The sequence below is a fragment of the Streptomyces sp. NPDC001851 genome (genome assembly GCF_040297165.1).
GTDB lineage: Bacteria > Actinomycetota > Actinomycetes > Streptomycetales > Streptomycetaceae > Streptomyces.
The window spans coordinates 1-57671 of sequence record NZ_JBEOYR010000023.1; the positions used below are offsets into that span (position 1 = coordinate 1).

The window sequence follows — 57671 nt, forward strand, 5'->3', positions numbered from 1 at the left end:
TATCCTTCTGAAACTGGCAGGAAGGTCCGTGAGGCTAGTTGGCATCACTGCAGGTCAACATCGTGCGTTAGTGCCAACTAAGAATCCTGGTCACACCTGCTGCGACCACCGTCATTAGGTGTCACAAACCGGGGATGGTGGCAAGGTTCGCCCCTGCTCACCGCTGCGGCGCGGTGTCACGTGCCAGGTCGAATCTCACGTCCACGACCCCTTCAACGGCTCTGACCAGGCGTGCGGCGGTGGGAACGAGGGCCGTGTCACGGATCCGGCCGGTGAGCGTCACCACGCCGTCCTCCACTTCCACCCGCACAGCCGATGAGGGCGGTGGAAAGAGGTGGGAGGCGATCTCACGCCGGACCTCCTCGGCGATCTCCTCGTCCCCGCGCAGGAAGATCTTCAGCAGGTCGGCACGGCTGACGATGCCCGCCAGCAGGCCCGCGCCGTCCACGACCGGCAGCCTCTTGACTTCCTGGCGCGCCATGACGCGCGCGGCTTCGGCGAGGGTGGCGTTCGCCCGGACCGTCACGGCCGGGGAACTCATGAGCTCTTCCGCGGTGAGGGCGCTCGCCTTGGCCACGTCGATGGTCCGGCGGAGGGACAGATAGCCCGCATCGGGGTCGTCCCGGAGTTCCTCCTCGGGCAGCAGGTCGGCCTCGGACACGACGCCGACCACCCGGCCCTCGCCTTCTATGACGGGCAGGGCGCTGATCTGCCAGTCCTGCATCAGCTGCACGATCTCCTTGAAGGGGGTCCGCCGGCCGACGGCGGCAACCGTTTGGGTCATGACGTCGCTGACGGTGGGCCGGGTGCCGTACATGGTGACTCCAGGGCCTCGCTGGGATGCCGGGTCCTTCCAGCGTGTTCCGCGCGGGCCGTGGCGTGCCAGGGGCCGTCCGGCCCCTACGGCCTCGGACTCGGAGAGGGTCGGTCGGACCCCGACCGAGCCGTATGGCCCCTGCTGACGGAAGCGCCGGGCAGCCACCCTGATGCCAGGAACCTCGCACCAGGAGGTGGAGACCATGCCCCGTACGGTCACCGTAGGCCTCGACGACTCGGCCGAGAGCCGTGCCGCAGCCGAGTGGGCGGCGCGCGAAGCGCTGCTGCGCGGTCTGTCCCTGAAGATCGTGCACGTGCTGGAGCCGACGCCCTGGTACGTGGCCCGTACCCCACTGCTGGACCTGGGCGGCTACCGGCAGTGGGCCGAGCAGCTGGCGCGCGAGTCCGCGGACGGTATCCGGCTTCGCCACCCGGGCATCGAGGTGACCACCGATCAGCTCACGGGGACCGTGGCAGACGTTCTGTGCGAGGCAGCGGGCTTCGCCGAGCTGCTGGTGCTGGGCTCGCGGGGCCTCGGCGGGCTCGGCGGCTTCATGGTCGGTTCTGTGAGCCTGGGCGTGGTGGCCCGCGCCGAGCGCCCTGTGGTGCTGGTGCGGGCCGGTGAGCAGGCCGCCGACGAGCACCGGATGGACCCGGCGGGGGTGCCCTCCGCCGCGGCCCCCTTCCGTCCCGTCGTCCTCGGCATCGACGTCGGTGAGCCGGACGACACGCTGCTGGAGTTCGCGTTCGACGCGGCCGCGCGCCGCAATGCCGCCCTGCGGGCCGTTCACGCCTGGCCGGAGCCGCCGACCTCCTTCCACGGCTTCGCCGCCGACCTCGAATCCCATGATTCCCTCGAACGAGGGCAGGCCTCGCTCCTCGGCAAGGTGCTGCGTCCCTGGCGGGAGAAGTTCCCGGACGTCGAGGTGGTCGAGGCGAGCCGGTGCGGCAGCGCCGCGCAGGTCCTCGTCAACGAGTCCCGTGACGCCTCTCTCGTGGTCGTCGGGCGTCGGATCCGAAGCGGCTCGTTCGGAGCCCACATCGGTCACGTGACCCACGCGGCGCTCCACCACATCGCCGTGCCCGTCGCGGTCGTCGCGCACACCTGAGCAGTTACCTCGGAGGAGAGACCCTCATGAAGGCATCAGCAGCCACACGGGCCTTCGGTGAGCTCGTGGACCTCCCGATCGTCGTCGGCGTCGACGGCTCCGAGCCGAGCCTGCGAGCGGTGGAATGGGCCGCCGACGAGGCAGCATTGCGCGGGGTCTCGCTCCGGCTGGTGTACGCCTCGCTCTGGGAACGTTACGAGGGCACGTCCCTTGCCGAGGATCTCGGCAAGCCGTCGGAGGAGGTGATGGCCGAGGACATCGTCGAGACCGCCGAGCGGCGTGCCCGTCACCGGCGGCCAGGCGTGAAGGCCACCACCGACCTGCTGCCTGAGGAAGCCGAGTACGGCCTGATCCGGGAGAGCCGCAGTGCTCTCGCCATGGTCCTCGGCTGCCGTGGCCGCAGCGGGGTGACCGAGGCACTGCTCGGTTCGGTGAGCCTCACGGTGGCCGGGCACGCGCACTGTCCTGTGATCGTGCTGCGCGGAAGCCACGACAACACGGTCCGCTCGGAGGCGCGCGGTCGCATCGTCCTGGGTGTGGCGGGGAAGCCGGCCGACTCGGCCGCCCTGCGGTTCGCGGTCGAGGAGGCCCAGCTGCGCGGCGTCACGCTGGAGGCCGTACGGGCCTGGCGCCGGCCCCTGCACGAACCCCGGGCACACCCGTTGATCACCGGAGAGCCGGCCCACTACGAGGAAGCGCTGGCCGCGGAACTGGTCGAGGGGGCGCTGGCGGCCGTCCCGGCCGACCTGCGGGTGCGGCGCCGCACGATCGAGGGCTTCGCCCGGGACGCCCTGCTGGCCGCCTCCCGTGACGCCGACCTGCTTGTCGTCGGCGCCCGACGCCGCCACGGCCACTTCGGACTCCAACTCGGCCGCGTCTCCCACGGGGTGCTCCACCACGCGGCCTGCCCGGTGGCCGTCGTACCGGAAAGCGGCTGAGACACGGCGTTGGAGCCTCCGTCGTTCCCACTGGCCGAGCCCCTTGCTCGAGGGCCTCGGCCAGTCATGCACGCTGGGCGCAGTCGGCCAGGTCGGAGCACAGGTGAGTCGGCGATCGTCAGGATGCCGACGAGGCGTGCCCCGTCGAGCACCACCGCGCGGCGTACCGGGCTCGTCTCCAGGCGCGGCAACAGGTCGAGCACCGACTCGTCGGGTGAGAGGGTGACGATGTCGTCGCGAAGGCGCCTGACGTCGTGGGCCGCCGTGGCGGCACGGACCTGCTGCGGCGTCGCCTCAACGCGCCGCACGGGCAGGGAGTCGGCGACGGTCACCGCCCCGGGACCCTGACCGGTTCCGGGGCCGTGACTCGGCTGACCGGGACACTGCCCAGCAGCCCCCGCGTCTCGGTGCGGCGGGCCTGCGGTCATCGCGGCAAGAACGCTCCAGTGCAGGTCGAAAGCAGCTTTGCCCGCTCGGCGAACGTGCGGGGCGCAGCCCTCAGCCGGTTCCTCAGGATCCGCTCAACCCGTCCTCGGACCCCACTGCGGTCCCAAGAGGTCCCACTCCTGGTCCCAGTCGGCCAGGCGGCGCCGGTCGAGCCATGCCCGTGTGGCAGCGCCCGCTCCGAAGACCGGGGCTGCGACGGCGAGAGCAGCTGCGGCACCGAAGAGACCCGCTTCGACGTGCCCTTCAGCTCGGCCCGTCGGCTTCGAGAGCACGAGGCGGCCCTGGTCGTCCTGCCAGAGGGTCACCCGGGTTCCGGCCCTCAGACCTTCGTCCACCAGTGTGTGCCCCGTACGGGGGGTACCGTCGGGGGCCATCCAGCGCACCGATCCCTGGACGCGGCTGTCCGTCGACCACTCTGTCGTGACGCCGTGCGGCGCACTCGCGAGGAGCACCGCTCGAACGGCGTGCCGGTGGGCGCGCCGTTCCGCGTACTGATCTTCGGCCGCGCCGGCCGTCACCAGTGCCGCGAGGGCACCGCCGACGAGAACGAGGGTCCAGACGATCAGGACGATCCACGCCTCGACGACGTCCTCGTGCCGCCGCAGTGGATTGCGCCGCCACCGCCACAGCCGCTTCGTGGTGCCCATGGCAGAACACCTCCTCGTCCGGGTGACTACCACGACGGTGGCCCCGGCCGGCCCGCGCCCACAGGGGCCGACGGACCTCTTCGACGGCCCGTACGGGCCAAGGTGCCCTGGCAGCCCTGATGGTGGGGGGCACGGCTCCCCACGGAACCCCTTGTGGCCGGGCCCTGCCGGCCGTGCACCAGGGCCGGATGGCCCAAGCGTGGCTCCCGCGCACCTGCGCAGCCTAGGGGTGCGGGGCGTTTCCCGGCACCGTGCCGGAGCCCGGTCCGTGCCCCTGGTCGTACGCGCCGGACCGCTGGTCCCGCAGCAGACCGAAACTGGGTGAGCAGTGCGATGAAGGGCTTCGTGTTCCACGGTCCCGGGCAGGCCTGCTGGCAGGACGTCTCGGACCCCGGCATCAAGGAACCCACCGACGCGATCGTCAAGGTCGACGCGGTGACGATCTGCGGGACCGACCTGCACATCCTCAAGGGCGACGTGCCCGAGGTGCGGCCCGGGACGGTACTCGGCCACGAGGCCGTCGGCGAGATCGTCGAGGTGGGCGGCGACGTGCGCACCGTACGTCCCGGGGACCGGGTGCTGGTCTCGTGCATCACCTCCTGCGGGCGGTGCCGGTTCTGCCGGGAGAGCGCCTACGGCCAGTGCCGCGGCGGCGGAGGCTGGATCCTCGGCCATCTCGTCGACGGCACCCAGGCCGAGTACGTCCGCGTGCCCTACGCCGACCTCTCCGTCCACTCTCTCCCCGCTACCGTACGCAGCGAGGACGCCGTCCTGTTCGCGGACATCTTCCCGACCTCCTACGAGGTCGGCGTCCTCAACGGACACGTACGTCCGGGCGACACCGTCGTCATCGTCGGCGCCGGTCCCATCGGCCTCGCGGCCATCGCCACGGCCCGGATGTTCTCCCCTGAACGGATCATCGCCGTCGACCTGGCCCCGGCCAGGCTGGAGGCCGCGCACCGGCTCGGCGCCGACGCGATCGCGGACGTCCGCGAGGCCCCCGGTCAGCTGGTCGCCGACCTGACGGACGGGCTCGGCGCGGACGTGGCGATCGAGGCGGTCGGCGTGCCGGAGAGCTTCGAACTGTGCACCCGCATGGTCCGGCCCGGAGGCCGCGTCGCCAACGTCGGCGTGCATGGCAAGCCGGCCACGCTGCACCTGGAAGACCTGTGGATCAAGAACGTGACCATCACGACCGGTCTGGTGGACACCTACTCCACACCGACGCTGCTGCGGATGGCCGCCGCCGGCCGGCTGCCCACCGGGCAATTGGTCACGCACACCTTCCCGCTGGACGGTATGGAGGACGCCTACGAGGTCTTCTCCAAGGCGGGCGAGACCGGTGCGCTGAAGGTGGTGCTCGGCGGGGAGCGTCACGCGGAAGTGGCCGTTCCCGCGGCCTGAACGAGAAGGAGCGTGACGGTCATGACCGAACAGACGAGCAAGCGTACGGTGGCGGAGGCGCCGCTGGGTGACCTGGGCCGTCGCCTGGCGGCACACCGAGCCCGACTCGGCCTGACGCGAGGGCAGGTGGCCGCCCGAGCCGGTATGGCCGCCGGCTACCTGGGGTACCTGGAGGAACAACCCGGCGCCGCACCACGCCCTGCCGTGCTGCACCGGCTGGCCCAGGTGCTGGAAACCACGGTCACCGAACTGACCGGGGGCGCCGCCGACATGCCGCCCGGGCCCGGCCGGGCCGCGCGTGAACCCCATTTCACCGAGTTGACCGCCTCTGAGTGCCGGACACTGCTGGGGTCGCACGGAGTGGGGCGGCTGGCGGTCACCACCAGTACCGGGCCGGAGATCGTGCCGGTCAACTACAGCGTCGTGGACGAGGTGATCGTCTTCCGGACCGCCCCCGGCACCACACCGGCGCTGGCGGACGGCCACCCGGTGGCCTTCGAGGTCGACCGGATCGACGACGCGTTCAGCCGGGGATGGAGCGTCCTGGTGCGGGGTGTCGCCCGGGCGGTGACGGATCCCGAGCAGCGACGCCGGTACGCCGAGAAGACATACAGCGGACCATGGGCGGGCGGTGACCGTGACCTGTGGCTGCGGATCGAACCCGGCATGGTCACGGGACGCCGGATCACCGTGTGAACCGCAGTCATGCGCCGAAGGTGCGGTCGGTACGAGAACCTCGTTCCTCGTACCGACCGCGCCGTGCACCTGAGGACGCGTCGTACGTCAGTCGGCGGTCCTCTCCGTGTCGGCCACCTCCGTGAACAGGACACCGGTGACCAGCTCGGGCTGGATGCGCACCGCCTGCTCCCCGCCCCCCATCAGCACCCACGGCTCCAACAGCGCACGGACGCGCGCCAGTTCCAGCGGATCGCTCACGACGTGGGCGTACCCGGTGACGACGACACTCCATCCGAGGTGGGTGTCCGGATCGATGGCACCGGACTCGTAGGCGACGACGACGCCCGTGCCGTCGGACCGCTGGGCGTGCGAGACCAGAGCGGTGCCCTCGTGCGTGAGGATGACGATGTCCCCATCGTCCACGACGTGGTTCACCGGGCGGACGGCGGGCAGGGCCTGCCGGGTGAAAGCGATCCTTCCCAGTGACACGCTGCCCAACAACCGCAGCGCCTCGGCGCGGTCGAGATCGATGCGCCGGTGTGCCCGTACCTCACTGCCGGCCATGACGTGTCTTCCTTCCGCTGCCGGTCGGCCCCGTACCGAGGGAGCGACCGCGTGCTCTCGTCATCTGCCGTCCCCCGTATCCACGCCCGCCGGCGCCGCCCGGCCGGCCTCAAGGCGTGCCACCGGAACCCGGTACGGCGAGCAGGAGACGTAGTCCAGGCCGAGGTGTGCGGAAACGTCCGGGCAAAGGTCTTCCGGCTCCTCACCCGTGGCCAGGAAGGTGCGACACGCCTCGGTGGTGACGATGAAGCCCGGCGGCACCGGCAGGCCCAGCCGGGTCATCTCGGCCAGGTTCGCACCCTTCCCGCCGAGCAGGCCGGCGAGGTCGCGGCCGCCGTCCTGGAAGCCGTACACATAGCGGGCCATGACGCCACTCCTCGGCTGTGCGGACTCCGTACCCCCAGCCTGGGCCGGAGCCGTGGGCCGGGACAGGTGCACCCGGCCCCAAGGGGGTGGGCTGACCGGCCCTTCGTGGATTTCCGGGCACGGACCTGCCGCCGAAAGGCACCGTCACCGAGGCGGCCAGGCTGCCTTGCACCAAGACCGGCGGATCTCTCCGGAACCCCCGCGCTTCCACGGGCCGGACCCGCTGTCGCCGTCCCCATCGGCACCGCGGGAGGCGGTGCGCGGTGCGCGGTGCTGGTGGCCCGCGAAGCCGGCCGGCCGGTGTTCACGGAACACGAAGCGGGCATGCTGGGCGGATTCGCCGCCCAGGCCGCCATCGCCATGGAACTGACGGAGCGCCGCAAGGACGCCGAGCAGATCGCGGCGTTCCAGGATCGCGACCGCATCGCCCGGGACCTGCACGACCTGGCCATGCAGTGGCTCTTCGCCACCGGCATGACCCTGCAGAGCGCCGGCCGCTTCATCGAACACCCGGAGGCCGCCGAACGCGTACTGAGGGCCGTGGACGACCTGGACGAGACGAGCCGCATCATCCGCTCCGCCATCTTCGGGCTGCGAACGCGTGCGGGCTCAGCCGACGCCGGTCTGCGCACCCGGGTGGTGCGGCTGGCCGGAGAGGAGGCACGGGTGCTCGGGTTCGCGCCCAGCGTACGCATGGAGGGCCTACTCGGCACGGACGGCCGCGCGAGATCGCCGACCAGGTCATGGCCGTCCTCTCCGAGGCCCTCACCAACGTCGCCCGGCACGCCCACGCCGACCGTGCCCAGGTCGTCCTGACCACCGACAGCCGCGACGTCTCCCTGACGGTCTCGGACAACTCTGTGGGCATCCCGCCCCGCAGCCGGCGCAGCGGCCCGCGCAACATGGCGGAGCGGGCGGAACAGCTGGCCGGGCAGTTCGAGGTGTCCAGCCCGGCGGGGGCGGCGCCCTCCTGCGCCGGCGAGTGCCGATCACTCGTTCACAGGTGGCGTAACGACGGTCGGGGGCCCCGGACGGGCCGTTCGGCCCCTGTCCGAAGAGCGCTCGCCGGCGCAGTCTGAAGGTGTCCTGCTGCGGCACCCGGCCTCCTGGAGGACGCCATGATCGGCAGTCCCCGTGTCGTGAACGACGTGATGACCCGCAAGGTGGTCGCCCTGCGCACGGGGGCCGCTTTCAAGGACATCGTGCGGACCATGCAGGAGTGGGGGGTCAGTGCCCTTCCTGTGCTGGACGACGGCGGACGTGTCGTCGGCGTCGTCTCCGAGGCCGACCTGCTGCTCAAGGAGGAGTACGCCGAGGACGCCGTGGGTGACTTCGGTCCGGGTCCGGACCCCGCCGACGAGGTCAAGGCCGATGCGGTGACCGCCGGCGAGCTGATGACCGCCCCTGCTGTCACCGTGACGCCGGAAGCCCCTCTCGCCCATGCCGCGCGCCTCATGGCCCACGCGAGGGTGAAGCGCCTGCCGGTCGTCCGCCACGACGGCACCCTGCAGGGCATCGTCAGCCGGTCCGACCTCTTGAAGATCTTCCTTCGGGACGACACGGACGTCGCCGAACAGGTACGGCGCGAGGTCGTCACATGGCTCTTCGGCACGCATGCCGACACCGTCCGGATCCGCGTGCGGGACGGTGTCGTCACTCTCACCGGGCGGGTGCACGAGACGGCCCTGGTCCCGATCGCCGCCCGCCTTGCGCGGGCCGTGCCGGGCGTGGTGGACGTGCACTGCGCCCTCACCGGCCCACCACGCCACCCCGATCCAGACCCGGACCTGCCGGACCCGCGGCCGACGACTCCTGTCTGACGGCTGGACCGGGGTCGTCGGCTTCACCCGGCGTGGGAGTCCGCGGCAGTAAGCCGGCAGTCCACGCCCACGACCCCTTCCACACCCCGGGCCAGCCGCGCGGCCAGTTCGATTCCTGAGGCATCTCCGACGCGTCCCGTGAGGGTCACGACGCCGTCGCTGACGATGACGTGCACGGGCTCGACCGGGGCCGGGAAGAGAACGTCGACGACGTCGCGTCGGATCTCGTCCGCCAGGTCGTTGTCGGGACGCAGGAACACCTTCAGCAGATCACCGCGACTGACCACCCCTTCGAGGACGCCCTCGGAATTCACCACGGGCAGACGCTTCACCTGCCGCAACGCCATGATGCGTGCCGCCTCGGCGAGCGTGGCGTCTCCATGGACGGTGACCGCCGGGGCGCTCATCAACTCCTCCGCGGACACCGCCCCGGCCTTGGCCAGGTCGGACAACCGGCGCAGCTGGGTGAACCGGTCCGGGTCGCTGTCCCGGAACTCCTCCTTCGGCAGCAGATCGGCCTCGGAAACCACCCCGATCACCCGCCCGTCGCCCTCCAGCACGGGCAGGGCACCGACCTTCCACTCCGCCATCCGTTCGACGATGTCCTTGAACAGGGCCTTGCGGCCCACCGCGACGACGGCTCGGGTCATCACGTCGCTCACCTGGTGGGGGCTGCTGCCCATCCTGTTCTCCCCAGGCCGTTCGGCCCGACGGAACGGGCGCCCGGTCACCACTGACCACCGCTGCCGTAAGGGGCGTACAGGTCGAGCAGCCGGACCCGGGTGGCGTGCAGCCGTTGGGCGACCACACGTCCCAGCCACACCGCCACGGCCCGTCCGAACGCGGGATCCGCGGCGCACATCGCGCGCACCGCCTCGGCGTCGAACTCCCAGGCCCGCACCGGTGTGGTCGTCTCGGCGCCCAGGTGCCAGAGGTAGGGCGGGAAGTGCCAGGACCAGCCGACGAGTTCGCCGTGCCCGAGCGACTCGACGACAGCCGAGCGGCGGCCGGGCACATGCAGATCGAGAGCGACGGTTCCGGTGCGGACGATCCAGAAGCGGTCGGCGTGCCGGCCCTCCTCGAACAGGCGGGTCCCGGCCTCGAAGGAGACCTCGCGGGCGAGCCGCATCAGCCGTTCGTGGTGCACGGGCTCCAGCCCCGTGCTCCTGGTGGTTGCGGAGGTCATCGCACCGGCTCCCTTCACGAGCTGTCGATCCCAGCGTGCGCGCGCCCGTAAGCCGCCACCAGGGGTCGCCCGGCCCCCCGTTCTGAGCCTTTCGGCTCATGTCGCGAGGAATGGCTGTCCGCGGGGCCGACCGGCCCCATGGCCCGATGAGACGAAACGCCCGTCCACCTCGGTGGCCGTCCTCCTGTACCACGGTCGCGGCCCCGTCAGCGAAGCCGGCGCAGGTACGGGTCGTGCGGCCGGCGCGGGACCGGTCGTACGCGGGCGTCGAGGACGGCGGCACCGCGTCGGCCGGCCAGGGGTGAGGTCGGCCTCCGCCAGTTGGGGGAGGTCCGTGGCCATCCAGAGAGGCGGTGCAGGAGCGCGATGCCGACGCCACCGGACTGCACGGCGACCCCGGCGCTTCCCGCCCCGGGGTGCCGGGCCGCGAAGGTGGCGTCCAGGTGGACGTCTTCCTCGGTGTTCGCCAGACCCAGACAGTTGGGGCCGACGAGCCGCATGCCGTGGCGTCGGCAGATGTCCATCAGCGCGCTGCTCTGCTCTGTGTCCAGCCCCGCGGACACCACGAGCACGGCGCGTACGCCCGCCTTTCCGCACTCTTCGGCCACCGCGGGGACGGACACGGCAGGTACGGCGATCACCGCCAGGTCCGGCACCTGCGGAAGGTCGGCGACGGATCGCCGGGCAGCACCCGCGATCGCGGCGGCCTCCGGGTGCACGGTGAACAGCCGCCCGGCGTAGGAACCGTTGTGAATGTTGCGCAAGATCGCACGGCCGACTGGACCCGGGCCTGCGTCCCGCGCCTACCACGGCCACCGTCCGGGGGCACAGCAGCGGCCGCAGGCTCGTGACGTCGGCGACCCTGCCCCGTGCCTCGACCGCGGTCAGATACGTCTCGTCCTCGGTGAGCTCGACCGCGCAATGCACCTCCGGACCCTCGAAGTGGCGGGTGACGCGCAATCCGAGGTCGTGGAACACCTTCAGCACGTCGTGGTTCTCGGCCAGGGCGTCGGCGCTGAAGGCGGTGACGCCCGCCGTACGCGCGGCGTCCGCGAGGTGTTCCAGCAGGAGGCTGGCCGCACCGCGGTGCTGCCAGTCGTCGGCCACGGCCACCGCGATCTCCGCCGTGCTGCCGTCCGGCAGGACCTCGTACTCGGCCAGTCCCACGAGCCGCCCGCCGCGCTCGGCGGCCAGCGCGCGGTATCCCGGGCGTACGCCTGCGGCCCCCCGCTCGGCGGCCTGCCGGACAGAGGAACGGCTGCGGGAGAAGAACCGGAGTCGCAGGTTCTGCGGTGACATCTCCTCGTACAGCCGCTGAACCCGTTCTCGGTCTGCCGGACCCGCCCGCCGGATGCGGACAGCGGTTCCATCGGACAGCAGGGCATGCACCGGGGCTTCCTGGAGGCCGGTCATCACGAACTCTCCCTCCGGACGACTCTCTCCTCAGCGTCCAGCGGCGTGGCCCGGCGGCAAAGGGGCTGACGGGCACCCCGGGGGGCCGAGTGGCCCTGACGTACTGGACGCTCGACGGTGAGAGTGGAGAGCAGACACTGCGAAACAGACAGGCTCCGGTCCGTGTGCTCCCGGGCCGTTCAGGAGGTGGCTCACCGTGATGTTCTGGTACGGCCATGGTGTCGGTGGATGGGGCTGGCTCGCCATGTCCGTGGGCATGCTCCTCTTCTGGATCTTGATCATCGCCCTTGGTGTTCTCCTGTATCGCTCCCTGGCCAGGCCGGGGGAGGGCAGCGACCGTGCCGGCAGCGGGCAGCCGGGGACCTCCCCCGAGCAGCTCCTCGCCGAACGCTTCGCCCGTGGGGAGATCGACGAGGACGAATACCGGCGACGGCTGACCGTCCTGCGGGAAGGCAGTCGGGACGGCCCTGGCCCCGGTCGGCGTTGAGCAGGAGCGGACTGCCCTGATAAAGGAGGCGGACTTCGCAGGTGGACCCGGCGAGTCAAGCGCGGAAGCACGGGCTGAGGGGTGCGGCGGTGATGTTGTCGATGATGGCGGATCTTGGCGCTGGTCGCGGTAGCGCTGACGAAGCTGACGAAGACGAGCGTGGTGGACGTTCCGGTGGCCGAGAAGCACTGCCGGCTCTGCACTCGATCGGACGACTCGCTCTGCCGGATGGTCCGAACGGCCCTGTCGGGTACCCGGTGCCCCGGTGGAAGGTGGGTCATACAGCGGCCGCCACGCACGACCCCGTGAAGGCTGCCCCGGCAGGGAAGGAATCCCGATGGCCCTCGACACGCAGCAGGCGTCCGCTCAGCTGGACGAGGAAGAGCTGAGGTCGCTCGACGCCCACTGGCGCGCCGCGAACTACCTGGCCGCCGGCCAGATCTACCTCATGGACAACCCGCTGCTGACCGAGCCCCTGCGGCCCGAGCACGTCAAGCCACGGCTCCTGGGGCACTGGGGCACCTCCCCGGGCCTGAACCTGGTGTACACCCACCTCAATCGCGTCATCGCGGCCCGCGGCCTGGACGCCCTGTGCATCTGGGGCCCTGGCCATGGCGGCCCGGCCGTGCTCGCCAACTCCTGGCTGGAGGGGTCGTACACCGAGACGTACCCGGACGTCACCCGGGACGCGGACGGCATGGCCCGCCTGTTCAAGCAGTTCTCCTTCCCCGGCGGCGTGCCCAGCCACGTCGCGCCCGAGACGCCGGGCTCGATCCACGAGGGCGGCGAACTCGGCTACTCCCTTTCCCACGCCTACGGTGCCGCCTTCGACAACCCCGGCTTGCTCGTCGCCTGCGTGATCGGCGACGGCGAGGCGGAGACGGGGCCACTGGCCGCTTCCTGGCACTCGAACAAGTTCCTCGACCCGGTCGGCGACGGCGCCGTCCTGCCGGTCCTGCACCTGAACGGCTACAAGATCGCCAACCCGACCGTCCTCGCGCGGCTCCCCGAAGCCGAACTGGACGAGCTGCTGCGCGGCTACGGCCACGAGCCCCTCCACGTCACCGGCGACGAACCGGCCGTCGTGCACCGGGCGATGGCGCAGGCGATGGACACCGCTGTCGACCGGATCACCGCGTTCCAGCGGGCTGCCCGCGATGACGGGGTGACCGACCGTCCCCGCTGGCCGGTGATCGTGCTGCGCACCCCGAAGGGCTGGACCGGTCCCGCCGAGGTCGACGGACTGCCGGTGGAGGGCACCTGGCGGGCCCATCAGGTGCCGCTGGCCGCGGTCCGGGACAACCCCGAGCACCTGCGGCAACTGGAGCAGTGGCTGCGCTCCTACCGGCCGGCGGAACTCTTCGACGAGCACGGCGCACCGCGCCCGGACGTCCTGGCGTGCATCCCGCGAGGCGCTCGTCGGCTCGGCGCCACCCCGCATGCCAACGGTGGCCTCCTGCTGCGGGAACTGCCGCTGCCGCCACTGGACAAGCACGCTGTCGAGGTCGACAAGCCCGGCGCCACCCTGCACGAACCGACCCGCGTCCTCGGCGACATGCTCCAGGACGCCATGGCCGCCACCGCCGGCCGGCGTGACTTCCGTCTCGTCGGGCCCGACGAGACCGCCTCCAACCGGCTCCAGGCCGTCTACGCGGCCAGCGGCAAGGCCTGGCAGGCGAACACCCTCGACGTGGACGAACACCTCGACCCGCACGGCCGGGTCATGGAGATCCTCTCCGAACACACCTGCCAGGGCTGGCTGGAGGGCTACCTGCTCACCGGCCGGCACGGGCTGTTCTCCTGCTACGAGGCGTTCGTCCACATCGTCGACTCCATGGTCAACCAGCACATCAAATGGCTGCGTACCACCCGCCGCCTGTCCTGGCGCGCCCCCATCGCCTCCCTCAACTACCTGCTGACCTCGCACGTGTGGCGCCAGGACCACAACGGCTTCTCCCACCAGGATCCCGGCTTCGTCGACCACATCCTCAACAAGAGCCCCGAAGCCGTGCGGGTCTACTTCCCGCCGGACGCCAACACCCTGCTGTCCGTCGCCGACCACGTCCTGCGCAGCCGGGACTACGTCAACGTCGTCGTGGCCGGCAAGCAGCCCTGCTTCGACTGGCTGGCGATGGAGGAGGCGAAGGTCCACTGCGCCCGCGGCGCCGGCATCTGGGAGTGGGCCGGCACCGAGGACGGCACCCGGGAGCCGGACGTGGTGCTCGCCTGCGCGGGTGACGTACCCACCCAGGAGGTCCTCGCCGCGGCCCAGTTGCTCCGCCGTCACCTGCCCGACCTGGCCGTGCGCGTCGTCAACGTCGTCGACATCGCCCGGCTGCTGCCGAGCGAGGAGCACCCGCACGGCATGAGCGACTTCGCGTACGACGGCCTGTTCACCAGGGACAAACCGGTGATCTTCGCCTACCACGGCTACCCGTGGCTCATCCACCGCCTGGCCTACCGCCGCACGGGTCACAAGAACCTTCATGTGCGCGGTTACAAGGAGATCGGCACCACGACCACCCCGTTCGACATGGTCGTCCGCAACGACCTCGACCGCTACCGCCTCGTCATGGACGCCATCGACCGCGTCCCCGGCCTCGCGGTCCGCGCGGCGGCCGTCCGCCAGCAGATGGAGGACGCCCGGCAGCGCCACCACGTCTGGATCCGTGAGCACGGCATGGATCTGCCGGAAGTGGCGGACTGGACCTGGGACGGTTGAACAAACGTACGGCGCGTGGCTCGCTGAGCTGTTGTCCTGACCGGCCGATGCAGAGACCTGTTGGCGGCCGCTTCCTGCACTTGACCGGTTTGCGCTCATGCTGGCGGGGGGGGGATCCTCAGCCTTCGATGTGGTAGCGACTATGGCGCCCGCGGCTTGCCGCCGGCAGATCCTTGCGAGTCCGGGTGGACTGGCGGACATCCGTGTGTCGATCAGAGCGAATGTGCTATGTGGCGGGCGATCTCGTCGCTGGTCTGGTGGATCAAGTGGCACCGGGCCGAGCGTCGCTATGTGGTGAACCGATCTTGCGCTCTGTGCGCAGGGGCAATGCGCGCCGTGCGAGATGGATGACTACCCTTTCGAGTGAATGATCCCTTGGTGATCTGGGCAGGTACTGATCGCCGAGCGGTGCCTCATGCGTGTGGCGGTGCCGTGGGTACTGAGGGCGCCGTGAGCTGGGAGCCGTCGGCGTGTACCAATGTGCCAAGAAGGCTCGGTGGCCGACGCAGGGCGATGCCGTCGCTGGTTGGCAAAAGACCAGGTCAGCGGCAATAAGAGGGGACAACCAATGGCTGTGGTCACACCTGCGGACATGGGAGACCCCGGGCTGTACACACCGCACTCCGTGACCTGGCAGATGCACGGCGACCCCATGATGTGGGTCGCCGGTGTCCGCGCGCTCTACCTCCAGGCCCTGCATCCGCGCGCCGTACGTGGCGTCCTGCAGAACTCCGACTTCAGGCGCGACGCCTGGGGCCGGCTGATGCGCACCGCGGACTTCGTCGGCACGACGACGTACGGCACCACGGAGGCCGCCGAGCGGGCCGGCGCGCGCGTGCGGAAGATCCACGGCATGCTGACCGCCACCGACCCGGACACCGGCGAACGCTACGGCGTCGACGAGCCCGAGCTGCTGCTGTGGGTGCACTGCGCGGAGATCGACTCCTATCTGCACGTGCTGCGCCGCTCCGGATTCCCGCTCACCGACGCCCAGGCCGACCGGTACATAGCCGAACACCGGGTCAGCGCACGCCTGGTGGGCCTGGACCCGGAGACCGTACCGGCGAGCCGGGCCGAACTCGCCGCGTACTTCGACGAGGTGCGGCCGCAGCTGGCGGCGGGACCCGAGGCACGCCAGGTGGACGACTTCCTGCTCCGCCCGCCGACGCATCCCCTCCTCGTCCCGGCGCGCGAGGTGCTGTGGCGGCGTGTGGCGCACTTGGCGTACGCCGCTCTGCCGCCGTACGCCCATGAGCTGTACGGCAGACCGGCCCCCGCGCCGGCCGCCGTCACCCGTCGGCTGCGGGCGACCGGTGCGCTGCTGCGCCGCGTTCCGGCACGTGTGCGCTGGCAACTGCCCCCCAAACACATCCTGCGGGCCATGGCGAGGCTCGGTCCGCAGGCGCGTCCGGCACCGTACAAAGTCGGACGATAGGCCGCCATACTGGACGGGGGTGTGGCGCGGACCGGGACGGCGTGGTGGGACGCGGTTCTGGGCCGGCCTCCCGGTGCGGCGGGGCGGACGGCGACGGGGGCGGCGGATCGCTATGGGGGAGAACAGGCTGGTCCAGGGCCGGTACCGGCTGCTCGACCTGATCGGGCGGGGCGGGATGGGCGAGGTGTGGCGGGCCCGGGACGAGTCCCTCGGCCGGCAGGTCGCGGTGAAGTGCCTCAAGCCGCTCGGCCCCTACCCCGATCCGTCCCTCACCCGCGCCCTGCGGGAGCGCTTCCGCCGCGAGGCTCGGGTGGCCGCCGCCCTCTCGCACCGCGGGGTGACCGTCGTCCACGACTTCGGCGAGTTCGATGGGGTCCCGTACCTGGTGATGGAGCTGCTGGAGGGCCGGGACCTGAGCCGGCTGCTGGAGGACAACAAGGGCCATCCGCTGCCCGTGGACGACGTGACGGACATCGCCGTCCAGGTCGCCGCCGCCCTCGCCTACACCCATGAACACGGCGTCGTGCACCGGGACCTGAAGCCGGCCAACATCGTGCGGCTGGCCGACGGCACCGTGAAGATCTGCGACTTCGGCATCGCCCGCCTCGGGCACGACATCGGCTTCACCGCCCGGCTCACCGGCACCGGCGTCGCCCTGGGCACCCCGCACTACATGTCACCGGAGCAGATCGGCGGCGATCAGGTCGACCGGCGCAGCGACCTGTACTCGCTGGGCTGCGTGCTGTACGAGATCGCCACCGGCGCACCGCCGTTCGACCTGGAGGACGCCTGGGCGATCCTCATCGGCCACCGCGACACCCCGCCCCGCCCCCCACGCGACCTACGCCCCGAGCTGCCGGTCGACCTGGAGCAGATCATCCTCGACCTCCTGGCCAAACGGCCGGAGGAACGGCCGCCGGACGCCGGGGAGCTGGTCCGCCGCATCCTGGGCGCACACACAACGGCCCCCGAGGCTCCCGCCGTTCAGGACCCCGGCAGGAGAGACGGAACCCGTCTGCCGTCCTGGACCCGGGGCATGACCACCGGCCACAAGGCACTCGGCGCCGGCTTCGGCGCACTTCCGCCGGACTCGGGCGCGGCCCTGTCGGCCCGCTGGGCCGCAGCGCCCCGAAGGGACGCGGGGCTGTATCCGACGGGCGACTACCGGCGCGTGGGCGCGCCCAGCGGCGACGGCCCCGCGGACGCGCGACGCCCCCTGCCGGCACTGCCGGCGGCGCGCACGGCGCTTCCCGCGGAGCGCACCGCCCCCCACGTCCTCCTGCGCGCCGGCCGGGTCGCCGAGGCGCTCGCCGCCTACACGGACCTCGCGCAGGCCAGAGCGCGTGCGCTCGGCGGCGACCATCCCGACACGCTCGCCGCCTGCCAGGAGACGGCCTATGCGCTGGGACGGCTGGGCCGCCACTTCGAGGCCCACCAGGTGTACACGGAGGTGCTGGCCGCCCGGGTGCGCGTCATGGGCCCCGACCACCCCGACACCCTGCGCTGCCGCCACAACCTCGCCTGCACCCTCGGCCGGCTCGGCCGCCTGGACGACGCCTGCCGGACGGCCCTGGAGGTGGCCGCCGCCCGGGCCCGGGTGCTCGGCCCCGACCACCCGGACACCCTGGTCTCGCGCTGCGAAGTCGCCTACGCGGCAGGCCAGTCGGGCCGCTGGGAGGAGGCGTTGCGCATCTACCGCGAGGTCGCCGAGGCCAGAGCACGCGTCCTCGGCGCCGACCACCCCGACACGCTCGCCGCCCGCTACGAGACCGCCCTCAGCCTCGGCCGCATGGGGCGCAGCGCGGACGCCCTGCGCATGTACCGGGCGCTGGTCGGGGACCGCACCCGCGTCCAGGGCTCCACCCACCCCGAGACCCTGCGCGCCCGGCACGGCCTCGGGGTCAACCTCGGCCGCCTCGGGCGCTGGGAGGACGCCCTGACCGAGGCCCGGGACGTATGCCTGCTCCGTGAGCAGACCCTGGGGCCCGCGCACCCCGACACGCTCGTCAGCCGCCGTGAGGTCGCGGTCGCCCTGGGCTGGCTGGGTCGCTGGGCGGAAGCCCTCACCGAGTACCGGCGGATCACCGCGACCCGCGAGCAGCTCCTCGGCCCCGACCACCCCGACACCCTCGCCGGCCGCAACGAAGAGGCGCACTGCCTGGAACGCCTGGGCCGCGGCGTCGAAGCGGGGGAGCTGTACCGGAGGATCGCCGTACTGAGCCGGCAGCGGGCTTCCGGCGGACGATGACAGCGGAGCGCCCCGGCGGTCGATCGCGGCACGTGCTCTCGCCGACAAGGATCACCCCGTGCTACCAAGAACCATGTCTGCCAACGAGGGAACCCGCGCGTACGACGCCGTCATCGTCGGCGGCGGCCACAACGGCCTGGTCGCCGCCGCCTACCTGGCCCGCGCCGGCCGCTCGGTGCTGGTGCTGGAACGGCTCGACCACACCGGCGGCGCCGCCGTCTCCACCCGCCCCTTCGCCGGTGTCGACGCCCGGCTGTCGCGCTACTCGTACCTGGTCAGCCTGCTGCCGCGGAAGATCGTGCGCGACCTCGCACTGGACTTCCGGGTCCGCTCCCGCACGATCTCGTCCTACACCCCGGCGGAGCGGGACGGCCGGCCCACCGGACTCCTCGTCGGCGGCGGCGAGCCGCGCACCAGGGAGGCCTTCGCCCGGCTGACCGGCGGCGACCGCGAGTACACGGCATGGCAGCGCTTCTACGGCATGACCGCGCGCGTCGCCGAGCGCGTCTTCCCGACCCTCACCGAGCCCCTGCCCGCCCGCGAGGAGCTGCGCCGCCGCATCGACGACGAGACCGCCTGGCGCACCCTGTTCGAGGAGCCGATCGGCGTGGCCGTCGAGGAGAACTTCGCGGACGACCTCGTCCGCGGAGTCGTCCTCACCGACGCCCTCATCGGCACCTTCGCCGACGCCCACGATCCCTCCCTCGTCCAGAACCGCTGCTTCCTCTACCACGTCATCGGCGGCGGCACCGGTGCCTGGGACGTGCCCGTCGGCGGCATGGGCGCCCTCACCGACGCCCTGGCCGCCGCCGCCCGCGCGGCGGGCGCGGTCATCGCGACCGGGCACGAGGCGGTCCGGATCACCACCGACGGCGAAAGGGCCGAGGTCACCTACCGCACGGCCGACGGCGAGGGCGTCGCCGCCGCCCGGCACGTCCTCGTCAACGCCTCTCCGCAGGACCTGGCCACGCTCACCGGTGACACCGCGCCCGAACCCGCCGAGGGCGCCCAGCTCAAGGTCAACATGCTGCTCACCCGGCTGCCCAGGCTGCGCGACCCGGCCGTCGACCCGCGCGAGGCCTTCGCCGGCACCTTCCACATCGCCGAGGGCTACCGGCAGCTGGCCACCGCCCACGCCCAGGCCGCCGCCGGTGCACTCCCCGCCGTCCCGCCCTCGGAGATCTACTGCCACTCCCTGACCGACCCCACCATCCTCGGCCCCGACCTCGCCGCGCGCGGCTACCAGACCCTCACCCTGTTCGGCCTGCACACCCCGGCCCGGCTCTTCGACCGGGACAACGACGCCGTACGCGAGGAGCTGCTGAAGTCCACCCTCGCCCAGCTCGACGCCCACCTCGCCGAACCCCTCGCCGACTGCCTGGCCACCGACGCCGACGGCCGCCCCTGCATCGAGGCGAAGACCCCGCTCGACCTCGAACGGGACCTGCGGCTGCCCGGCGGCAACATCTTCCACCGCGCCCTGTCCTGGCCCTACGCCCAGGAGGAGACGGGCCGTTGGGGAGTGGAGACCCGGCACCCGAACGTGCTGCTGTGCGGCGCGGGCGCGGTGCGCGGGGGAGGGGTGAGCGGCGTACCGGGACACAACGCGGCGATGGCCGTGCTGGAGGCAACGCCGTAACACCACCGGTGGCAAAAGAATCTGACGCTCAGTCAGGAAAGCCCTTCCGTCGTCCGGCCGGCTGCGGCATCCTGCGCCCATGCAGACGGAGCTGAGCAGGACACTGGGAGTCGAGCACGCCGTCTTCGGCTTCACGCCGTTCCCCGCCGTCGCCGCGGCCATCAGCCGGGCCGGCGGCTTCGGCGTGCTCGGCGCGGTCCGCTACACCGCCCCCGGCGACCTCAAACGCGACCTCGACTGGCTCGACGCACACACCGGCGGCCGGCCCTACGGCCTGGACGTCGTCATGCCCGCGAAGAAGGTCGAGGGCGTGACCGAGGAGGATGTCGAGGCCATGATCCCCGAGGGGCACCGGCAGTTCGTGCGCGAGACCCTCGCCAGGTACGGCGTCCCGGAGCTGGCCGAGGGGGAGGCGTCCGGGTGGCGCATCACCGGCTGGATGGAGCAGGTCGCCCGCACCCAGCTCGACGTCGCCTTCGACTACCCGATCAAGCTGCTCGCCAACGCCCTCGGCTCCCCGCCCGCCGATGTCGTCGCCCGCGCCCACGACCGGGACGTGCTGGTCGCCGCGCTCGCGGGCAGCGCCCGGCACGCCCGCAAGCACCGGGAGGCGGGCATCGACATCGTCGTCGCCCAGGGCTACGAGGCCGGCGGCCACACCGGCGAGATCGCCACCATGGTGCTCACACCCGAGATCGTGGACGCCGTCGACCCGCTGCCCGTTCTGGCCGCCGGCGGCATCGGCAGCGGGCAACAGGTGGCTGCCGCGCTCACACTCGGCGCGCAGGGTGTGTGGCTGGGCTCCATATGGCTCACCACCACAGAAGCGGACCTGCACTCACCCGCCCTGACCCGCAAGCTCCTCACCGCCGGCTCCGGCGACACGGTCCGCTCCCGTGCCCTGACCGGCAAGCCCGCACGCCAGCTGCGTACCGAGTGGACCGACGCCTGGGACGACCCGGCCGGACCCGGCACCCTGCCCATGCCGCTGCAGGGCCTGCTGGTCGCCGAGGCGGTCTCCCGCATCCAGAAGTACGAGGCCGAACCGCTGCTCGGCACCCCGGTCGGCCAGATCGTCGGCCGGATGAGCAGCGAACGCAGCGTCCAGGCCGTCTTCGACGACCTCACCCGCGGCTTCGAGAAGGCCGTGGACCGCATCAACCGCATCGCCGGAAGGAGCGGCACGTGACCAGCACGCCCCCCGCCGGATTCTGGGCCCAGGCCACGGGCGACCCGGACCGCACGGTACTCATCGCCCCGGACGGCGAGGAGTGGACGGCCAAGCGCCTGCACTCCGCCGCCAACCGGCTCGTCCACGGCCTGCGCGCGGCCGGCCTGGAGCGCGGTGACGCCTTCGCCGTCGTCCTGCCCAACGGCGTCGAGTTCCTCACCGCCTACCTGGCCGCCACCCAGGCCGGCCTCTATCTGGTCCCGGTCAACCACCACCTGGTCGGCCCCGAGATCGCCTGGATCGTCGCCGACTCCGGCGCCAAGGTGCTCATCGCCCACGAGCGGTTCGGCGACGCGGCGCGCCGGGCCGCCGACGAGGCCGGTCTCCCGGGCACACACCGGTACGCGGTCGGCGCGGTCGAGGGCTTCCGGCCGTACCCCCGACTACTGGACGGACAACCGGAGTCCGCGCCCGACGGCCGGGAACTCGGCTGGGTCATGAACTACACCTCCGGTACGACCGGACGCCCGCGCGGCATCCGCCGCCCGCTGCCCGGCAGGGCACCCGAGGAGGCCTACCTGGGCGGCTTCCTCGGCATCTTCGGCATCAAGCCGTTCGACGACAACGTCCACCTGGTCTGCTCACCGCTCTACCACACAGCGGTCCTGCAGTTCGCGGGCGCGTCCCTGCACATAGGCCACCGGCTGGTCCTGATGGACAAGTGGACCCCGGAGGAGATGCTCCGCCTGATCGACACCCACCGGTGCACCCACACCCATATGGTCCCGACCCAGTTCCACCGCCTGCTCGCCCTCCCGGACGAGGTGAAGGCCCGCTACGACGTCTCGTCCATGCGGCACGCCATCCACGGTGCCGCCCCCTGCCCTGACCACGTCAAGCGAGCCATGATCGACTGGTGGGGCCACTGCGTGGAGGAGTACTACGCGGCCAGCGAGGGCGGCGGCGCCTTCGCCACCGCCGAGGACTGGCTGAAGAAGCCCGGCACCGTCGGCAGGGCCTGGCCCATCAGCGAACTCGCGGTCTTCGACGACGACGGCAACCGGCTCCCGCCGGGACAACTGGGCACCGTCTACATGAAGATGAGCACCGGCGGCTTCTCCTACCACAAGGACGAGGCCAAGACCCGCAAGAACCGCATCGGCGACTTCTTCACCGTCGGCGATCTCGGCTACCTGGACGAGGACGGCTACCTCTTCCTGCGCGACCGCAAGATCGACATGATCATTTCCGGCGGGGTCAACATCTACCCGGCCGAGATCGAGTCCGTGCTGCTCTCCCACCCGGCCGTCGCCGACGCCGCCGCCTTCGGCATCCCGCACGACGACTGGGGGGAGGAGGTCAAGGCGGTCGTCGAACCGGCCCCCGGGCACGACCCCGGCCCGGACCTGGCCGCGTCCCTCCTCGGCCACTGCGCCGAGCGGCTCGCCGGCTACAAGCGGCCCAAGAGCGTCGACTTCATCGCGGAGATGCCCCGCGATCCGAACGGCAAGCTGTACAAGCGGCGGTTGCGGGACCCGTACTGGCAGGGGCGTACGCGGGCGGTGTGACCGCGCCCCGGAGCGAAGCCGGGACGCACGGCCTCAAGGGCGGTGGTGCGGACCGCCCTCCAGGAACCCGGCGAGACCGGCGGCGTCGGTGCCGGCCTTGCGGTAGACGCTGGAGAGCAGCTGCCGCACGCCCTGCTCGGTCAGGCGCAGTTCCTTGGCGATCACCGACACCGGATGCCCCTGGACGCTCAGTTCGGCCGTACGGCGTTCCTGGCCGGTCAGCGTGTCCACTTGGACGTAGCGCAGCGGCAGCGGGCGCAGTCCGGCTGCCGAGAGCTCTGCCCTGGCCCGGGCGGCGAGTCCCTCGGCTCCGCAGTGGACGGCTCCCTCCAGGCCCTGGTAGAGCCGGTCGGCGGCCTCCTGCAGCCGCCCGTTGCGGGACAGCGTGGCGCCGTGGCCGATCTGGGCGCGGGCGAGTTCGTAGGCGGCGGGCGACTGCTCCAGGTGGTCGACGGCCTGCGCGTACAGGTCGAGTGCTGCGGTCCCGCCGGTCACCTCGGCAAGGGTGTGCAGGGCCTGGCCGACGATGGAGGCGGCGCCGAAGTGCCGGGCACGGCGGACGGCGTCCCGGGCGTGGGCGATCGCCGCGTCCGGGTCGGTGGGGGCGAGCGCGGTCGCGAGCCGCAGCTGCCACGGGCACCATGCCGGGTTGCGCCAGGCCCGTCCGTCCAGCCAGTTCCCGACCGCGGACAGCAGCCTGGCCGCTTCCGCGTGCCGTTCCTCCGCCAGGAGCAGCTCCGCGTACACGGTGCGCGGGTCCGGATAGATGACGGCGTTCGGTGTCATCTCAGCGAAGTGGTGGTCGTCGGCGAGTGCGCGAGCCTCGGCGACGCGCCCACGGGCCAGCAGCGTCTGGATCAGGACGCTGACGCCGTACCACTGGGCGGCCACGACCCCTTCCACCTTCCCGGCGATGCGCAGGCCTTCGCGGACCAGTTCCTCGGCCTCCGCCAGGCAACCGCGGTGGTAGCGCACATAGCCGGCGATGGTCTGGCCGAAGGCCAGGTGCGAGCCGTGCCAGCCCTTGCCCACGCACTCGGCGATCCCCTTCTCGAACAGCTCCTCGGCCCGCCGCGGCTGGTCGGCGTACATGAACACCAAGGCGACGGAAAGGGGTACCTCGAAGCCCCGGTTCTCGTCGGTCCAGCTCATGCCGCCACGCAGCGACTTCTCGGCGTACGCGAGGGCGGTCCGGCGCGGTTCGCCGCGCAGGACGGCATCCCAGGCCCGCAGTCCCAGGATGTAACGCTCCTCCAGTCTGCGACCGGGCAGCTGCTCGGCCAGGCGCGAAAGCGTCCGGGAGCGGGCGGGTGAGTCGGGATCGTCGGCGCGCATCGTGCTCCAGACGAACTGATCGGCCTGCATCCGCAGTTTGACGCGCGGATTCGTGGCCTGCCGTGCCTCCTCGGCGGCCACGGTGACGGCCTCGGCCATCCGGTCGGTGTGGGCCAGCGCCGTCGTCAGCCGATAGACGATGGAGGCGCGCAGATCAGGGTCGACGTCGGGCTCCGCCAGCGCCTGGCGAAGATGCCGCACCGTGGCCGTGGGCTCGATCAGGAACGTGGCGCACGCGAGTTCGTGCAGAACCGCGGCACGGTCCTCGGGAAGGGGCGGCTCCTGCAGCGCGCGGTTCAGCAGGCGCCGGGCGGCCTCGGTGGCCCCGGCGCGAAGGTACTCGCGAGCGGCCTCGCGTAGACATGCCACCGTCTCGGTGCTGCCCTCACAGGGCACCTCCAGCAGATGCCGTGCGGCGGCGGTGGGGCCGTATCCCGCGGCCAGCACGGCCTCCGCGGCCGCGTTGTGCAGACCGGCCCGGAAGCCGGTCCGGATGGACCGGTAGATCGTCGTGGCGATCAGCGGGTGCACGAATTCCAGCTCCCCCTCGGGCCCCTGGCCGTCGGTGAGGATCCGGGCCGCGCGCAGCTTCTGGGCCGCCTCGGCGGCGGCCTCCTCGCCGAGCACCGCGATGGTCGCGGCGAGCTGCGGTGAGAAGGGCGAACCCAGTACGGCAGCGGTGTGCGCGAAGCGGACGGTTGCGGTGTCGAGCCGTTCCAGACGCTCGATCAGGCCCGGGCCCTTGATCGCCGCGGCGAGTTCGCGCATCGCGGGCAGGTCGTCCGCGGTGCCGCTCAGCTTCCGCTTGCCGAGCCCGATGGCGAGCTCCACCGTTTCGAAGGGGCTCCCGCCGGTGGCCGACCAGCATTCCTTGCAGAAGACGTCCTCGGCCGCCTCACCGACCTCGGTCCTGATGATCTGCGCCACGCCGTCGGCGGTGAGGTGTGCCAGGTCGTGGGGGCGGTCCCCGTGATGTCCGACGAGAGTGCGGAGTTCACCCGCGTCGGACGGCAGCTCGTCGGGCCGGTAGGCGATCACGATCAGCAGGGGAAGGTCGTCGACGCGTGACGCGAAGGAGTCGAGCCAGCTGAGGGATTCGGCGTCCGCCCAGTGCAGGTCGTCCAGGAGCAGCACCACGGGCGCCTTCTTCATGATGAGGCGCGTCATGACCCAGTCGAGGCCTTCGCGGACCCCGGTCGGGTCCGGTGCCGGGGCAGGGCCCCTCGCCTCGAGACCGAGCACGCCGGCCATCACGTCGTACCAGCTCCCGAGGAGGGCGCGGAGCTCCGCCCCCTCCATCCTGGCCAGCCAGGGCTGCACCAACTGGCGCACCACGCGGAACGCCGATCGCTGTTCCGTCTCCGCGCCTCTGCCCGACAGCACGGTGAATCCGGATGCCGCGGCCCGCTCACGTGCCTGCGTGATGAGAGCCGTCTTGCCCAGTCCGGCCGGTCCGCTGAAGGCGAGCAGTCCCCTGTGCCTCGCCCGCGGCACGCCGTCGGTCGTGCGTCGCAGTTCCTTGAACGCGGTGTCGAGCGCCTGAAGTTCCCGTCGGCGCTCGATCAACGTCCGCTGCTCGGTGACCGGGTGCCGCGGCTCCATCGCCATGTGCCGTACCGCCTTCTGTCATTCGGCTCAGGACAGCCGAGAGTACGCCTCGCCGAGGTGTGACAGACCGGATTGGGCACCATCGGGTGAATCATGAACTACAGGTGGGAGAATGCCCGTCCGCCGGGTATCAGGCACGGATGGGCAGCTCCCGGTGATGCTGTGGCAGGAGCACGCCAGGACGGTCTACGGTACGGCGGGCACCGACGTCACATCCGCGTAGCGCGGCACGGTGCGGGACCAGTCGTAGCACCCGCGGATCCAGCCGATCATGCACTCCACATAGCCGACGCCCGCGGGGCTCAACTCCGGTTTGATCCCGTCATAGAGCCTCTGGAACTCCTCGATCGTGCTGTTGATCTCCTCGATGGCCAGGAGCACGGCGGTCTGCAGAGAGCACCGGTGCTCGCGCCGGCGGGCCAGGGCCAGGTTGATCATTTCGCCCGCGCGCTGTTCCTTCACCGCGGAGAACAGGTCGGCTGTCCACACCGCCGCGTCGGCCGACAGCCGGTTCAGTCGCCGCACCACGGGATGGTGGACCTCCGCGGCGGTCGGTGCGTGGGGCTGGGCGGCCTCGTACAGCGGGTAGAACGGCTCGACGCCCGCGGTCAGCGACCGTATGGAGGTGCAGTCGCCGGTGCGCAGGGGGAAGGGGTGGGTCTGGGCCACCGCTTCGTACAACAGGCCGTGCACGTATTCACGGCTCTGCCCGGCCCATCGAGCGGCCTGTGCGGGTGTGCACCGTTCCCGGACCTGCCGGTGGAGATCGGCCAGGGCCGCGCCGAGGGGAGTCCTGGGCGGCCGGCCGTCGCGCAGGATGTCCACGCTTTCGCACAGCATGGGCAGCAGCCTGCCCGGGGAGTGCCGGCCGAGGTCCTCCGCAAGGTCGTCGAAGACGAACTGGTAAGCGATCTGGCGCGCCACGATCTGGAGGAGACCGGCGTCCACGGCGGGGCTGGTGCGGGACGCGAGTTCGGCGGGGCGGGTACGGGCGATCATCGCCGCCACATCCGGGTCGTCGGTCAGCCCCCATACCCTCAGCCATGCGTCGACGCCGGCCGCGGCTGCGGCTTCAGCAGGGTTGCGCCGGAAGGGGAAAGGCATGTGGATGTTGGCGTCGATCAGGTCCCGGAGGTTGGAGAGCGGCATTCGGTCCGGTGGACCGAGCGTGACTTCCTCATGTGTTGTCGACAATGTGGTCACCTGCCGTCTGGATGTCCGATGTGCGCCGGGCTGCTGTTGTTCGGGGCGTGAGCGAGGCGGCGGAGAGCACGCGGGAACGGGGTTCGCAGGTCATGACCAGTGCACGCGGCCCCATGGTGATCCCGGGGCGCGGTTTCTGATCGGCATACCCCGGCAGGTGGCGCAGGCGCCGGCGGCCGGCGATGGTCGCGAGCGCCAGGGTGGCCTCCACCATCGCGAACTCGTCGCCGAGGCATTTGCGGTTGCCTGCGGAGAACGGCATCATCGCCCGGCGCTGACCGGCGGTGGGCTGCCCCGGCAGCCAGCGGTCGGGGTCGAAGCGCTCGGGATCGGGGAACGACGAGGGATCGTGGTGCAGGAGGTAGGGGCTGTACAGGACGGTGGCTCCTTCGGGCAGCCGGCACCCGGCGAGTTCCGTCTCCCTGGTGGTGACACGGGTGAAGAGCCAGCCGGGTGACGAGTGGCGCAGCGTCTCCGAGAAGACGCACCGGGTGTAGACGAGGTTCGGCAGGTCGCGGGGACCGGGCCGCCGGCCATCGGCGAGGACGGTGTCGAGCTCGGCGTGCAGGCGGCGCTCCACCGCCGGATGGCGGGCCAGCAGGCTGAAAGCGCTGGCGAGCGACAGGGCCTGGGTCTCGACGCCCGTGAGCAGCAGTGTGATCAGGTGGTCGTGGACCTCCTGGTCGGTGATCGCCGCCGCCTCCCCGTCGCCGCGCGCGGCGGTCAGCAGGGTTCCCAGCACGTCGTCGCGGTCGGGACCCCGGCGGCGCTCCGCGATCACCGCGTCGATGATCGCGTGCAGACGGGAAAGCGCGCGCCGGTAGCGGCGGTTGGCGGGTGCAGGGAGGCGGAACAGGGCGTCGACCGGTACGACCGTGCGGACGAACAGGCCACGGACGACGTCGGTGAGACACTCCCGCACCTCGGCGGTCGTGGTGTCGTCCAGCGAGCCGGAGAGCAGGACCCGGCTGATCACGCGGGTCGTGAGGGTCATCATCGCCTCGGTGACGGGAACCGGCTGCCCCGCCGACCACGCGTCGCACACCGACTCGGCCTCCTCGGTGACGAGGTCCGTGTAGTCGGCGACGCGGGAGGGACGGAAGCCGGGTTGCAGCAGCGCCCGCTTGTTCCGGTGCGTCGCCTGGCGGCAGGTGACGAGACCGTCTCCCATCAGCTTCCCGAGCCTGTCGTACAGCGGGCCCCCCTTGTCGAAGGTGTGCGGATCCATGAGCACCTCGTGGGCCAGCTCCGGGTGGCACACCATCCAGGCGCGCTGGGGGCCCAGTCGTATCTCGACCAGATCTCCGTGCGCGGGCAAAGAATTCAGAAACGCCAGCGGTCGACGGTAGAAGGCGATACCGTGGCCAAGGAGCGGGAATATGCCGGGAGCAGTACCTGTCCTCCAGGCTCGCTCCTGTTCAGGCACAGCACGGCTCATGGATACCTCCTGCGCGACGTGACACGCGAATTGTGTGAACGTGCTACGGACTTGACCTGAGACTTGTCTTGCCCAGGTTCAACGGTGCACGGTGTCCGGAATCCTTTCTCCAAAGGGGCGCACAGGAGCACGCAGAAGCAGAACGTTGCACTCGGTGCATGCCCGTTGATGCTTGACCTGCCTCCCCGACGCCCCGAGGATCATGAGCCATGACGCAGGGACACGGCAGCACGGTCGACGGGGTGCTGCGCCGCAGCGCCCGGCGCACCCCGGCCCGCCTCGCGGTGGAGTACGGCGAACGCCGCTGGACGTACGAGGAACTCGACGACGCGGTCTCCCGCGCGGCCTCGCTCCTGCTCGCGCAGGGCCTCACGCCCGGCGACCGGGTCGGCGCCTACGGCCACAACTCCGACGCCTACCTGATCGGCTTCCTCGCCTGCGCCCGCGCGGGCCTGGTCCATGTACCGGTCAACCAGAACCTCACCGGGGACGACCTCGCCTACCTCGTCGGCCAGTCCGGCAGCACCCTCGTCCTCGCCGACCCCGGTCTCGCCGGCCGACTCCCGGACGGGGTACGCGTGCTGCCGCTCCGGGACGCCGAGGGCTCGCTCCTCGCCCGGCTGCCGGACACACCGCCGTACGACGGGCCCGAACCCCGCACCGAGGACCTGGTTCAGCTGCTGTACACCTCCGGTACGACCGCCCTGCCCAAGGGCGCGATGATGACGCACCGGGCCCTGGTGCACGAGTACCTGAGCGCCATCACGGCACTCGACCTGAGCGCCGGGGACCGGCCGGTGCACGCGCTGCCGCTCTACCACTCGGCGCAGATGCACGTGTTCCTCCTGCCGTACCTCGCCGTCGGCGCGAGCAACATCATCCTGGACGCGCCGGACGGGGACCGGCTCTTCGACCTCGTCGAAGCGGGCCGCGTGGACAGCCTGTTCGCGCCGCCCACCGTGTGGATCGGCCTGGCCAACCGGCCCGACTTCGCCACCCGCGACCTCGCCGGCCTGCGCAAGGCCTACTACGGCGCGTCGATCATGCCCGTCCCGGTCCTGCGGCGGCTGCGCGAGCGCCTGCCTCGGCTCGCCTTCTACAACTGCTTCGGACAGAGCGAGATCGGCCCGCTGGCCACGGTGCTCGGCCCCGACGAACACGAGGGCCGGCTGGACTCCTGCGGCCGTACCGTCCTGTTCGTGGACGCGCGCGTCGTGGACGACACGGGCAAGGACGTGCCCGACGGCACGCCCGGCGAGATCGTCTACCGCTCACCCCAGCTGTGCGAGGGCTACTGGGACAAGCCCGAGGGGACCGCCGAGGCCTTCCGGGACGGCTGGTTCCACTCCGGCGACCTCGCGGTGCGCGACGCCGACGGCTACTTCACGATCGTCGACCGGGTGAAGGACGTCATCAACTCCGGTGGAGTCCTGGTGGCTTCGCGGCAGGTCGAGGACGCGCTCTACACCCATGACGCCGTCGCCGAGGCCGCCGTGATCGGCCTGCCCGACGAGCGGTGGATCGAGGCGGTGACGGCGGTCGTCGTCCCGCGCGGCGAGGTGACGGAGGATCAGCTCATCGAGCACGTGAAGGGGAAGCTCGCGCCCTTCAAGGCGCCCAAGCGGGTGCTGTTCGTGGCCGAGTTGCCGCGCAACGCCAGCGGGAAGATCCTCAAGCGCGAACTGCGCACTCGCTTCAGCGGCCGGCCGGGGCCTTCGACGGCGGTCACCCGTACGGCGACGTGATCGGCGCGGGCCCCATGGGGGCACCGGCGGCCCTACCCGGCCTCCCTGGGGCGCAGGTCCACGATCCGCCGGATCTTGCCGACGGACCGCTCCAGCGACTCCGGCTGCACGATCTCCACGTCGACCGACACCCCGATCCCGTCCTTCACCGCCGCGGCGATGGACCGGGCCGCCGCGTCCCGTGTCTCCGGGTCCGCGTCCGGGCGGGCCTCGGCACGTACGGTCAGCCGGTCCAGCCGGCCCTCCCGGGTCAGCCGGAGCTGGAAGTGGGGCGCCACGCCGGGAGTGCGCAGCACGATCTCCTCGATCTGGGTCGGGAACAGGTTGACCCCGCGCAGGATCACCATGTCGTCACTGCGTCCGGTGATCTTCTCCATCCGCCGGAACGCCCGCGCGGTGCCGGGCAGCAGCCGGGTGAGGTCGCGGGTGCGGTACCGGACGACCGGCATGGCCTCCTTGGTCAGCGAGGTGAACACCAGCTCGCCCCGCTCGCCCTCCGGGACCACCTCACCCGTGATCGGGTCCACCACCTCCGGATAGAAGTGGTCCTCCCAGACGGTCAGTCCGTCCTTGGTCTCCACGCACTCCTGAGCCACCCCCGGGCCGATCACCTCGGACAGGCCGTAGATGTCGACGGCGTCGATCGCGAACCGCTCCTCGATCTCGCGCCGCATCTGCTCGGTCCAGGGTTCGGCCCCGAAGATGCCCACGCGCAGTGAGGTGGCGCGCGGGTCCACGCCCTGCCGCTCGAACTCGTCGAGCAGCGTCAGCATGTAGGAGGGCGTCACCATGATGACGGCCGGCCGCAGGTCCTGGATCAGCTGCACCTGCCGGGCCGTCATGCCGCCGGAGGCCGGCACGACCGTACAGCCCAGGCGCTCGGCGCCGTAGTGGGCGCCCAGACCGCCGGTGAACAGCCCATAGCCGTATGCCACATGCACGAGGTCACCGGGCCGCCCGCCGGCCGCCCGGATCGACCGCGCCACCATGTCGGCCCACATGGAAAGGTCGTTGTCCGTGTAGCCGACCACCGTGGGGCGCCCGGTGGTGCCGCTGGAGGCGTGCAGCCGGCGGATCCGCTCGCGCGGTACGGCGAACATGCCGTACGGATAGTTCTCCCTGAGGTCGGCCTTGGTCGTGAACGGGAACCGGGCCAGATCGGCCAGGGAGTGGCAGTCCTCGGGGCGGACGCCGGCCTTGTCGAAGGACTCCCGGTAGAACGGCACGTTGTCGTACGCGTGCCGCAGCGAGGTACGCAGCCGCTCCAGCTGAAGCTGCCGCAGCTCCTCCGGCCCGAGCCGTTCGCCCGCGTCGAGCAGATCCGTCGCGTCCGCCATCGAGTCGTCTCCCTCGCGTCCTCACATTCCGGACGACCGATCATTCGGTTGATCCGTCGGGGCCAGTAATTCAGGCCATCGGACTCCAGGCAAGAGGGCTGCGCGGATTTTTCCGCGCCGGTCGTCCCGTAGGCCTGGCATGATCATGCGCATGCCGCACTTCACCACCTACGACGGGACCCGGCTCGCCTACCACCTGCGGGGTGCGGGCGACCCCCTCGTCGTCCTGCCCGGCGGGCCCATGCGAGCCTCCGCCTACCTCGGCGACCTCGGCGGGCTGGCCGCGCACCGGCGCCTGGCCCTGCTGGACCTGCGGGGCACCGGTGACTCGGGGCTGCCGGCGGACCCGGCGACGTACCGCTGCGACCGCATGGTCGAGGACGTGGAAGTGTGGCGCGCACACATGGGGCTGGAGCACATGGACCTGCTCGCCCACTCGGCGGGCGCGGCCCTGGCCATGCTCTACGCGGCCCGCCATCCGCAGCGGATCCGGCGGCTGCTGCTCATCGCGCCCAACCCGTCCGCCCTGGGGCTGCGGGCGACCCCCGAGGACCGGCTGGCCGCGGCCCGGCTGCGCGCGGACGAGCCGTGGTTCGCGCGGGCGTTCCCCGCCTTCCGGGCCTGGCTGGCGGGCGACGCGGACTTCGACGACGTGTTCCTGCCCTTCTTCTACGGCCGCTGGGACGACGCCGCCCGCGCGCACACCGACGCCGAACTGGAGCAGACCAACGACGAGGCGGGGGAGCGCTACTTCGCCGACGGTGCCTTCACCCCGGACGCGACGCGCAGCGCCCTCGCCGCGCTGACCGCGCCGGTCCTCGTCCACGCCGGGGAACTCGACGGCGGTCCGTGCCCGAGCCTCGCCCGCCGTGCCGCCGAGGCCTTCGCGCGGGCCGAGGTCGCCGTCCAGCCCGGTGCCGGTCACTACCCCTGGCTGGACGACCCGGAGTGGTTCGTCAAGCGCACCCTCGCCTTCCTGGACGGGCCCCGTTAGCGTGTCCCGCGGGGACCCCGCGGCGCTGCACTCCGTCAAGGCGAACGGCATCACCCTGGCCTGCCGGGCCTGGGGACCGGTGGACGCCCCGCCCGTCGTGCTGCTGCACTGCCGGGGTGCCGACGGCGGGGACTGGACGCACATCGCCGAGCGGCTCGCGGCGTCCCCGCGCCCCCGCCGGGTGTACGCCCCCGACCTGCGCGGCCACGGACGCAGCGACTGGCCGGGGGACTACCGGGCCGAGGCGATGAGCGACGACGTCCATGCCCTGCTGTGCGCCCTCGGTCTCGACAGCGCCGATGTCGTGGGCCATTCGCTGGGCGGGATCGTCGCCTACCTGCTGGCGCAGCGCCACCCCGGGGTGGTACGACGCCTGGTGCTGGAGGACGTCTGCGCTCCCGTGCCGCTCGACCCGCCCCGGCCGCCCGCCGAACGTCCCGCCGGAGAGCTGCCGTTCGACTGGGCGATGGTGCGGGCCGCCGACGCGCAACGTAACGCGCCCGATCCTGTGTGGTGGGACCACATGGACCGGATCACCATGCCGACGCTGGTCATCGGGGGCGGTCCCACCAGCCCCATCCCGCAGGACCAGGTGGCGCAGCTCGCCGGGCTGATCCCGGCCGCCACACTGGTGACCGTGGACGCGGGGCACCTGGTGCACGAGTCCCGCCCGGAGGAATTCCTCGCGGTGGTGCGGGAGTTCCTCGACCGGTGACCACCGGCACCGGCGGCCGCGCACCCCGGTGTGCTACCGCTGGTCGGCGGCGACCGCCACCTCCCTGGCCCACCGGTAGTCGGCCTTGCCGCTCGGGGACCGCTGGATGGACTCCGTGATGACCAGCTGGCGGGGAATCTTGTAACCGGCCAGCCGGGTACGGCAGTGGCTCTGGACGTCGGCCAGCGAAGGACGCGCCGCTCCCTCGCGCAGCTGCACCACGGCCGCCACATGGTTGCCCCACGTGGCGTCCGGCACGCCGGCGACCAGGGCGTCGTACACGTCCGGATGCGCCTTGAGCGCCTGCTCGACCTCCTCCGGATACACCTTCTCGCCCCCGGTGTTGATGCACTGCGAACCCCGGCCGAGCACGGTGACCACGCCGTCCTCGTCGACCGTCGCCATGTCGCCCAGCAGGACCCAGCGCTGTCCGTCCTTCTCGAAGAACGTCTCGGCCGTCTTCCGCGGGTCGTTGTAGTAGCCCAGCGGCACATGGCCGCACTGGGCGACCCGGCCGATGCCGCCCACGGCGACCGGCTCACGCGTCGCCGGATCGATCACCTGCGTACGGGAGTTGACCCTGATGCGGAAGCCGCGCTCGGGCCCCGAGTCCTCCGTCGCCGTACCGTTGAAACCGGACTCGGAGGAGCCGAAGTTGTTGAGCAGCATGGCGTTCGGGACCAGCTCCCGGAACTGCCGGCGCACCGTCTCCGACATGATCGCGCCCGACGAGGACACGCTGAACAGGGCCGAGCAGTCCGTGCCCTTCATCGGTCCGCTCAGCGCGTCGATCAGCGGCCGGAGCATCGCGTCGCCGACCAGCGACATGCTGGTGACCCTCTCCTTCTCGACGGTCCGCAGCACCTCCTCCGGGACGAACTTGCGGTGCAGGACCACACGTTGGCCGAAGTTGAAGCCGATGAACGCGGTCAGCGTGGAGGTGCCGTGCATCAGCGGGGGAGTGGGGAAGAAGGTGATCCCGGAGCCGCCCGCGGCGACCCGCTCGGCCAGCTCCTGAGGTGTCCTCACCGGCTCCCCGGTCGGCGCCCCGCCGCCCAGCCCGGCGAAGAACAGGTCCTCCTGCCGCCACATCACACCCTTGGGCATGCCGGTCGTGCCGCCGGTGTAGATGATGAACCGGTCGTCCCCGGAGCGGGCCGGGAAGTCCCGTCCGGGCGAGCCGGCGGCCTCCGCGCCGGCGAACGCCACCGCGCCCGGCACCCCGGCCGTCTCCGGACCGACCCGCAGCAGGTGCCGCAGCTTCGGCACCCGCGGCAGCGCGCCCGCCACCCGGTCCGCGAACTCCGCTTCGAAGACCAGCGCGACCAGATCGGCGTCCCGGTAGAGGTATACCAACTCTTCTGCCACATAGCGGTAGTTGACGTTGACCGGGACGATCCGCGCCTTGAGGCAGGCCAGGACGGTCTGCAGGTACTCGACGCCGTTGTACAGGTGCAGGCCGAGGTGTTCGCCCGGGCGTATCCCGCTGTCGATGAGGTGGTGGGCGATGCGGTTGGCGGCCGCGTCCAGCTCCGCGTACGTCAGGCGGCGTTCCGCGCCGGTGCCCGGATGGTCCGCGTACACGAGCGCCTCGCGGTCCGGGACCACGTCGACGACCGACTCGAACAGGTCGGCAAGGTTGTACTCCACCGCTCCTCCTGGCCCCGATCGTGCCCGTATGCGTCCGCTGGCGGGTCATCAGAGCAAAGGGCGCCGCAACTGTGAAGGGCCCGCGCCAATAAATCTGACTGGCTGTCAGAAAACCCTGGAAGTTCCCTTGAAGTGCCCCGCCGCCTACTGCAACCTGTTCTCGTTCTCACCGAGGGGAGAAAGCCCATGGGCGGGACGGAACACCTCACCGTGCGGCGCGAGGGCGCCACACTGGTGCTCACGCTCAACAGGCCCGACGCACGGAACGCGCTCTCACTCCCGATGCTCGTCGGCCTCCACGACGGCTGGGCCGAGGCCGACGCGGACGACGAGATCCGCTGCATCGTGCTCACCGGGTCCGGCGGCTCCTTCTGCGCCGGTATGGACCTGAAGGCGCTGGCCGGGAGCGGCATGGCAGGGGAGCACTACCGCGACCGGCTCAAGGCCGACCCCGACCTGCACTGGAAGGCGATGCTGCGCCACCACCGCCCGCGCAAACCGGTCATCGCCGCCGTCGAGGGCTACTGCGTCGCGGGCGGCACCGAGATCCTCCAGGGCACCGACATCCGGGTCGCGGGCGAGTCCGCGACCTTCGGCCTGTTCGAGGTCAGGCGCGGGCTGTTCCCGATCGGCGGCTCCACCGTCCGGCTGCAACGCCAGATCCCGCGCACCCACGCCCTGGAGATGCTGCTCACCGGACGGCCGTACACCGCCCGGGAAGCCGCCCGCATCGGCCTGATCGGCCATGTCGTCCCGGACGGCACCGCTCTCACCAGGGCATTGGAGATCGCCGAGCAGATCAACGCCTGCGGCCCGCTCGCCGTCGAGGCCGTCAAGGCGTCGGTGTACGAGACCGCCGAGATGACGGAGACCGACGGACTCGCGGCCGAACTCGCCCGCGGCTGGCCGGTCTTCGACACCGCCGACGCCAAGGAAGGCGCCCGCGCCTTCGCGGAGAAACGGCCACCCGTCTACAAGCGGGCCTGAACCGCCGAAGGAGTCACCCAGGATGCCCGAAGTCCTCACAGCACCCCTCGTCGTCGAATTCCCCTTCACCCGCTCCCTCGGCCCCGTCCAGAGCGCCTTCCTCACCGGCCTGCGCGAACGCGTCGTCCTCGGTGTGAAGACCACCGACGGACGCACCCTCGTCCCGCCCGTCGAGTACGACCCCGTCACCGCCGAGGAGATCCGCGACCTGGTGGAGGTCGCCCCCACGGGCACGGTCACCACCTGGGCCTGGAACCACGAGCCCCGCCGCGGCCAGCCCCTCACCACACCCTTCGCCTGGGTCCTGGTCCGGCTCGACGGCGCCGACACCGCCCTGCTGCACGCTCTCGACGCACCCGGCCCCGACGCCGTCCGCACCGGCATGCGGGTCCGCGTCCGCTGGGCCGCGGAACGCACCGGCGCCATCACCGACATCGCCTGCTTCGAGCCGTACGACGGCGAGCCCGAGCGACCGGGAGGCCACAGCGGCGCGTTCGCCGACCCGCTCACCGGCATCGTCGCCCCCGCCCGCCTCGACTACACCTACTCACCCGGCCGCGCCCAGTCCGACTACATCCACGCCCTCTCCGACCGGCGGACCGTCGGCGAACGCTGCCCCTCCTGCCGCAAGGTGTACGTCCCCCCGAGGGGTGCGTGCCCCACATGTGGCGTCGCCACGGCGGAACAGGTCGAAGTAGGTCCCCGCGGCACAGTCACCACCTTCTGCATCGTCAACATCAAGGCGAAGAACCTCGACATCGAGGTGCCCTACGTCTACGCGCACATCGCGCTCGACGGCGCCGACCTCGCCCTGCACGCCCGGATCGGCGGCATCCCCTACGACCAGGTGCGCATGGGCCTGCGCGTCGAGCCCGTGTGGACCGAGGGCGCCCGCTACCCCGACCACTACCGGCCCACCGGCGAACCCGACGCCGACTACGACACCTTCAAGGAGCTGCTGTGACCCGGGAGATCGCGGTCGTCGCCTTCGCCCAGACCGACCACCGGCGCTCCACCGAGGAGTCCTCCGAGGTCGAGATGCTCATGCCGGTGCTGCACGAGGTCCTCGCCCAGACCGGCCTGCGGACCGCCGACATCGGCTTCACCTGCTCCGGCTCCAGCGACTACCTCGCCGGCCGCGCCTTCTCCTTCACCCTCGCCCTGGACGGCGTCGGCGCCTGGCCGCCGATCTCCGAGTCCCACGTCGAGATGGACGGCGCCTGGGCGCTCCACGAGGCCTGGACCAAGCTGCTCACCGGCGACGCCGACACCGCGCTCGTGTACTCCTACGGCAAGTGCTCGCCCGGTTCGGTGCGGGACGTGCTCACCCGCCAGCTGGACCCGTACTACATCGCCCCCCTGTGGCCCGACTCCATAGCCCTCGCCGCCCTCCAGGCACAGGCCCTCATGGACGCCGGCCACACCGACGAACCGGCGCTCGCCGCCATCGGCGCCCGCAGCCGTGCGGATGCGGAAGCCAACCCGCACGCCCGGCTCAGGGGCCGGACACCGCACGGCGACTACGTCGTCCGGCCGCTGCGCACCGGCGACTGCCCGCCCGTCTCCGACGGCGCCGCCGCGGTGATCCTCGCCGCGGGCGAGCGGGCCCGGCGGCTGTGCGAGCGGCCCGCCTGGATCCGGGGCATCGACCACCGCATCGAGGCGCACGGCCCGGGCGTCCGGGACCTCACCGACTCGCCGTCCACCCGGCTCGCCGCCGAGAAGGCCGGCGCCTTCGAACGGCCCGTCGACACCGCCGAGCTGCACGCACCGTTCACCTCCCAGGAGGTGATCCTGCGCAGGGCGCTCCGCCTCGGCGACGACGTACGCGTCAACCCCTCCGGCGGGGCGCTGGCCGCCAACCCCGTCATGGCCGCCGGACTCATCCGCATCGGCGAGGCCGCCGCCCGTATCCACCGCGGCGCCTCCGACCGCGCCCTCGCCCACGCCACCTCCGGCCCCTGCCTGCAGCAGAACCTGGTCGCCGTACTCGAAGGGGATCCACGATGAGCAAGGAGCCCGTGGCCGTCGTCGGCATCGGCCAGACCAAGCACGTGGCCGCCCGCCGGGACGTGTCGATCGCCGGACTCGTCCGTGAGGCGGCCCGGCGTGCCCTGGACGACGCCGAGTTGGCCTGGGCCGACATCGACGCCGTCGTCATCGGCAAGGCGCCCGACTTCTTCGAGGGCGTGATGATGCCCGAGCTGTACCTGGCGGACGCCCTGGGCGCCGTCGGCAAGCCCATGCTGCGGGTGCACACCGCCGGCTCCGTCGGCGGCTCCACCACCCTCGTGGCGGCGAACCTGGTCGCCGCCCGCGTCCACGGCACCGTCCTCACCCTCGCCTTCGAAAAGCAGTCCGAGTCGAACGCCATGTGGGGCCTGTCCCTGCCGATCCCCTTCCAGCAGCCCCTCCTCGCCGGCGCCGGCGGCTTCTTCGCCCCGCACGTGCGCGCCTACATGCGACGCAGCGGCGCCCCCGACACCATCGGCTCCCTCGTCGCCTACAAGGACCGGCGCAACGCCCTGAAGAACCCTTACGCGCACCTCCACGAGCACGACATCACCCTGGAGAAGGTCCAGGCGTCGCCCATGCTGTGGGACCCCATCCGCTACTCCGAGACCTGCCCGTCCTCCGACGGCGCCTGCGCCATGGTCCTCACCGACCGCGCCGGAGCCGCCCGCGCGCCCCGGCCGGCCGCCTGGATGCTCGGCGGCGCCATGCGCAGCGAACCCACCCTGTTCGCGGGCAAGGACTTCGTCTCCCCGCAGGCCGGCAAGGACTGCGCCGCCGACGTCTACCGGCAGGCCGGCATCGCCGACCCGCGCCGGGACATCGACGCCGTCGAGATGTACGTGCCGTTCTCGTGGTACGAGCCCATGTGGCTGGAGAACCTCGGCTTCGCCGAGGAAGGGGAGGGCTGGAAGCTCACCGAGTCCGGGGTGACGGAACTCGACGGCGACCTGCCCGTCAACATGTCGGGCGGGGTGCTGTCCACCAACCCCATCGGCGCCTCCGGCATGATCCGCTTCGCCGAGGCCGCCCTCCAGGTGCGCGGCCAGGCCGGGGAGCACCAGGTGGACGGCGCCCGCCGGGTGCTCGGACACGCCTATGGCGGCGGCTCCCAGTTCTTCTCCATGTGGCTGGTGGGAGCGCGGCCACCGGAGTCCTGAAAGTCGTCCCCACGTGGCCTGTCGGGCGTCGTGAGCGGTCGCTAGGCTGGCCCGCGGACGACGAACCGGGAGGAGCACGGACGTGGCCGAGAGCACCATCCAGCAGCAGCCGCTCGCGGGCTGGGACAAACCGGAGCTGGACCTCAGCAAGGCAGACTGGCAGTCCAGCAGCCGGGGTCTGGGCGATGTCCAGATCGCCTTTGTCGACGGCTTCATCGCGATGCGCAACAGCGGCCGTCCGGAAAGCCCGTCCCTGATCTTCACACCGGCGGAATGGGGCGCCTTCGTCTCCGGGGCCCGTGAAGGGGAGTTCGACCTCACCTGATCCGAGTCCACATGACCTGAACCGGGGGTGTTCCGAGCCGATTTCCGGACACGCGACCAGCAGGGCCCGCCGGGACCGCCGCCTGCGTCAGGCTGGCCCCGGCACGGAAAGGCCGTGTTCCGGGAGGTGAGGGACGATGAGCACTGCGCCGGTCATCGCCGCGGTCGACGGATCGGACGACAGCCTGCGCGCGCTGGAGTGGGCCTTGGACGCCGCCCGCCGCCGCGCCGCACCGCTCAGGGTGGTGCACGTACGGCAGTACGCCGCCTGGGGCCAGGCCGACGTGCTGGTCGCCGGGCCGTCCGAGGCGGAGGGCGATCCCGTCCTGGACGACGTGCGCACCCGGCTCGCGGGCCGCGGCGCGCAGCCGGACGTCGAGTACGTCGCCCTGGAGGGCGTGCCGGGTGCCGTGCTGCCGGAACTCGGCGCGGACGCCCAGCTGTTGGTCCTCGGTTCCCGGGGGCGCGGCGGCTTCGCCAGCCTGCTGCTCGGGTCCAACGGGCTGGCCGCTGCCCGGGACGCCGAGTGCCCGGTGGTCGTCGTACCCCGGCCCGGCCGTCAGGTGCACGGCGGCGGCCCGGCCGAGCCCGGGCCGCGCGTGGTCGTCGGCCTGCACGCCGACAGCCCCGACGAGACCACCCTCGCCTTCGCCTTCGCCGAGGCCGCCCGGCGCGAGGCCCGCGTCCAGGTGATCGCCGCCTACCCGTGGCCGGTGCAGACCTGGTCCGCCCCCGGCCAGCTGGTGCCGCCCCAGATCGACCAGGCCGCCGTCGAGAACGAGACCCGCGCCCTCGCCGAGGGCTTCCTCGCCCCGCACCGCACACGGCACCCCGAGGTCCGCGCCGACGCCGAGGCGCTGCCCGGCGACGCGGCCGGCCACCTCGTCGCCGCCTCCAAGGACGCCGAGCTGGTCGTAGTCGGCCGGCACCGGCGGCGTCTGCTCGCTCCGGCGCGCATGATGGGCTCGGTCACCCAGGCCGTCCTGCTGCACGCCGCGAGCCCGATCGCGGTCGTGCCGCCGGGACCGCCGCAGGGGTGAGCCCGGCAGCCCGGCAGGGACGCGGCCGAAGCGGCGGAGCAGACCGAGCGGCCCCCGCGATCCCTGCGGCGCCGACCGGCACGGACCCGGCTGTGGTGCCCCGCGCCACGGCCCGATGGCGGCTGCCGAGTCCGCCCGCAGCGGGCGAACCACCCAGGGCTCTGTACGACGGCGTGGCCGACCGGGAAGGCATCCGCGGGCGCATCCGGGCGGCCCCGGCCACGCTGCTCACCAGCCGCCCCCCGCACGGGACGATCCCCGGCGCCCACAGGTCACCCACCGCGGTCCGGGCACGTACCATGGCCGCATGTCGTTCCTCCGCCGCCGCAGCGCCACCCCTGCCGGACCCGACTTCGACGTGCTGGCCATGGACCCGGGCGACTGGCCCGGCAACCTCGGCGCGGGCCTGCTGCCCGCGCCCGACGGCACCTGCCAGGGCGTCTTCCTGCGCTACGACCTGTTCGGCGGCCGCGGCCCCGCCATGATCATCGGCAACCTCCCCGAGGGCTCCCCGGCCCGCGAGGTCGCCGAGGGCGAGATCCCCTTCGAGGTGGGCCAGCTGCTGCTCGCGCTGGAGAACGACGAGGACGTCACCGTCGTCGGTGTCGAGGACACCCCGGTCCTCCAGGGCGACAACCTCCTGATCGTGCGGCGGCTGAAGCTGTCCGAGTCCCGGATCTCCTGCGTGCAGTTCGACCGCAGCGACGGCGTCCTCGTCACCATCGCCGCCTGGGACCGCCCGATCACCGACGACCTGTACGCCCTGCTGAAGCCGCTCCCGGCGGAGCTCTTCCAGCAGGGCTGAGGCCGGCCAGGCCCTAGCCGGCCGAGCCTTCCAGGGTCACGTCCGCGGCGCGGACGAAGGCGACCCGGTGGCCGTACTGGATCTCGTAGTACAGGTCCTTGCCCACCACGACCCGGTGCGAGTCGGTGGTGAAGGTGACCGAGTAGTCGTACTCGCCCGGCACCGCGTCACCGACCACGTACTCCTGACCGGCCGGGACCGTGTACGGCAGCGGGACGACCGGCTGGGCCGGGACATCCGCCGGGTAGGCCTCCTTCTCCGGGTAGGCGCGGCCGTACACCGGGACGCTCGCCAGGCCGTCCCTCGGTGTGACCACCAGCCCCCGGGCGGGCACCGCCGTCGGCGCCTTGCGCGGATTCTGGAACCAGGCCTTCTGGCCCAGGTACCAGATCGCGGTCCAGTCCCCCCAGCGGTCGGCCACCACGTACTGCTGGCCCGTGGCCACCCGGGAGGACAGGTCGTTCACGTCGGTGGTCGGGTCCTTCTTCAGACCGATGTCCGTGACCAGCGGCGCGTTCACGTCGTGGTCCGTGTACAGGCGCACCTCGCTGGAGCCGTGCGCCGGGCACGCGGCACCGCCGGTGGTGCAGCCCGTGTAGGCCGGCCGGTTCGCCGCGTAGTCCGGCAGGATCGTCACCAGTCCGGCCGTCCGGCCGGCCGTGCTCCGGAAAGGGTGGCCCAGCAGCTGGAAGTAGTGCCGCCAGTCCCAGTACGGACCCGGGTCCGTGTGCATGCCGGGGATGGTGGACGCGGTCGGACCGGGCACGTTGTCGTGGCCCAGGATGTGCTGCCGGTCCAGCGGGATGCCGTACTTACCGGCCAGGTACTTCACCAGCCGGGCCGAGGACCGGTACATCGCCTCCGTGTACCAGGCGTCCGGGTCGGCGAGGAAACCTTCATGCTCGATGCCGACGGACCGGGCGTTGATGTCCCAGTTGCCCGCGTGCCAGGCCACGTCCTTCGCCTTGACGTGCTGGGCGATCAGACCGTCCGTGGAGCGCACGGTGTAGTTCCACGACACATAGGTGGGGTCCTGGATCAGGTTCAGCACCCCGTCCCAGGCGCCTTCCGTGTCATGGATGACGATGTACCTGATGCGCTGTGACACCGGACGGTCGCCGAGGTCGTGGTTGCCGTAGTCGTCGTTCCCGAACTGCGCGTACGGCGCCCAGACCGCCTCGCAGGACACCGACCGCGGACACTCGACGCCGTCCGTCGGCAGCGTGCGCAGGCCGGCCCGCGCCAGCTGGGCGGTGTCGGCGATCAGCCCCGGCTGGGCGGCGAGCGCGACCAGCTGGCCGTCGTCCGTGGTGCGTTCCTCGCCGGTGCGCAGGACGTCGTACACGTCGTTCGCGTACGCCGCCGCGGTCGCCGTGTCGTCGGCGCCCGAGAAACGGGCCACCGCGCCGTACCAGTCGGCCGGGTCGGCACTCAGCGGCTCGCCCAGCTCCCGCTGCGCGGCGGCGAGCAGGGCGGCACCGCCGGCCACGTTCGCCGCCGGGTCGGTGCGCAGCCTCTCGGCCGGGAGACCGGTCAGCTCCGCCGCCTTCGGGAGCGTCTTCAGGCGGGGCGGGAGCGTCGAGACGGCGGGCACCCTGATGTCGGGGTGCAGGGCGGCGCGGGCGGTGTCGCCACGGGCGTCTCCCGTGCCCTCGGCAAGGTGCTCCGTGGTGGCGAGCGCGGTCCGGGCGTCCGTGAGGTGCATCGGGCCGTAGCCGCCGGTCACGCTCGGCGCGCCCGCGTGCCAGTCCCAGCGGGACTGGAGGTAGGAGACGGCCAGCAGGACGTTCTGCGGCACGTGGTAGTCGGCCGCCGCGGCGGCGAACGCCTGCTGCAGCTGGTCGGTGGAGTCCGGGGCGCCCGGGGCGGGGGCCGCGCCGAGCAGCGGCAGCAGCAGGGCCGCGGAGGCCAGGGGGACGGCTGCCCGCCGCAGGTGTCTGTGGCCGGGTGTGGACGTGGGATCGGTGGCGGAACCTCGCAATGCGGCCTCCTGTGACGGGCGGGCGTGGCGGGGCGAGCGGCGCCGAGCTGGGTCAGTGGTACCGGCTTGCCGACGATTCGTCAATGATGCCGTCACGGAGGCGATTTGCTGGCCACGGAGGGGTTTCGGCGAGTTTCGCAGTGGCGGTGCGCGGGCCTGCGGGGTGTCACTGGCGTACACCAGTGACACCCCGCAGACCCGGACCTTCGTGCTTCTCTCTCAGCGGGTGCCGACCGCCGCGCGGACGGCCCTGCGGGCCATCTGGCAGTCGTCGTGCAGCCGCCTCAGCAGCAGCCGCTGTTCCTCGCCGGACGCCACGGCACCGGGGAGGGCCGGGCCCGGTGCCGCCGGGGCCGCGTCGTGCATCGAACGCTGCACGGCCGTCTCGTACGTACGGATCTCCCGGGTCAGCAGCAGCATCAGGTTCACCAGGAAGGCGTCCCGCGATGCAGGGCCCGCCGACTGGGCGATCTGGCTGATCTGCCGCCGGGCCGCCGGCGCGTCCCCGAGGACCAGCCACAGCGTCGCCAGGTCGTACCCCGGCAGATACCAGCCCGCGTGCTCCCAGTCCACCAGCACTGGACCGGCCGGTGACAACAGGATGTTCGACAGCAGGGCGTCGCCGTGGTTGAACTGGAGCATGCCGTGGCGGCCCACCTCATGGGCGATGCCGTGCAGCAGCTTCTGCAGGTCACCGAGGTCCCGGTCGGTGAGCAGGCCCAGCTCGTGGAACCGGGAGATCCGGAGGCCGTAGTCCAGCGGCCTCTCGAACGTGCCCGCCGGGGGCCGCCAGGCGTTCACCCGGCAGATGGCGCCGAGCGCGGCCCGGATGTCCGCGCGGGGCGGCGCCTCGACCGGATGCCGTTGCAGCGCCGCCACCCGGCCCGGCGAACGCTCGATCACCAGTGTGCAGTTGTCCGGATCCGCCGCGATCAGCCGGGGCACACGGACCGGTGGCCGGTGCCGGACGAACGAGCGGTATGCGGCTATCTCGTGGCGGAACCGCTCGGCCCAGGCGGGCGAGTGGTCCAGCAGACACTTGGCCACGGCCGTGCTGCGCCCCGTCGTCCCGACGAGGAGGACGGACCGTCCGCTGCGCCGCAGCACCTGCACCGGGGCGAACTCCGGACAGATCCGGTGCACCGAGGCGATCGCGGTGCGCAGCTGCGCACCCTGGGGGCCGGACAAGTCGACTCTCCCGCTGAGCGGTTGGGCGCCGGGCTGGCCGGGGACCCGCCGGGGCCGGCCCGCGACCGGCACGGGTCCGCCCGGTCGCGCCACCGGGTCGAGATAGGGTCCGCCGCCCGCCGGGCGGGAGCGCAGCGGCCGTGGCGGGGCGGACACGGAGGACGATGCTGCGTACATGGGAGATACAGATCCCTTCGTGTGCCTGCGGTGCCTGCCTGGTGGTTCCGTGCTCGGCGCGTCTGCGCGGGGCCGGTCGCTCCAGGAGCCCGTACTCCGATCGCATGCACTGCGAGCGTGCGCCTGCCCGGCCCGGCCGCACGGGGGCACCCTGGGGAGTGCATCCGACGGCCCGACGAGGTCGAGCTGCGACCGGGTCGGGGTGGCGCGTTCCTACTCGACACCCGATGCCCAGTGGCACACCATCTGGCGGACCCTGGCGAACCCTGGCGAATAGTCGCCCGGCAACCTCCACGGGGCTACTGTCAACTCAGCCGAGAACCTGGGGGCTTGACGTGAGCGGACAACCCAACACCCGCCTTGCGGACCTGTTCGGCCTGGCCGGCTGGTCCAAGGGCGAACTCGCGAGGCTGGTCAACAAGCAGGCGGCGGCCATGGGCCACCCCCAGCTGTCGACCGACACCTCCCGGGTCCGTCGGTGGATCGACATGGGAGAGATCCCGCGCGATCCCGTACCGCGGGTGCTGGCGGTTCTGTTCACCGAGCGTCTCGGCCGTGTCGTGACCATCGAGGACCTCGGTCTGGTGCGGCACGGGCGTACGGGGAAACGGCAGGGCGACGGGATCGAGGAACATCCCGACGGCGTGCCGTGGGCGCCCGAACGGACCGCCGCGGTCCTCACCGAATTCACGGGAATGGACCTCATGCTCAACCGACGCGGCTTGGTGGGCGCGGGTGCCGCGCTCGCCGCGGGATCCACACTCAGCAGCGCCATGTACGACTGGCTGCACACCGACCCGGCCCTGAAGGCCGACGCCCCCGTCCTCGACGACCCCCTGCACGCCGACCCCGCTGGGTTCGACCGCTATGAGGCCGCCCCCATCGGGTCGCAGGAGATCGAGGAACTGGAGCGCTCGGTCGAAGTGTTCCGCGCCTGGGACGCGGCCCGTGGCGGCGGGCTTCAGCGCAAGGCGGTCGTGGGCCAGCTCAACGAGGTGGGCGGCATGCTCGCCTACCACCATCCACCCCATCTCCAGCGGCGCCTGTGGGGCGTCGCCGCCAACCTCGCCGTCCTCGCCGGCTGGATGTCCCACGACGTCGGCCTGGAGCCCACGGCGCAGAAGTACTTCGTCATCGCCGCCCACGCCGCCCGGGAGGGCGGGGACCGGCCGCGCGCCGGCGAGGCCCTGTCCCGGGCGGCCCGGCAGATGGTGCACCTCGGCCGGCCCGACGACGCACTGGACCTGATGAAGCTCGCCCAGTCCGGCGCCGGCGACCGTCTGCAGCCGCGCACGAAGGCGATGTTCCACACCATCGAGGCCTGGGCGCAGGCGGCGATGGGGAAGGGCCAGGCGATGCGCCGCACTCTCGGCCAGGCGGAGGACCTCTTCGTCTCCGACCGGCAGGACGCGCAGACACCGGACTGGATGCAGACCTTCAAGGACGAGGACCTGTACGGCATGCAGGCCCTCGCCTACCGCACGCTGGCGGAGTTCGACCCGGGTGCGGCCGTGCACGCCCAGCACTACGCGGAGAAGGCCCTGGCCCTGCGCGTCGACGGCCGGGAGCGGTCGAAGATCTTCGACCATCTGTCCATGGCCTCGGCCTGCTTCATCGCCGACGACCCCGAACAGGCCGACCGCTACGCACGGCTGGCCCTGATGTCGATGGGCTCGAACTCCTCCAGGCGCACCTGGGACCGGCTGCGCCAGATGTACCGGCTGACCGCCGAGTACGCCGGCTATCCGAGAATCCACGAACTGCGGGAGGAGATCCGGCTCGCCCTGCCCAAGCCGAGGGGCAAGGGCGGCAGCAGCGCACAGGTGTGAGCGCACAGGCCCAGAACCTGTGCGCCGGTCTGCCTACCACCCCACCGTCCAGCTCATGCGGTGACTTTGGCGACGAGCACGCACGCGTCGTCCTCGCGTCCCGCTTCGCCGAACTCCTCGACCACGGTCCGTACGCAGTCCTGCGCGCTGCGCGCCGCGCCGAACCGCGGGGCGAGGCCGAGCAGGCGGTCCACGGCGTCGGCCGAGCTGTGCCCGGGCACCACCCCGTCGGTGTACAGCAGGAGGAGGTCGCCGGGTTCCAGGGTCGCCTCGGCCTGCCCGTAGACGGCACCCGAGGTGGCGCCGAGCAGGACGCCGTCCGGTGCCTTCAGCATGCGCCCCGTCCCGTCGCGGTACAGCAGCGGGGCGGGGTGTCCCGCCTGTGCCCAGACCAGCGTGCGGGTCGCGGGCCGGTAGCGGCAGCAGACGGCACTGCCGAGGGCGGGCTGCACGGTGGCGTCCAGTAACTGGTTGAGCATGCCGAGCAGTTCACCGGGTTGTGTGCCGGCCAGGGCCATGCCCCGTACGGCGCCGAGCAGCGTCGCCATGCCGGTGGCGACGGCCACTCCGTGCCCGGTGAGATCGCCGACGCTGAGCAGGGTCTCGCCGTCGGACAGTTCCAGCGCGTCGTACCAGTCGCCGCCCAGCGGCGTGGTCGTCGTCGCGGTCAGACGGCGGGCGGCGAGGTCGAGGGTGCGTGGCCCCTGGTGCGGGAGCCGCAGGGAGCCGCGCCAGGGCGGCAGCACGGCGTCCTGCAGCTCGGCCGCGATCCGGTGCTCGGTCTGCTCCTGCCGGCGGTGGCGCTGCAGCGAGTCACGGGTCTCGTGCACCGTCCGCCGGCAGCGGCGCAGTTCGCTGACGTCCCGCAGCACGGCCCACATGGAGGTCGTGCTGCCATCGGCGCCGAGCACGGGCTCGCCCATCATGTGCACGGTCCGCACGGAGGCGTCGGGCCGGGCGATCCGGAACTCGCCGTCGATCGGCTTGGCGTCGACCAGGCAGTCCGTGACCATCGCGGTCAGCTTCGGCCGGTCCTCCTCCAGGACCAGTGAGGGCAGTTCGTCCAGGGTCAGGGCGGGGGCGTTCGGGGCGAGGCCGAGGATCTGGTACAGCTCCCCGGACCAGGTCGCCTCGTCCGTGAGCAGGTTCCATTCCGCGCTGCCGACCCGGCTGAGCAGCGAGCCGCCCGGGCCAGCGGGCGTCTCGACGGGTTCGGCGGGGGCGGCGGGCGCGGCCTCGGGGCCGTCCCGCAACTGGGCCAGGTGGGCGTCCAGATCGTCCAGTTGGTGCAGTGCGAGGTCGTACAGGGCGCGCTGCCAGCGTTCCTCCGGGTCCGCGCCGTCGCTCCGGGTGTCCCGCCGTACGGCGTCCACGTCGCCCTTGAGCCTCCGAGCCTGCGTGATCAACGCCTCGACCGAGCCGCGTCCGGGTGGCTGGGCGGCTGGGTGGTCCGCGGAGACTGGGGACGGCATGGCGCACTCCGATGGGGAACGGTACGGCCGGGAGGGACGGGGGGCCGCTACGACTCTCGCACAGCCCGCGACGCCCCGTAAGGGATTTGGCAACACACGATACGGTGGTGCTTCCGGCATATGCCAGAGTCTTCCCGGGGTGATCCCGGCGCACGAATGATGTACGCGTCCGGCGACCCAAGTCGTAGACGAGTTACTGGAGTTGCCGCATTGCGGACGTTTCTCGCGGACACCCCACCGGACGTTCGCCGCTCATGTGTTCGTGCACGCTCTGATCGTCTTGTACACGTCGAACTCTGACCGGATTTGGCGCCATGCGAGGCGCCCCCGAGGACTCCATAAGGGCATGGACGCCATCACAGTCGAACAGCCCGCCCAGGCCCGGCTCATCACCGCCGACGACCTGGAGATCCCCGTGCCCGCCACACTGCGCTACACCACGGACGATCCCCTGGCCGTCCAGGTGGACTTCCCCGCCGAGGCCGCCCTGGAGGGCGAGGAGGTCACCTGGATCTTCGCGCGCTCCCTGCTCGACCAGGGCCTGCGGGCCCCGGCCGGCCACGGGGACGTACAGATATGGCCGTACGGCCGCACCCGGACCGTCGTGGAGTTCCACTCGCCCCACGGCCTGGCCCTGCTGCAGTTCCCCGCCTCGGCGCTGCGCCTCTTCCTGCTGCGCACCTACACCGTGGTGGCGGCCGGACAGGAGGACGTGGCCGACGTGGTGGAGCGGGGGCTGAGCGCCCTGTTCGGCGGGGTGTGACGGGAACCGCCGACCACTTCGGCTTCTGTTCATCTCCGCCTCACCGCACCGGTATGGACCCTGAGCACCACCGCGGGCACCCTGGCGCGCGGTGTGCCGCAGGGGCACTCCGGTGACGAGGACGGGGCCAATGACACCGATCAGCCGAAGAGGCTTCGTGGGGCTCGGCGCCTCCGTGGCGGCGGGTGCGGCGCTGGGCGCCGGCACACTCCCCCAGAGCCCGAATGCGCTCGCTCTGGGAGGTACCCCCATCACGGCGGCCGCCGCGACCACGGCGACCGGCACGATCAAGGATGTGCGGCACGTGGTGATCCTCATGCAGGAGAACCGCAGCTTCGACCACTACTTCGGCCGCCTGAAAGGCGTGCGCGGCTTCGACGACCGCAGCGGCATCACCCTGGCCGGCGGCTACCCGGTCTTCAGCCAGCCGAACGGAACGGGCCGCCAGTACCCGTGGAAGCTCAGCGCGACACCGCCGGCCGGCGGCAGGGACGGTGAAACCCTGGCCCAGTGCAACGGCGACCTGCCCCACTCGTGGTCCTCGCAGCACTCCGCCTGGAACAAGGGCCGCATGGACAACTGGGTCGCGGGCGTCGGCAACGTCCGCTCGCTCGGCTACCTGGACCGCTCCGACATCCCCTTCCACTACGCGCTCGCCGACAACTACACCGTCTGCGACGCCTACTTCTGCTCCGCGCTCAGCGCGACCGGCCCCAACCGCACCTACCTGTGGAGCGGCAAGGTCGACGCCTCCTCCCACGACGGCGGCGACGAGTCCGGCCTGACCTGGCAGAACTACGCCGAGGCGCTGCAGGCCGCCGGGGTGACCTGGAAGGTCTACCAGAACGCGGCCGACAACTACGGTGACAACGGCTGCGCCTACTTCACGAACTTCGCGAACGCCAAGGCGGGCGACCCGCTGTACGACCGCGGCATGTCCTCGGTACCGAAGGTGACCGGCTCGACCCCCGATGACATCGCCGCCGCCCTCAAGGCCGACGTGCTCGCGGGCACGCTCCCGCAGGTCTCCTGGATCGTCCCCAACCAGGCCTTCTCCGAGCACCCCTACGCCCCGCCCGGCGACGGCGCCCACTTCGTGAACCTCGTCTACCAGGCCCTCGCCGCCGACCAGGACGTCTTCGACTCGACGGTCCTGTTCCTCACCTACGACGAGAACGACGGCTGCTTCGATCACGTGCCCCCGCCGGTGCCGCCCGCCGGAACGCCCGGGGAGTTCCTGAACGGGGTGCCGTACGGCTTCGGCTTCCGCGTCCCGATGATCGTCATCTCGCCCTGGACACGCGGCGGCTGGGTCTCCTCCGAGGTCTTCGAGCACACCTCGGTGCTGCGTTTCCTGGAGACCTGGACGACCGCCCTCGGCACGCCCGCCAGGTGCCCCCACATCAGCGACTGGCGGCGCAAGATCAGCGGCGACCTCACCGGCGTCTTCGACTTCGCCGCCCCGGTCCACGGCCCCGTCTCCCTGCCCGCGACGAGCGTCACCGGCATCGCCACCTGCGGCCCGCTGCCCAACCCGGTGCCGGCCGACAACGCCCTGCCCGCCCAGGAGCCCGGCACCCGCCCGGCCCGCGCGCTGCCCTACCAGCCGAACGGCTGCCTGGACCGCCTAGAGTTCGGCGCCGCCGGTGAGATCGTCGCCTGGTTCACCATGGCCAACCAGGGCAGCCCCGCCTCCCGCGCCGCCCACTTCTCCATCCACCCGAACGCCTACCGGGACACCACCCCCTGGCAGTACACGGTCGACGCCGGCGGCACCGCCTCCGACTCCTTCAGCATCGGCACGGGCTACGGCGGCGGCAGGTACGACCTGACCATGGTGGGGCCCAACCGATTCCTGCGCCGCTTCCAGGGCGACGCCACCAAGGCGGGCAAGGCGGCGGAGGTGAGCACCCGGTACGCGGTCGAGCCGGGCACGGGCAGGCTCGCCCTCTACGTCAGGATGACCAACTCGGGCACGGCGCCGGTGAAGTTCACGATCACCTCCCGCCACTACCGCGGCGACGGCCCCTGGACCTACACCGTCGCCGCGGGTGCCTCGACGGAGGACTTCTTCAACGCCGTCGCGTACCAGAACGGCTGGTACGACTTCACGGTGACCGTCGACTCCGACGCGACCTGGTCGCGCCGGCTCACCGGCCACCTGGAGACGGGAGCCGCGAGCGTCAGCGGCTGAACGCGGCGGATGCCACGGCCGAGCCCCTGGTTCCGCCGGCCACCTGGTCGAGCCGACGTATGGGGTCGGCCTCCATGTGGCCGGCGCCCAGTACCGCCACGGTGCCCCGGGGGCGCCGGTTGCCGCAGCGGGCCTCAGTACCGCAGGACTCCCGCGATCCCGTTCGCGTCAGCCAGCACGCCGTCGGGGACGAAGCGGACGTCTGCGCCGGTCTCCAGGCACTGCTCGACGATCTCGTCCACGATGTCCTCGCGGGCGTCGAGATCGCCGGGCTCCGCCGGCACCAGGTGCTCGCCGAGGTCGCGGACGGCCGCCCGGAAGTTCTCCTCCACGGCGAGCAGCCGGACCCGGCCCTCGCGGGCGCTCTGCCACAGCTCGTCCAGACCGGCCGCGAAGGTCCGGTGACCGCGGGCCGAGGTCAGCTCCCGGACCACGTCCGCGGTGTCCTTGCGGGCCTCGGCCTCCAGTACCGGTCGCAGTGCCTGCCACACCGCCTCGGGGCCGGCGTGCGCGAGGCCGCCGTGCGGGACGTGGACGGCGTCCTTGGCGGCGCTGCCGACCTCGTCCAGCAGGGACAGCGCCGCCTGTTCGCCGGTGACGTACAGCGGCCTGGGCTGGTCGCGCAGGACCGTGTTCATGGCGGTGTCCGCCTCGCGCAGGAACTGCCGGGTGCCCTCGTCGCTGAAGGTGCTCGGCAGGCCGCCGGTGCGCATCTGGCGCTCGGGGTCGAAGTTCTCCTGCCGGCGCTCCAGCGGGAAGCCGCCCGAGCGGTCCGGCACCACGCGGTCGTCGCCGCCGCTCCACAGGGTGACGCGGTCCGCGGAGACCGACAGCACCCAGAAGCGCCGTCCGGCCGCCTGCGCGGCGACCAGGTTGCGGGTGAGGAAGGTGTCCGAGAGCACCACCCGCTCGGGGACGGTGCGGGCCAGGGACCACACCTGGTGCTCCCCCGGGGCGGCGAAGATCACCAGGCCGTCCTCGGCGTGGGCCAGATCCACTTCCGTGAGGGCCCGGTCGAGCTGCGCCACGACCTCGTTGCGCCGCTCACGGGTGACGGCGGGGTCGGACTCCAGACGTCTGCGGGCCTCGCTGACCACATTGCGCAGCCGGACGGGATCCTGGCCGTTCTCGGGTTCGCGGCGGTGCGTCGGGGTCAGCACCGACACCGCCGGATACGGACGCGGGCGCCGGAGTTCGGCGAGGGTCGCGGGACTCAGTGCGTGCTCCATGACAGCACGATAGGTCCGATTCACATGTCCGGCATTCGGGGTAACCCGGACCGAAGGCCCAAGGATCTCCCCGCTCACCACGGTGACGCGACAGCCCGCGGACCGTTACCGTACCGGCCAGTAACCGGATCGCAGCGCATCCCCGGAGGCCTGACATGCCGCAGCTCGAACTCGACGGAGCGGCCCTGACGTACGACGACGAGGGTCCCCGTGACGCACCGGGGGCGCCCCTCGTGTTCGTCCACGGCTGGACCGCCGACCGGCACCGCTGGGATCACCAGGTCGCGCACTTCTCGCCGGGGCGCCGGGTGATCCGGCTGGACCTGCGCGGGCACGGCGAGAGCACCGGGGCCGGGGTGCGCACCATCGCGGAGCTGGCCCAGGACGTCCTCGCCCTGCTCGATCACCTGAAGGTCGAACGGTTCGTGCTGGTCGGCCACTCGATGGGCGGGATGATCGCGCAGACCATCGCCCTGGCCCATCCCGAGCGGGTGGAGCGGATGGCGCTGGTGGGCTCCATCGGCCGGATGACGTACAGCCGTGGCCGGGGGCTGCTGATGGCCCTCTCCACCCTCGTGCCGTACAAGCTGTTCGTCGCCGCCAACATCCAGCGCGCCTTCGCGCCCGGCTATCCGCGCGAGGAGATCCGCGCGCACCTCCGCGCCTCCGCGGCGACCCCCCGCGAGGTCGTGATGACGCTGTACGGCGCGATGCGTGCCTTCGACGTCCTGGACCGGGCCGGCGAGATCCGCACCCCCACGCTGATGGTGCACGGCTACCACGACGTCCAGCTGCCGGTGCGGCAGATGCTCCGGATGGCCAAGGCCTACCCGGACGCGGTCGTGCGCATCCTCGACGCGGGCCATGAGCTGCCGCTGGAGAAGCCGGCCGAGCTGACCGCCGTACTGGAGCGGTTCGTGACCGAGAGAGCCTGATGACTCCGGGTGTGTGAGGAGGTCTTTGCCCGTGGCCGGTTCCCGACGGCACCGGCCCGGCGGTGTTGACTGCCTCGGGCAACTGCCGGAGGCTGACCATGTAGGTGCTAGATACAACTGGTTTGCGGGTCGGTCCCTGGTTCACCTGGGAAGGCTGAGGCGAGCGAGAGAGTCGGTCTCGCGCCGGAGGCAGGAGGTAGCGGATGTGCGGCATCACCGGATGGGTCTCCTTCGACCGCGACCTCACCACCGAGGGCACCACGCTGGACGCGATGACCGAGACGATGGCCTGCCGGGGCCCGGACGACCGCGGCACCTGGGCGCAGGGCCCGGCCGCCCTCGGGCACCGCCGGCTCGCGATCATCGACCTCCCCGGCGGCCGGCAGCCGATGTCCCTCGACACCGCCGAGGGGCCCGTCGCCCTGGTGTACTCCGGAGAGGCGTACAACTTCACCGAGCTGCGCCGGGAACTCCAGGGCCGCGGCCACCGGTTCACCACCGACTCCGACACCGAGGTCGTGCTGCGCGGCTACCTCGAATGGGGTGACGCGGTCGCCGAACGGCTCAACGGGATGTACGCGTTCGCCATCTGGGACGGCCGCCACGGCAGGCTCGTGATGATCCGCGACCGCATGGGCATCAAGCCGTTCTACTACCAGCCCACCCCCGACGGCGTCCTGTTCGGCTCCGAGCCCAAGGCGATCCTCGCCCACCCGCTCGCCCGCCGGAGGCTCGCGCTGAACGGGCTGCGGGAACTGTTCGTCCTGGTCAAGACGCCCGGGCAGGCGATCTGGGACGGCATGCGCGAGGTGGAGCCGGGCACGGTCGTCACCGTCGGCCGCTCCGGCCTCTCCACCCGCGTCTACTGGCGGCTCCGGACCCGTCCGCACACCGACGACCGCGACACCACCATCGCCACCGTGCGCTCACTGCTCGACGACATCGTGCGCCGCCAGCTGGTCGCCGACGTCCCCCGCTGCACCCTGCTCTCCGGCGGCCTCGACTCCTCCGCGATGACCGCGATCGCCGCCCGTCAACTGGGCGAGCAGGGCGAGAAGGTGCGCAGCTTCGCCGTCGACTTCGTCGGCCAGACCGACAACTTCGTCGCCGACGAACTCCGCCGCACCCCCGACACGCCCTTCGTGCACGACGTGGCCGAACTGGCGGGCACCGACCACCAGGACATCGTCCTCGACGCGCAGTCCCTCGCCGACCCCGCCGTGCGCGAGCAGGTGATCCGCGCCCGCGACCTGCCGGCCGGCTTCGGCGACATGGACACCTCGCTGCTGCTGCTCTTCCGCGCCATCCGCGAGAAGTCCACGGTGGCCCTGTCCGGCGAGTCCGCCGACGAGGTCTTCGGCGGCTACCTGCAGTTCTTCGACGAGGAGGCACGCCGCGCCGACACCTTCCCCTGGCTGGTCGGCATGGGCCGGCTCATGGGCGACGACGCCGAGGTGCTGCGCGCCGACCTCCGCACGGCTCTGGACCTGGAGGGGTACGCCGCCGACGGCTACCGCACCGCGGTCGCCGTCATCGACCGGCTGGACGGCGAGAGCGACTTCGAGTACCGGATGCGGCAGATGAGCCATCTGCACCTCACCCGCTTCGTCCGCGCCCTGCTCGACCGCAAGGACCGGATGAGCATGGCCGTCGGCCTGGAGGTCCGGGTGCCGTTCTGCGACCACCGGCTGGTCGAGTACGTCTACAACGCCCCCTGGGCGCTGAAGTCCTTCGACGGCCGGGAGAAGAGCCTGCTCCGCGAAGCGGCCGCGGACGTCCTGCCGCGCTCGGTGTACGAGCGGGTCAAGAGCCCGTACCCGTCCACGCAGGACCCGCAGTACGCCCGCGCCCTCCAGGAACAGGCCAAGGAGCTGCTGTCCCGCCCCTCCCACCAGGTCTTCGACCTCGTCGACCGCGACCGGCTCCGCCAGGCCGCCGAACGCGAGGAGCCGGTCAGCACCCAGGCGGCCCGGCGAGGCCTGGAACGCGCCCTGGACCTCGCACAGTGGCTGGAGCTCTACACCCCCGAGGTGACGCTCAGCTGAGGCCGATGGCACGGTCCGCTGCCGCCGGCGTGGGCAGCCACCACGTCGTCACCGGCTCCCACACCAGAACCCGCGTGCCGGTGCCGAGCCGCGCGGCGGTGAAGGAGCGGCCCCGGTGCGCGGCCGAGGCGGCCACGGTCACCGTGTCCACCCGGCGGGCCTCGGGATCCGCCGGGTCGCCGATGGTCCGGACGTCGGCGTAGGCGGTCCGGCCCGCCGCGAGCCGGTAGCCTCCGGTGCCGCCCGCCGGTGTCGGCAGGGCGGCGCCGTCCAGGTCCCTGAAGGTCACCGTGGGCACGCGGTCGACGACGCACGCGCGGGTGCCGCGGTTGGTGACGCTGGTACGCACCACGGTCGGGTCGCCGGCCACGGCCTTCGCCCGGACCGTCAGCGACCTGTCGGCACAGCGGGCGGGCGGGGCGTGGCCCGTGGCGGCCTGGCTCTGCGGTGCGGTCAGCAGCAGGACCGCCGTGGCCGCGGAGGCGGCGGGTACGGCGATGGCGGCGCGGATGCGCATGGCGGGTTCCCCCTGTCGTGGTCACGTACGGGATGCGGCGGCCCTGAGCGCACGCCTGCCCAGTGTGACGGCCCGGATGCGTGGGAGGTTGTGCCGGATTCGTGCCTGTTACCCGGTTGCGTCGCCGCTGTCATCAGTGGGCGGTGCTCGCGCTGCTGCTCCAGTTGCCGCCGTTCGCCGGGCAGGAGCTGCCGCTGGGCGGCAGGGTGCCGTAGAGCAGGAAGTCGTCGACCTTCCGGTGGACGCACTTCGAGGAGCCGTACCCGGTGTGGCCGTCGCCCTTGTTGTCGAGCACCACGGCCGACGAGCCGAGCCGTGCGGCCGTCTCCACGGTCCACCGGTACGGCGTCGCCGGGTCGCCGCGCGTGCCCACGAGCAGCATCCTCGCCGAGTGGACGTCCTTCACCCGGTCGCGGATGAAGTCGGTGCCCTTGGGCCGGCCGTAGCACATGAGCAGCTGGGTGAGCCGGTAGCGGCCGAAGACCGGCGAGGCCTTCTCGTACGCCGGCAGCAGGTCCCTGAGGTCCCTGGTGAGCCGGTCCGCGTCGGGACGGTCGGGGTCGTCGGCGCAGTTGACCGCCATCAGCGCGGACGCCAGATTGTCCGACGGGACGTTCTGCGGATCGACGAGACCGCCGTTCCTCGGCTGCCCCTCGCGGGGCGGAGCGGCGCCGCCGTCGGCGAAGTTCAGCACGCCACGCGTGTCACCGTCCTCCGTCAGCGAGGCCAGCGCGCGCTCCAGGGCGGGCCACAGCTCCCTGCTGTACAGGGCCTGTCCGATGGCGCCCACCAGGTCCTGGCCCGAGAACGTGCCGCCGAAGTCCATCGGGGCGGGGTTCGCGTCGAGCGAGCGCACCAGTCCGGTCACCTGGTCCCCGGCCGCACGCCGGTCCTGGCCGAACGGACAGGCGACGTCCGTCGTACACCAGTCCAGGAAATCGTCCAGCGCGGTCTGCTCCCCCTCCGCGCCGGCCAGCCCCTGCTCGGACAGCGGCTCGGTCAGGGTGTCCACGCCGTCCAGGACGAGCCGGCCGACCTTGTCCGGGAACTGCGCCGCGTACACCGCGCCGAGCCGCGTTCCATAGGAGAAGCCGAGGTAGTTGAGCTTCTTGTCGCCGAGGGCCTGGCGGATGACGTCCAGGTCGCGGGAGGCGTCCACGGTGCCGATGTGCTGCAGCACCGGGCCGGAGTGCCGGGCGCACTCGTCGGCGGACTTCCGCAACTTCGTGAGCAGCGCCCGCGGATGGGCGAGGTCGGCGTGGCGGCCCGTCGCGGCCGCGGCCTCGTCGCTGCCCTTGCCGCAGCTGACGGGGGAGGACCGGCCGACGCCGCGCGGGTCGAAGGTGACCACGTCGTAGCCGTTGGTCAGGTCCATGAACTCCTTGCCGTCGGAGGCGAGTTCGGGTATGCCCGCGCCGCCCGGGCCGCCGAAGTTCAGCAGCACCGAGCCCTGCGACTTCCCGGTCGCCCGATAGCGGGCCAGGGCCAGGTCGAGGGTGCCCGCGCGGGGCCGGGCGTAGTCGAGCGGGACGGTGACCTTCGCGCACTGGAGGTCCCCGGGCATGTCCGGGCCCTTGCAGGCCGCCCACGTCACCTTCTGCCGGTAGAACCGGGACAGGTCGGGCTGTGGCTCCGGCCGGTCGGTGCCGGCCCGGGGGAGCCCGGCTCCGAGGAGTGCCAGGGCGAGGGCTCCGGCGCCCGCGCAGCGCCGCACGGCGGGCCGTCTGGACAGCTTGGCCAGCATCGAATCGCCTCCCGGGACGCCTGTCACGGACCGGGGGACGGCGCCCTCGACCCACCATAAGCGGGCCCCGGGGGGCCCGCCTCCGGGCGAGCGGGACGGCGCCCGGTGCCGTACCCTTCGCGCCCTCCATGCCCGTTGGCGATCATTGAGCGGCTTTACATGCAGTTCGATAACAGTGTCGCTCGACGGGGTGAAAGACCGATAAGCCATAACTCGGATGGTTCGCCTGCGTTCTATGAGGTGCGGGTGAGTGCCCGCGACGACGTCTGGAAGGCAGGGAACCTATGAGACGGGCAACCCGAAACGGTGTGATCGCCGTCGCCGCCGCCTCCGGGGCGATGGCCCTGGCGCTGCCGGTGTCCGCCGCCTTCGCGGCCGACGGCGCGGGCGCCGACGGCTCCGCGGCCGGCTCGCCCGGGCTGATCTCCGGCAACGGCATTCAGCTCCCGGTGCACGTGCCGGTCAACGTGTGCGGCAACACCGTGAACGTGCTGGGGCTGCTCAATCCGTCCGCCGGCAACGCCTGCGCGAACCGTGGCACCGGCTCAGGCGGGTCGTCCACGTCACGCGGGACGTCCGCCCGCG

The 57671-nt window shown here is 72.0% G+C and carries 44 protein-coding genes and 4 pseudogenes (1 of these 48 running past the window's edge); 29 read left to right on the top strand and 19 right to left on the bottom strand.

Annotated elements, in window-relative coordinates:
• Positions 1-157 precede the first annotated feature (157 nt).
• The gene (locus ABT171_RS29460; RefSeq protein ID WP_351249032.1) at positions 158-817 is read right to left on the bottom strand and encodes a CBS domain-containing protein; all 660 of its coding nucleotides are present in this window, start codon (positions 815-817) and stop codon (positions 158-160) included.
• A 202-nt stretch (positions 818-1019) separates the two neighbouring features.
• On the opposite strand from ABT171_RS29460, the gene ABT171_RS29465 reads away from it, so the two are divergent.
• Together ABT171_RS29465 and ABT171_RS29470 are read left to right on the top strand one after the other, a co-directional pair.
• Positions 1020-1925 carry a universal stress protein gene (locus ABT171_RS29465; protein ID WP_351249034.1) on the top strand — a complete coding sequence of 302 codons (906 nt, stop codon included), beginning with the start codon at positions 1020-1022 and terminating at the stop codon, positions 1923-1925.
• 26 nt (positions 1926-1951) lie between these two features.
• On the top strand, positions 1952-2863 hold the full coding sequence (locus ABT171_RS29470; protein ID WP_351249036.1) for a universal stress protein: 912 nt from the start codon (positions 1952-1954) through the stop codon (positions 2861-2863).
• Between the two features lie 119 nt (positions 2864-2982).
• On the opposite strand, the pseudogene ABT171_RS29475 reads toward ABT171_RS29470, so the two are convergent.
• Together ABT171_RS29475 and ABT171_RS29480 are read right to left on the bottom strand one after the other, a co-directional pair.
• Positions 2983-3291 (bottom strand): annotated as a pseudogene (locus tag ABT171_RS29475) (CBS domain-containing protein); the annotation flags it as partial.
• 93 nt (positions 3292-3384) lie between these two features.
• Positions 3385-3957: an Rv1733c family protein gene (locus ABT171_RS29480; protein ID WP_351249038.1), complete on the bottom strand. Its 573-nt coding sequence runs from the start codon at positions 3955-3957 to the stop codon at positions 3385-3387.
• A 333-nt stretch (positions 3958-4290) separates the two neighbouring features.
• On the opposite strand from ABT171_RS29480, the gene ABT171_RS29485 reads away from it, so the two are divergent.
• Both ABT171_RS29485 and ABT171_RS29490 read left to right on the top strand, forming a co-directional pair.
• Positions 4291-5361, top strand: coding sequence for a zinc-dependent alcohol dehydrogenase family protein (locus tag ABT171_RS29485; RefSeq protein WP_351249273.1), 1071 nt, complete (start codon positions 4291-4293; stop codon positions 5359-5361).
• Positions 5362-5382: 21 nt separating this feature from the next.
• Positions 5383-6057, top strand: a complete 675-nt coding sequence (locus ABT171_RS29490; RefSeq protein ID WP_351249040.1) for a helix-turn-helix domain-containing protein — start codon at positions 5383-5385, stop codon at positions 6055-6057.
• An 87-nt stretch (positions 6058-6144) separates the two neighbouring features.
• Here the strand turns inward: ABT171_RS29490 and ABT171_RS29495 are convergent, their stop codons facing one another.
• Together ABT171_RS29495 and ABT171_RS29500 are read right to left on the bottom strand one after the other, a co-directional pair.
• Positions 6145-6603: a pyridoxamine 5'-phosphate oxidase family protein gene (locus ABT171_RS29495; RefSeq protein WP_351249042.1), complete on the bottom strand. Its 459-nt coding sequence runs from the start codon at positions 6601-6603 to the stop codon at positions 6145-6147.
• Positions 6604-6765: 162 nt separating this feature from the next.
• Positions 6766-6969 (bottom strand): annotated as a pseudogene (locus ABT171_RS29500) (PEP/pyruvate-binding domain-containing protein); the annotation flags it as partial.
• A 175-nt stretch (positions 6970-7144) separates the two neighbouring features.
• Here ABT171_RS29500 and ABT171_RS29505 point away from each other — a divergent pair.
• Together ABT171_RS29505 and ABT171_RS29510 are read left to right on the top strand one after the other, a co-directional pair.
• A pseudogene (locus ABT171_RS29505) lies at positions 7145-7981 on the top strand (sensor histidine kinase); the annotation flags it as partial.
• Between the two features lie 106 nt (positions 7982-8087).
• A complete protein-coding gene (locus ABT171_RS29510; protein WP_351249044.1) occupies positions 8088-8789 on the top strand; it encodes a CBS domain-containing protein in 702 nt (233 codons plus the stop codon).
• A gap of 23 nt (positions 8790-8812) precedes the next feature.
• Here the strand turns inward: ABT171_RS29510 and ABT171_RS29515 are convergent, their stop codons facing one another.
• The 3 genes and pseudogenes from ABT171_RS29515 to ABT171_RS29525 form a co-directional block, all read right to left on the bottom strand.
• A complete protein-coding gene (locus tag ABT171_RS29515; protein WP_351249046.1) occupies positions 8813-9472 on the bottom strand; it encodes a CBS domain-containing protein in 660 nt (219 codons plus the stop codon).
• A 44-nt stretch (positions 9473-9516) separates the two neighbouring features.
• Entirely contained in the window at positions 9517-9975 is a 459-nt protein-coding gene (locus tag ABT171_RS29520) for a Crp/Fnr family transcriptional regulator (protein ID WP_351249048.1), read from the bottom strand.
• Positions 9976-10319: 344 nt separating this feature from the next.
• Positions 10320-11388: pseudogene (locus ABT171_RS29525) on the bottom strand (GNAT family N-acetyltransferase); the annotation flags it as partial.
• 199 nt (positions 11389-11587) lie between these two features.
• On the opposite strand from ABT171_RS29525, the gene ABT171_RS29530 reads away from it, so the two are divergent.
• The 7 genes from ABT171_RS29530 (at position 11588) to ABT171_RS29560 (ending at position 22658) form a co-directional block, all read left to right on the top strand.
• A complete protein-coding gene (locus tag ABT171_RS29530) occupies positions 11588-11875 on the top strand; it encodes an SHOCT domain-containing protein (protein ID WP_351249275.1) in 288 nt (95 codons plus the stop codon).
• Positions 11876-12212: 337 nt separating this feature from the next.
• Complete coding sequence (locus tag ABT171_RS29535) at positions 12213-14597, top strand: phosphoketolase family protein (RefSeq protein ID WP_351249050.1); 2385 nt, start codon at positions 12213-12215, stop codon at positions 14595-14597.
• Positions 14598-15189: 592 nt separating this feature from the next.
• On the top strand, positions 15190-16032 hold the full coding sequence (locus tag ABT171_RS29540) for an oxygenase MpaB family protein (protein ID WP_351249052.1): 843 nt from the start codon (positions 15190-15192) through the stop codon (positions 16030-16032).
• Between the two features lie 112 nt (positions 16033-16144).
• Positions 16145-18280, top strand: coding sequence for a serine/threonine-protein kinase (locus tag ABT171_RS29545; protein ID WP_351249054.1), 2136 nt, complete (start codon positions 16145-16147; stop codon positions 18278-18280).
• Positions 18281-18353: 73 nt separating this feature from the next.
• Positions 18354-19919: a phytoene desaturase family protein gene (locus ABT171_RS29550; protein ID WP_351249056.1), complete on the top strand. Its 1566-nt coding sequence runs from the start codon at positions 18354-18356 to the stop codon at positions 19917-19919.
• A gap of 79 nt (positions 19920-19998) precedes the next feature.
• Positions 19999-21108, top strand: coding sequence for an NAD(P)H-dependent flavin oxidoreductase (locus ABT171_RS29555; RefSeq protein ID WP_351249058.1), 1110 nt, complete (start codon positions 19999-20001; stop codon positions 21106-21108).
• Entirely contained in the window at positions 21105-22658 is a 1554-nt protein-coding gene (locus tag ABT171_RS29560) for an acyl-CoA synthetase (RefSeq protein WP_351249060.1), read from the top strand. The genes ABT171_RS29555 and ABT171_RS29560 overlap by 4 nt, the downstream gene beginning before the upstream one ends.
• Before the next feature lie 33 nt (positions 22659-22691).
• On the opposite strand, the gene ABT171_RS29565 is transcribed toward ABT171_RS29560, so the two are convergent.
• From ABT171_RS29565 to ABT171_RS29575, 3 genes are all read right to left on the bottom strand, one after another.
• Complete coding sequence (locus ABT171_RS29565; protein ID WP_351249062.1) at positions 22692-25601, bottom strand: ATP-binding protein; 2910 nt, start codon at positions 25599-25601, stop codon at positions 22692-22694.
• Positions 25602-25787: 186 nt separating this feature from the next.
• Complete coding sequence (locus ABT171_RS29570) at positions 25788-26750, bottom strand: (-)-alpha-amorphene synthase (protein ID WP_351249064.1); 963 nt, start codon at positions 26748-26750, stop codon at positions 25788-25790.
• Between the two features lie 28 nt (positions 26751-26778).
• Complete coding sequence (locus tag ABT171_RS29575; RefSeq protein WP_503077116.1) at positions 26779-28122, bottom strand: cytochrome P450; 1344 nt, start codon at positions 28120-28122, stop codon at positions 26779-26781.
• 329 nt (positions 28123-28451) lie between these two features.
• Between ABT171_RS29575 and ABT171_RS29580 the strand changes: the two genes are divergently transcribed.
• The gene (locus ABT171_RS29580; protein WP_351249067.1) at positions 28452-29987 is read left to right on the top strand and encodes an acyl-CoA synthetase; all 1536 of its coding nucleotides are present in this window, start codon (positions 28452-28454) and stop codon (positions 29985-29987) included.
• Positions 29988-30019: 32 nt separating this feature from the next.
• On the opposite strand, the gene paaK is transcribed toward ABT171_RS29580, so the two are convergent.
• On the bottom strand, positions 30020-31324 hold the full coding sequence (gene paaK, locus ABT171_RS29585) for a phenylacetate--CoA ligase PaaK (RefSeq protein WP_351249069.1): 1305 nt from the start codon (positions 31322-31324) through the stop codon (positions 30020-30022).
• Between the two features lie 151 nt (positions 31325-31475).
• Here paaK and ABT171_RS29590 point away from each other — a divergent pair, with 151 nt between their 5' ends.
• Both ABT171_RS29590 and ABT171_RS29595 read left to right on the top strand, forming a co-directional pair.
• Positions 31476-32318: an alpha/beta fold hydrolase gene (locus ABT171_RS29590; RefSeq protein WP_351249071.1), complete on the top strand. Its 843-nt coding sequence runs from the start codon at positions 31476-31478 to the stop codon at positions 32316-32318.
• Between the two features lies 1 nt (position 32319).
• Entirely contained in the window at positions 32320-33033 is a 714-nt protein-coding gene (locus ABT171_RS29595; protein WP_351249073.1) for an alpha/beta fold hydrolase, read from the top strand.
• Positions 33034-33066: 33 nt separating this feature from the next.
• On the opposite strand, the gene ABT171_RS29600 is transcribed toward ABT171_RS29595, so the two are convergent.
• Positions 33067-34683 (bottom strand): acyl-CoA synthetase, encoded by a 1617-nt coding sequence (locus ABT171_RS29600; protein WP_351249075.1) that lies wholly within the window; start codon positions 34681-34683, stop codon positions 33067-33069.
• A 186-nt stretch (positions 34684-34869) separates the two neighbouring features.
• On the opposite strand from ABT171_RS29600, the gene ABT171_RS29605 reads away from it, so the two are divergent.
• From ABT171_RS29605 to ABT171_RS29635, 7 genes are all read left to right on the top strand, one after another.
• A complete protein-coding gene (locus ABT171_RS29605; RefSeq protein WP_351249077.1) occupies positions 34870-35670 on the top strand; it encodes a crotonase/enoyl-CoA hydratase family protein in 801 nt (266 codons plus the stop codon).
• A gap of 22 nt (positions 35671-35692) precedes the next feature.
• Positions 35693-36634: a Zn-ribbon domain-containing OB-fold protein gene (locus ABT171_RS29610; RefSeq protein WP_351249079.1), complete on the top strand. Its 942-nt coding sequence runs from the start codon at positions 35693-35695 to the stop codon at positions 36632-36634.
• On the top strand, positions 36631-37680 hold the full coding sequence (locus ABT171_RS29615; protein WP_351249081.1) for a thiolase family protein: 1050 nt from the start codon (positions 36631-36633) through the stop codon (positions 37678-37680). Before ABT171_RS29610 ends, ABT171_RS29615 begins: the two co-directional genes overlap by 4 nt.
• The gene (locus tag ABT171_RS29620) at positions 37677-38843 is read left to right on the top strand and encodes a thiolase family protein (RefSeq protein WP_351249083.1); all 1167 of its coding nucleotides are present in this window, start codon (positions 37677-37679) and stop codon (positions 38841-38843) included. Before ABT171_RS29615 ends, ABT171_RS29620 begins: the two co-directional genes overlap by 4 nt.
• Before the next feature lie 82 nt (positions 38844-38925).
• Positions 38926-39168: a DUF397 domain-containing protein gene (locus tag ABT171_RS29625; RefSeq protein ID WP_351249085.1), complete on the top strand. Its 243-nt coding sequence runs from the start codon at positions 38926-38928 to the stop codon at positions 39166-39168.
• Between the two features lie 136 nt (positions 39169-39304).
• Positions 39305-40207: a universal stress protein gene (locus tag ABT171_RS29630; RefSeq protein WP_351249087.1), complete on the top strand. Its 903-nt coding sequence runs from the start codon at positions 39305-39307 to the stop codon at positions 40205-40207.
• A 307-nt stretch (positions 40208-40514) separates the two neighbouring features.
• Entirely contained in the window at positions 40515-41012 is a 498-nt protein-coding gene (locus ABT171_RS29635; RefSeq protein ID WP_351249089.1) for a glycosyltransferase family protein, read from the top strand.
• Between the two features lie 13 nt (positions 41013-41025).
• Here ABT171_RS29635 and ABT171_RS29640 read toward each other — a convergent pair whose 3' ends face one another.
• Positions 41026-42993 (bottom strand): N-acetylmuramoyl-L-alanine amidase, encoded by a 1968-nt coding sequence (locus tag ABT171_RS29640; protein WP_351249091.1) that lies wholly within the window; start codon positions 42991-42993, stop codon positions 41026-41028.
• Between the two features lie 219 nt (positions 42994-43212).
• Positions 43213-44358: an aminoglycoside phosphotransferase family protein gene (locus ABT171_RS29645; protein ID WP_351249093.1), complete on the bottom strand. Its 1146-nt coding sequence runs from the start codon at positions 44356-44358 to the stop codon at positions 43213-43215.
• A 335-nt stretch (positions 44359-44693) separates the two neighbouring features.
• On the opposite strand from ABT171_RS29645, the gene ABT171_RS29650 reads away from it, so the two are divergent.
• Positions 44694-46187 carry a DNA-binding protein NsdB gene (locus tag ABT171_RS29650; RefSeq protein WP_351249095.1) on the top strand — a complete coding sequence of 498 codons (1494 nt, stop codon included), beginning with the start codon at positions 44694-44696 and terminating at the stop codon, positions 46185-46187.
• Positions 46188-46240: 53 nt separating this feature from the next.
• Here the strand turns inward: ABT171_RS29650 and ABT171_RS29655 are convergent, their stop codons facing one another.
• The gene (locus tag ABT171_RS29655; RefSeq protein ID WP_351249097.1) at positions 46241-47659 is read right to left on the bottom strand and encodes a PP2C family protein-serine/threonine phosphatase; all 1419 of its coding nucleotides are present in this window, start codon (positions 47657-47659) and stop codon (positions 46241-46243) included.
• Positions 47660-48005: 346 nt separating this feature from the next.
• Here ABT171_RS29655 and ABT171_RS29660 point away from each other — a divergent pair, with 346 nt between their 5' ends.
• Positions 48006-48422: an SsgA family sporulation/cell division regulator gene (locus ABT171_RS29660; protein WP_351249099.1), complete on the top strand. Its 417-nt coding sequence runs from the start codon at positions 48006-48008 to the stop codon at positions 48420-48422.
• Between the two features lie 130 nt (positions 48423-48552).
• Positions 48553-50616, top strand: a complete 2064-nt coding sequence (locus tag ABT171_RS29665) for a phosphocholine-specific phospholipase C (RefSeq protein WP_351249101.1) — start codon at positions 48553-48555, stop codon at positions 50614-50616.
• Positions 50617-50750: 134 nt separating this feature from the next.
• Here ABT171_RS29665 and ABT171_RS29670 read toward each other — a convergent pair whose 3' ends face one another.
• Positions 50751-51845 carry a baeRF3 domain-containing protein gene (locus tag ABT171_RS29670; RefSeq protein ID WP_351249103.1) on the bottom strand — a complete coding sequence of 365 codons (1095 nt, stop codon included), beginning with the start codon at positions 51843-51845 and terminating at the stop codon, positions 50751-50753.
• Between the two features lie 155 nt (positions 51846-52000).
• On the opposite strand from ABT171_RS29670, the gene ABT171_RS29675 reads away from it, so the two are divergent.
• Both ABT171_RS29675 and asnB read left to right on the top strand, forming a co-directional pair.
• Positions 52001-52780: an alpha/beta fold hydrolase gene (locus tag ABT171_RS29675; RefSeq protein WP_351249105.1), complete on the top strand. Its 780-nt coding sequence runs from the start codon at positions 52001-52003 to the stop codon at positions 52778-52780.
• 203 nt (positions 52781-52983) lie between these two features.
• A complete protein-coding gene (asnB, locus tag ABT171_RS29680; RefSeq protein ID WP_351249107.1) occupies positions 52984-54825 on the top strand; it encodes an asparagine synthase (glutamine-hydrolyzing) in 1842 nt (613 codons plus the stop codon).
• Here asnB and ABT171_RS29685 read toward each other — a convergent pair.
• Positions 54818-55342 carry a DUF4232 domain-containing protein gene (locus tag ABT171_RS29685; protein WP_351249108.1) on the bottom strand — a complete coding sequence of 175 codons (525 nt, stop codon included), beginning with the start codon at positions 55340-55342 and terminating at the stop codon, positions 54818-54820. The genes asnB and ABT171_RS29685 overlap by 8 nt on opposite strands.
• A 133-nt stretch (positions 55343-55475) precedes the next feature.
• Entirely contained in the window at positions 55476-57086 is a 1611-nt protein-coding gene (locus ABT171_RS29690) for an alpha/beta hydrolase (protein ID WP_351249110.1), read from the bottom strand.
• A gap of 284 nt (positions 57087-57370) precedes the next feature.
• Between ABT171_RS29690 and ABT171_RS29695 the strand changes: the two genes are divergently transcribed.
• A protein-coding gene (locus tag ABT171_RS29695; RefSeq protein WP_351249112.1) for a chaplin crosses the window boundary here: on the top strand, positions 57371-57671 show its 5' end (the start). It continues 359 nt past the right edge of the window; only the first 301 of its 660 coding nucleotides appear in the window; its start codon is at positions 57371-57373; the stop codon falls past the right edge of the window.

What these genes read in the sequence shown, in the direction of transcription:
- ABT171_RS29485 (WP_351249273.1), top strand. Translation starts at nt 4,291, where the DNA reads ATGAAGGGCTTCGTGTTCCACGGTCCCGGGCAGGCCTGCTGGCAGGAC.
- ABT171_RS29545 (WP_351249054.1), top strand. Translation starts at nt 16,145, where the DNA reads ATGGGGGAGAACAGGCTGGTCCAGGGCCGGTACCGGCTGCTCGACCTG.
- ABT171_RS29565 (WP_351249062.1), bottom strand. Translation starts at nt 25,601, where the DNA reads ATGGCGATGGAGCCGCGGCACCCGGTCACCGAGCAGCGGACGTTGATC.
- ABT171_RS29510 (WP_351249044.1), top strand. Translation starts at nt 8,088, where the DNA reads ATGATCGGCAGTCCCCGTGTCGTGAACGACGTGATGACCCGCAAGGTG.
- ABT171_RS29670 (WP_351249103.1), bottom strand. Translation starts at nt 51,845, where the DNA reads ATGGAGCACGCACTGAGTCCCGCGACCCTCGCCGAACTCCGGCGCCCG.
- ABT171_RS29645 (WP_351249093.1), bottom strand. Translation starts at nt 44,358, where the DNA reads ATGTACGCAGCATCGTCCTCCGTGTCCGCCCCGCCACGGCCGCTGCGC.
- ABT171_RS29685 (WP_351249108.1), bottom strand. Translation starts at nt 55,342, where the DNA reads ATGCGCATCCGCGCCGCCATCGCCGTACCCGCCGCCTCCGCGGCCACG.
- ABT171_RS29635 (WP_351249089.1), top strand. Translation starts at nt 40,515, where the DNA reads ATGTCGTTCCTCCGCCGCCGCAGCGCCACCCCTGCCGGACCCGACTTC.
- ABT171_RS29460 (WP_351249032.1), bottom strand. Translation starts at nt 817, where the DNA reads ATGTACGGCACCCGGCCCACCGTCAGCGACGTCATGACCCAAACGGTT.
- ABT171_RS29520 (WP_351249048.1), bottom strand. Translation starts at nt 9,975, where the DNA reads ATGACCTCCGCAACCACCAGGAGCACGGGGCTGGAGCCCGTGCACCAC.
- ABT171_RS29605 (WP_351249077.1), top strand. Translation starts at nt 34,870, where the DNA reads ATGGGCGGGACGGAACACCTCACCGTGCGGCGCGAGGGCGCCACACTG.
- ABT171_RS29515 (WP_351249046.1), bottom strand. Translation starts at nt 9,472, where the DNA reads ATGGGCAGCAGCCCCCACCAGGTGAGCGACGTGATGACCCGAGCCGTC.
- ABT171_RS29580 (WP_351249067.1), top strand. Translation starts at nt 28,452, where the DNA reads ATGACGCAGGGACACGGCAGCACGGTCGACGGGGTGCTGCGCCGCAGC.
- ABT171_RS29530 (WP_351249275.1), top strand. Translation starts at nt 11,588, where the DNA reads ATGTTCTGGTACGGCCATGGTGTCGGTGGATGGGGCTGGCTCGCCATG.
- ABT171_RS29675 (WP_351249105.1), top strand. Translation starts at nt 52,001, where the DNA reads ATGCCGCAGCTCGAACTCGACGGAGCGGCCCTGACGTACGACGACGAG.
- ABT171_RS29540 (WP_351249052.1), top strand. Translation starts at nt 15,190, where the DNA reads ATGGGAGACCCCGGGCTGTACACACCGCACTCCGTGACCTGGCAGATG.
- ABT171_RS29610 (WP_351249079.1), top strand. Translation starts at nt 35,693, where the DNA reads ATGCCCGAAGTCCTCACAGCACCCCTCGTCGTCGAATTCCCCTTCACC.
- ABT171_RS29555 (WP_351249058.1), top strand. Translation starts at nt 19,999, where the DNA reads ATGCAGACGGAGCTGAGCAGGACACTGGGAGTCGAGCACGCCGTCTTC.
- ABT171_RS29550 (WP_351249056.1), top strand. Translation starts at nt 18,354, where the DNA reads ATGTCTGCCAACGAGGGAACCCGCGCGTACGACGCCGTCATCGTCGGC.
- ABT171_RS29655 (WP_351249097.1), bottom strand. Translation starts at nt 47,659, where the DNA reads ATGCCGTCCCCAGTCTCCGCGGACCACCCAGCCGCCCAGCCACCCGGA.
- paaK (WP_351249069.1), bottom strand. Translation starts at nt 31,324, where the DNA reads ATGGCGGACGCGACGGATCTGCTCGACGCGGGCGAACGGCTCGGGCCG.
- ABT171_RS29590 (WP_351249071.1), top strand. Translation starts at nt 31,476, where the DNA reads ATGCCGCACTTCACCACCTACGACGGGACCCGGCTCGCCTACCACCTG.
- ABT171_RS29620 (WP_351249083.1), top strand. Translation starts at nt 37,677, where the DNA reads ATGAGCAAGGAGCCCGTGGCCGTCGTCGGCATCGGCCAGACCAAGCAC.
- ABT171_RS29495 (WP_351249042.1), bottom strand. Translation starts at nt 6,603, where the DNA reads ATGGCCGGCAGTGAGGTACGGGCACACCGGCGCATCGATCTCGACCGC.
- ABT171_RS29490 (WP_351249040.1), top strand. Translation starts at nt 5,383, where the DNA reads ATGACCGAACAGACGAGCAAGCGTACGGTGGCGGAGGCGCCGCTGGGT.
- ABT171_RS29630 (WP_351249087.1), top strand. Translation starts at nt 39,305, where the DNA reads ATGAGCACTGCGCCGGTCATCGCCGCGGTCGACGGATCGGACGACAGC.
- ABT171_RS29660 (WP_351249099.1), top strand. Translation starts at nt 48,006, where the DNA reads ATGGACGCCATCACAGTCGAACAGCCCGCCCAGGCCCGGCTCATCACC.
- ABT171_RS29665 (WP_351249101.1), top strand. Translation starts at nt 48,553, where the DNA reads ATGACACCGATCAGCCGAAGAGGCTTCGTGGGGCTCGGCGCCTCCGTG.
- ABT171_RS29570 (WP_351249064.1), bottom strand. Translation starts at nt 26,750, where the DNA reads ATGCCGCTCTCCAACCTCCGGGACCTGATCGACGCCAACATCCACATG.
- ABT171_RS29535 (WP_351249050.1), top strand. Translation starts at nt 12,213, where the DNA reads ATGGCCCTCGACACGCAGCAGGCGTCCGCTCAGCTGGACGAGGAAGAG.
- ABT171_RS29480 (WP_351249038.1), bottom strand. Translation starts at nt 3,957, where the DNA reads ATGGGCACCACGAAGCGGCTGTGGCGGTGGCGGCGCAATCCACTGCGG.
- ABT171_RS29690 (WP_351249110.1), bottom strand. Translation starts at nt 57,086, where the DNA reads ATGCTGGCCAAGCTGTCCAGACGGCCCGCCGTGCGGCGCTGCGCGGGC.
- ABT171_RS29470 (WP_351249036.1), top strand. Translation starts at nt 1,952, where the DNA reads ATGAAGGCATCAGCAGCCACACGGGCCTTCGGTGAGCTCGTGGACCTC.
- ABT171_RS29465 (WP_351249034.1), top strand. Translation starts at nt 1,020, where the DNA reads ATGCCCCGTACGGTCACCGTAGGCCTCGACGACTCGGCCGAGAGCCGT.
- asnB (WP_351249107.1), top strand. Translation starts at nt 52,984, where the DNA reads ATGTGCGGCATCACCGGATGGGTCTCCTTCGACCGCGACCTCACCACC.